Annotated in this window: 56 protein-coding genes (1 of these 56 only partly in view); 14 read left to right on the top strand and 42 right to left on the bottom strand. The window is 69.4% G+C overall.

Features of this window, described 5'->3' with window-relative positions; all coding sequences use genetic code 11:
- Positions 1-125 precede the first annotated feature (125 nt).
- The 4 genes from prcA to dop all read right to left on the bottom strand — a co-directional run bounded on the left by prcA (position 126) and on the right by dop (position 3642).
- Positions 126-980, bottom strand: coding sequence for a proteasome subunit alpha (gene prcA / locus ABT304_RS10880; protein ID WP_160023019.1), 855 nt, complete (start codon positions 978-980; stop codon positions 126-128).
- Positions 977-1813 carry a proteasome subunit beta gene (gene prcB / locus ABT304_RS10875; RefSeq protein ID WP_160023017.1) on the bottom strand — a complete coding sequence of 279 codons (837 nt, stop codon included), beginning with the start codon at positions 1811-1813 and terminating at the stop codon, positions 977-979. Before prcB ends, prcA begins: the two co-directional genes overlap by 4 nt.
- Positions 1814-1816: 3 nt before the next feature.
- The gene (locus ABT304_RS10870) at positions 1817-2014 is read right to left on the bottom strand and encodes a ubiquitin-like protein Pup (RefSeq protein ID WP_008356645.1); all 198 of its coding nucleotides are present in this window, start codon (positions 2012-2014) and stop codon (positions 1817-1819) included.
- 116 nt (positions 2015-2130) lie between these two features.
- The gene (gene dop / locus ABT304_RS10865; RefSeq protein ID WP_350715090.1) at positions 2131-3642 is read right to left on the bottom strand and encodes a depupylase/deamidase Dop; all 1512 of its coding nucleotides are present in this window, start codon (positions 3640-3642) and stop codon (positions 2131-2133) included.
- Between the two features lie 223 nt (positions 3643-3865).
- Here dop and ABT304_RS10860 point away from each other — a divergent pair, with 223 nt between their 5' ends.
- Positions 3866-4492 (top strand): GNAT family N-acetyltransferase, encoded by a 627-nt coding sequence (locus ABT304_RS10860; RefSeq protein ID WP_160023013.1) that lies wholly within the window; start codon positions 3866-3868, stop codon positions 4490-4492.
- 6 nt (positions 4493-4498) lie between these two features.
- On the top strand, positions 4499-5194 hold the full coding sequence (locus tag ABT304_RS10855) for a class I SAM-dependent methyltransferase (RefSeq protein ID WP_350715088.1): 696 nt from the start codon (positions 4499-4501) through the stop codon (positions 5192-5194).
- Between the two features lie 45 nt (positions 5195-5239).
- Here ABT304_RS10855 and ABT304_RS10850 read toward each other — a convergent pair whose 3' ends face one another.
- The 3 genes from ABT304_RS10850 to ABT304_RS10840 form a co-directional block, all read right to left on the bottom strand.
- The gene (locus tag ABT304_RS10850; RefSeq protein WP_350715086.1) at positions 5240-6181 is read right to left on the bottom strand and encodes a type IV toxin-antitoxin system AbiEi family antitoxin domain-containing protein; all 942 of its coding nucleotides are present in this window, start codon (positions 6179-6181) and stop codon (positions 5240-5242) included.
- 216 nt (positions 6182-6397) lie between these two features.
- A complete protein-coding gene (locus ABT304_RS10845; RefSeq protein WP_350715084.1) occupies positions 6398-6739 on the bottom strand; it encodes a hypothetical protein in 342 nt (113 codons plus the stop codon).
- A gap of 11 nt (positions 6740-6750) precedes the next feature.
- Positions 6751-6924, bottom strand: a complete 174-nt coding sequence (locus tag ABT304_RS10840) for a hypothetical protein (RefSeq protein WP_350715082.1) — start codon at positions 6922-6924, stop codon at positions 6751-6753.
- Positions 6925-7041: 117 nt separating this feature from the next.
- Between ABT304_RS10840 and ABT304_RS10835 the strand changes: the two genes are divergently transcribed.
- Both ABT304_RS10835 and ABT304_RS10830 read left to right on the top strand, forming a co-directional pair.
- On the top strand, positions 7042-8211 hold the full coding sequence (locus ABT304_RS10835; protein WP_350715081.1) for a DUF2157 domain-containing protein: 1170 nt from the start codon (positions 7042-7044) through the stop codon (positions 8209-8211).
- Positions 8208-8669, top strand: a complete 462-nt coding sequence (locus tag ABT304_RS10830) for a GDYXXLXY domain-containing protein (protein WP_350715079.1) — start codon at positions 8208-8210, stop codon at positions 8667-8669. The genes ABT304_RS10835 and ABT304_RS10830 overlap by 4 nt, the downstream gene beginning before the upstream one ends.
- Before the next feature lie 61 nt (positions 8670-8730).
- Here ABT304_RS10830 and arc read toward each other — a convergent pair whose 3' ends face one another.
- The 3 genes from arc to ABT304_RS10815 form a co-directional block, all read right to left on the bottom strand.
- Complete coding sequence (arc, locus tag ABT304_RS10825) at positions 8731-10494, bottom strand: proteasome ATPase (protein ID WP_091041342.1); 1764 nt, start codon at positions 10492-10494, stop codon at positions 8731-8733.
- A gap of 150 nt (positions 10495-10644) precedes the next feature.
- Positions 10645-11634 (bottom strand): tRNA (adenine-N1)-methyltransferase, encoded by a 990-nt coding sequence (locus ABT304_RS10820; RefSeq protein WP_160023001.1) that lies wholly within the window; start codon positions 11632-11634, stop codon positions 10645-10647.
- 55 nt (positions 11635-11689) lie between these two features.
- Positions 11690-12937 (bottom strand): site-2 protease family protein, encoded by a 1248-nt coding sequence (locus ABT304_RS10815; RefSeq protein WP_350715077.1) that lies wholly within the window; start codon positions 12935-12937, stop codon positions 11690-11692.
- On the opposite strand from ABT304_RS10815, the gene ABT304_RS10810 reads away from it, so the two are divergent.
- Together ABT304_RS10810 and ABT304_RS10805 are read left to right on the top strand one after the other, a co-directional pair.
- Positions 12936-13817: a RecB family exonuclease gene (locus ABT304_RS10810; RefSeq protein WP_350715076.1), complete on the top strand. Its 882-nt coding sequence runs from the start codon at positions 12936-12938 to the stop codon at positions 13815-13817. The two genes, ABT304_RS10815 and ABT304_RS10810, sit on opposite strands and share 2 nt — an antisense overlap.
- Before the next feature lie 64 nt (positions 13818-13881).
- Complete coding sequence (locus tag ABT304_RS10805; RefSeq protein WP_350715075.1) at positions 13882-16152, top strand: acyltransferase family protein; 2271 nt, start codon at positions 13882-13884, stop codon at positions 16150-16152.
- A 3-nt stretch (positions 16153-16155) separates the two neighbouring features.
- Here the strand turns inward: ABT304_RS10805 and ligD are convergent, their stop codons facing one another.
- A complete protein-coding gene (gene ligD, locus ABT304_RS10800; protein ID WP_350715073.1) occupies positions 16156-17130 on the bottom strand; it encodes a non-homologous end-joining DNA ligase in 975 nt (324 codons plus the stop codon).
- 103 nt (positions 17131-17233) lie between these two features.
- On the opposite strand from ligD, the gene ABT304_RS10795 reads away from it, so the two are divergent.
- Positions 17234-17749: a SigE family RNA polymerase sigma factor gene (locus ABT304_RS10795; RefSeq protein ID WP_350715071.1), complete on the top strand. Its 516-nt coding sequence runs from the start codon at positions 17234-17236 to the stop codon at positions 17747-17749.
- A complete protein-coding gene (locus tag ABT304_RS10790) occupies positions 17746-18546 on the top strand; it encodes a hypothetical protein (protein WP_350715069.1) in 801 nt (266 codons plus the stop codon). The genes ABT304_RS10795 and ABT304_RS10790 overlap by 4 nt, the downstream gene beginning before the upstream one ends.
- Positions 18547-18550: 4 nt before the next feature.
- Here the strand turns inward: ABT304_RS10790 and ABT304_RS10785 are convergent, their stop codons facing one another.
- The 15 genes from ABT304_RS10785 to ABT304_RS10715 form a co-directional block, all read right to left on the bottom strand.
- On the bottom strand, positions 18551-19999 hold the full coding sequence (locus ABT304_RS10785) for an RsmB/NOP family class I SAM-dependent RNA methyltransferase (RefSeq protein ID WP_350715067.1): 1449 nt from the start codon (positions 19997-19999) through the stop codon (positions 18551-18553).
- Entirely contained in the window at positions 19983-20903 is a 921-nt protein-coding gene (gene fmt / locus ABT304_RS10780) for a methionyl-tRNA formyltransferase (protein ID WP_091041330.1), read from the bottom strand. Before fmt ends, ABT304_RS10785 begins: the two co-directional genes overlap by 17 nt.
- Positions 20903-21448, bottom strand: coding sequence for a peptide deformylase (def, locus tag ABT304_RS10775; RefSeq protein ID WP_091041329.1), 546 nt, complete (start codon positions 21446-21448; stop codon positions 20903-20905). The genes fmt and def overlap by 1 nt, the downstream gene beginning before the upstream one ends.
- 55 nt (positions 21449-21503) lie before the next feature.
- Positions 21504-23573 carry a primosomal protein N' gene (locus ABT304_RS10770; protein ID WP_350715065.1) on the bottom strand — a complete coding sequence of 690 codons (2070 nt, stop codon included), beginning with the start codon at positions 23571-23573 and terminating at the stop codon, positions 21504-21506.
- Between the two features lie 119 nt (positions 23574-23692).
- Positions 23693-24892: a methionine adenosyltransferase gene (gene metK / locus ABT304_RS10765; RefSeq protein WP_350715063.1), complete on the bottom strand. Its 1200-nt coding sequence runs from the start codon at positions 24890-24892 to the stop codon at positions 23693-23695.
- 129 nt (positions 24893-25021) lie between these two features.
- Entirely contained in the window at positions 25022-26287 is a 1266-nt protein-coding gene (coaBC, locus tag ABT304_RS10760) for a bifunctional phosphopantothenoylcysteine decarboxylase/phosphopantothenate--cysteine ligase CoaBC (protein ID WP_502890316.1), read from the bottom strand.
- 16 nt (positions 26288-26303) lie between these two features.
- Positions 26304-26630, bottom strand: coding sequence for a DNA-directed RNA polymerase subunit omega (gene rpoZ / locus ABT304_RS10755; RefSeq protein ID WP_160022984.1), 327 nt, complete (start codon positions 26628-26630; stop codon positions 26304-26306).
- A 7-nt stretch (positions 26631-26637) separates the two neighbouring features.
- Entirely contained in the window at positions 26638-27273 is a 636-nt protein-coding gene (gmk, locus tag ABT304_RS10750) for a guanylate kinase (protein WP_350715059.1), read from the bottom strand.
- Entirely contained in the window at positions 27270-27590 is a 321-nt protein-coding gene (gene mihF / locus ABT304_RS10745) for an integration host factor, actinobacterial type (RefSeq protein ID WP_168381123.1), read from the bottom strand. The genes gmk and mihF overlap by 4 nt, the downstream gene beginning before the upstream one ends.
- A gap of 164 nt (positions 27591-27754) precedes the next feature.
- A complete protein-coding gene (locus ABT304_RS10740) occupies positions 27755-28204 on the bottom strand; it encodes a hypothetical protein (protein WP_350715057.1) in 450 nt (149 codons plus the stop codon).
- Between the two features lie 12 nt (positions 28205-28216).
- The gene (gene pyrF / locus ABT304_RS10735) at positions 28217-29044 is read right to left on the bottom strand and encodes an orotidine-5'-phosphate decarboxylase (protein WP_350715055.1); all 828 of its coding nucleotides are present in this window, start codon (positions 29042-29044) and stop codon (positions 28217-28219) included.
- On the bottom strand, positions 29041-30081 hold the full coding sequence (locus tag ABT304_RS10730; RefSeq protein WP_350715054.1) for a quinone-dependent dihydroorotate dehydrogenase: 1041 nt from the start codon (positions 30079-30081) through the stop codon (positions 29041-29043). The genes pyrF and ABT304_RS10730 overlap by 4 nt, the downstream gene beginning before the upstream one ends.
- Positions 30078-33413, bottom strand: a complete 3336-nt coding sequence (gene carB, locus ABT304_RS10725; RefSeq protein ID WP_350715052.1) for a carbamoyl-phosphate synthase large subunit — start codon at positions 33411-33413, stop codon at positions 30078-30080. The genes ABT304_RS10730 and carB overlap by 4 nt, the downstream gene beginning before the upstream one ends.
- Positions 33414-33416: 3 nt before the next feature.
- Complete coding sequence (carA, locus tag ABT304_RS10720) at positions 33417-34553, bottom strand: glutamine-hydrolyzing carbamoyl-phosphate synthase small subunit (RefSeq protein WP_350715051.1); 1137 nt, start codon at positions 34551-34553, stop codon at positions 33417-33419.
- 156 nt (positions 34554-34709) lie between these two features.
- On the bottom strand, positions 34710-35687 hold the full coding sequence (locus ABT304_RS10715) for an AIM24 family protein (RefSeq protein WP_160022972.1): 978 nt from the start codon (positions 35685-35687) through the stop codon (positions 34710-34712).
- 340 nt (positions 35688-36027) lie between these two features.
- Here ABT304_RS10715 and ABT304_RS10710 point away from each other — a divergent pair, with 340 nt between their 5' ends.
- Positions 36028-37029: a PDDEXK nuclease domain-containing protein gene (locus ABT304_RS10710; protein ID WP_350715049.1), complete on the top strand. Its 1002-nt coding sequence runs from the start codon at positions 36028-36030 to the stop codon at positions 37027-37029.
- 4 nt (positions 37030-37033) lie between these two features.
- Here ABT304_RS10710 and ABT304_RS10705 read toward each other — a convergent pair whose 3' ends face one another.
- Complete coding sequence (locus ABT304_RS10705; protein WP_350715047.1) at positions 37034-37621, bottom strand: NUDIX hydrolase; 588 nt, start codon at positions 37619-37621, stop codon at positions 37034-37036.
- Positions 37622-37777: 156 nt separating this feature from the next.
- On the opposite strand from ABT304_RS10705, the gene ABT304_RS10700 reads away from it, so the two are divergent.
- Positions 37778-37969 carry a type II toxin-antitoxin system VapB family antitoxin gene (locus tag ABT304_RS10700; RefSeq protein WP_350715045.1) on the top strand — a complete coding sequence of 64 codons (192 nt, stop codon included), beginning with the start codon at positions 37778-37780 and terminating at the stop codon, positions 37967-37969.
- On the opposite strand, the gene ABT304_RS10695 is transcribed toward ABT304_RS10700, so the two are convergent.
- The 12 genes from ABT304_RS10695 to ABT304_RS10640 all read right to left on the bottom strand — a co-directional run bounded on the left by ABT304_RS10695 (position 37953) and on the right by ABT304_RS10640 (position 48191).
- Entirely contained in the window at positions 37953-38387 is a 435-nt protein-coding gene (locus tag ABT304_RS10695) for a hypothetical protein (RefSeq protein ID WP_350715044.1), read from the bottom strand. The genes ABT304_RS10700 and ABT304_RS10695 overlap by 17 nt on opposite strands.
- A 109-nt stretch (positions 38388-38496) precedes the next feature.
- Positions 38497-40119, bottom strand: coding sequence for an ABC-F family ATP-binding cassette domain-containing protein (locus ABT304_RS10690; RefSeq protein ID WP_350715042.1), 1623 nt, complete (start codon positions 40117-40119; stop codon positions 38497-38499).
- A 127-nt stretch (positions 40120-40246) separates the two neighbouring features.
- On the bottom strand, positions 40247-40597 hold the full coding sequence (locus ABT304_RS10685) for a DUF2200 domain-containing protein (protein ID WP_350715040.1): 351 nt from the start codon (positions 40595-40597) through the stop codon (positions 40247-40249).
- 10 nt (positions 40598-40607) lie between these two features.
- Positions 40608-41369 carry a methyltransferase domain-containing protein gene (locus ABT304_RS10680; protein WP_350715036.1) on the bottom strand — a complete coding sequence of 254 codons (762 nt, stop codon included), beginning with the start codon at positions 41367-41369 and terminating at the stop codon, positions 40608-40610.
- Positions 41370-41380: 11 nt separating this feature from the next.
- Positions 41381-42670 (bottom strand): dihydroorotase, encoded by a 1290-nt coding sequence (locus ABT304_RS10675; RefSeq protein WP_350715034.1) that lies wholly within the window; start codon positions 42668-42670, stop codon positions 41381-41383.
- Entirely contained in the window at positions 42667-43608 is a 942-nt protein-coding gene (locus ABT304_RS10670) for an aspartate carbamoyltransferase catalytic subunit (RefSeq protein WP_160022954.1), read from the bottom strand. The genes ABT304_RS10675 and ABT304_RS10670 overlap by 4 nt, the downstream gene beginning before the upstream one ends.
- A complete protein-coding gene (pyrR, locus tag ABT304_RS10665) occupies positions 43605-44180 on the bottom strand; it encodes a bifunctional pyr operon transcriptional regulator/uracil phosphoribosyltransferase PyrR (RefSeq protein WP_160022952.1) in 576 nt (191 codons plus the stop codon). Before pyrR ends, ABT304_RS10670 begins: the two co-directional genes overlap by 4 nt.
- A gap of 62 nt (positions 44181-44242) precedes the next feature.
- Positions 44243-45253 carry an NADPH:quinone reductase gene (locus ABT304_RS10660; RefSeq protein ID WP_350715032.1) on the bottom strand — a complete coding sequence of 337 codons (1011 nt, stop codon included), beginning with the start codon at positions 45251-45253 and terminating at the stop codon, positions 44243-44245.
- Between the two features lie 24 nt (positions 45254-45277).
- The gene (locus tag ABT304_RS10655; protein ID WP_350715031.1) at positions 45278-46459 is read right to left on the bottom strand and encodes a MinD/ParA family ATP-binding protein; all 1182 of its coding nucleotides are present in this window, start codon (positions 46457-46459) and stop codon (positions 45278-45280) included.
- Between the two features lie 172 nt (positions 46460-46631).
- Positions 46632-47045 carry a transcription antitermination factor NusB gene (gene nusB / locus ABT304_RS10650; RefSeq protein ID WP_160022948.1) on the bottom strand — a complete coding sequence of 138 codons (414 nt, stop codon included), beginning with the start codon at positions 47043-47045 and terminating at the stop codon, positions 46632-46634.
- Positions 47046-47048: 3 nt separating this feature from the next.
- Positions 47049-47615 (bottom strand): elongation factor P, encoded by a 567-nt coding sequence (gene efp, locus ABT304_RS10645; RefSeq protein ID WP_160022946.1) that lies wholly within the window; start codon positions 47613-47615, stop codon positions 47049-47051.
- A gap of 120 nt (positions 47616-47735) precedes the next feature.
- Complete coding sequence (locus tag ABT304_RS10640) at positions 47736-48191, bottom strand: type II 3-dehydroquinate dehydratase (RefSeq protein ID WP_350715029.1); 456 nt, start codon at positions 48189-48191, stop codon at positions 47736-47738.
- A gap of 70 nt (positions 48192-48261) precedes the next feature.
- On the opposite strand from ABT304_RS10640, the gene ABT304_RS10635 reads away from it, so the two are divergent.
- From ABT304_RS10635 to ABT304_RS10620, 4 genes are all read left to right on the top strand, one after another.
- Positions 48262-48867, top strand: coding sequence for a TetR/AcrR family transcriptional regulator (locus tag ABT304_RS10635; RefSeq protein WP_160022942.1), 606 nt, complete (start codon positions 48262-48264; stop codon positions 48865-48867).
- A gap of 36 nt (positions 48868-48903) precedes the next feature.
- The gene (locus ABT304_RS10630; protein WP_350715027.1) at positions 48904-50061 is read left to right on the top strand and encodes an acyl-CoA dehydrogenase family protein; all 1158 of its coding nucleotides are present in this window, start codon (positions 48904-48906) and stop codon (positions 50059-50061) included.
- Between the two features lie 63 nt (positions 50062-50124).
- The gene (locus ABT304_RS10625) at positions 50125-50514 is read left to right on the top strand and encodes a helix-turn-helix domain-containing protein (RefSeq protein ID WP_160022934.1); all 390 of its coding nucleotides are present in this window, start codon (positions 50125-50127) and stop codon (positions 50512-50514) included.
- A gap of 47 nt (positions 50515-50561) precedes the next feature.
- Positions 50562-51023 carry a VOC family protein gene (locus tag ABT304_RS10620; protein WP_350715025.1) on the top strand — a complete coding sequence of 154 codons (462 nt, stop codon included), beginning with the start codon at positions 50562-50564 and terminating at the stop codon, positions 51021-51023.
- Between the two features lie 55 nt (positions 51024-51078).
- Here the strand turns inward: ABT304_RS10620 and aroB are convergent, their stop codons facing one another.
- The 3 genes in view from aroB to aroC are tightly spaced (at most 2 nt apart) and all read right to left on the bottom strand, a layout consistent with a single transcriptional unit that may run on beyond the window.
- The gene (gene aroB / locus ABT304_RS10615) at positions 51079-52185 is read right to left on the bottom strand and encodes a 3-dehydroquinate synthase (RefSeq protein WP_350715023.1); all 1107 of its coding nucleotides are present in this window, start codon (positions 52183-52185) and stop codon (positions 51079-51081) included.
- A 2-nt stretch (positions 52186-52187) separates the two neighbouring features.
- Positions 52188-52703 (bottom strand): shikimate kinase, encoded by a 516-nt coding sequence (locus ABT304_RS10610; protein WP_160022928.1) that lies wholly within the window; start codon positions 52701-52703, stop codon positions 52188-52190.
- Positions 52703-52914: the final stretch of a chorismate synthase gene (gene aroC / locus ABT304_RS10605; RefSeq protein ID WP_350715021.1), read on the bottom strand. The gene runs 967 nt beyond the window's last position; the window shows 212 of its 1179 coding nt (coding positions 968-1179); the start codon falls outside the window, past its right edge — the gene reads right to left on this strand; its stop codon occupies positions 52703-52705. The genes ABT304_RS10610 and aroC overlap by 1 nt, the downstream gene beginning before the upstream one ends.

Genomic DNA, 52914 nt, shown 5'->3' with positions numbered 1-52914 from the left:
ACTCTTCCCCTCCCCGCCGCTCTTCCTATCTGTCGCCGCCGCCGGTCTCGCGTAGATCGCACACAACGCTACGCGGGGTTTTCCCCGGCCCACCGGGTGCGCCTGAGACTCCCCGGCTTCTGGGCTCAGTCGAGCGGCGGGGCGATCGGCGGCTCGCCGTCGTCGTCGGGGGGCGGGGCGAGCGGCGCGTCGCTGACCGGCTTCTCAGCCGGCTTCTCCGCCGGCTTGTCGGCGGGCGGCTCGACGGCGGCCGGCTTGGCCGGCTCGACCTCTGGGGTCGCGACGGCGGAGCCGAGGATCTCGAGCAGCGTCGCCGGCCGGATCCTGCGGAACTTGCGCGGCTGGGTGCGGTTGCGGTCGAGGACCGCGACCTCGAGGTCCTTGGCGGCGATCTCGCGGTCGTCGGTGTCGGTGTGGCCGAGCGCGGCGACCGCCAGCTTGATGGCGTCCTCGAGCGAGGCACCCTCGGTGTAGCGCTCCTTGAGGTAGCCACCCACGGCCTCGGCGGCACCACCGATGGCGGCGAAGCCGTGCTCGTCGACGACCTGGCCGTCGTAGGTGAGCCGGTAGAGCTGGTCGTCCTCGGCGGAGTCACCGATCTCACCGACGAACAGCTCGACCTCGTAGGGCTTCTCCCCACCCGAGGAGAAGATCGTGCCGAGGGTCTGCGCATAGGCGTTGGCCAGGCCACGCCCGGTGACGTCCCGCCGGTCGTAGGCGTAGCCGCGCATGTCGGCCAGCCGCACCCCGGCGATGCGGAGGTTCTCGAACTCGTTGTAGCGCCCGACCGCCGCGAAGGCGATCCGGTCATAGATCTCGCTCACCTTGTGCAGGGCCGCCGAGGGGTTCTCGGAGGCGAACACGATGCCGTCGGCGTACTGCAGCGAGACCAGCGCCCGACCCCGGGAGATGCCCTTGCGCGCGAAGTCCGCGCGGTCGCGCATCAGCTGCTCGGGAGAGACATAGAACGGAGTGCTCATCGGCCACCCTCCAGCTCGGCGATGGGACCGTCGGGCCGCTGCAGCCTCCCGGTGATGACGGTCTCGGCAACCGCCGCGACCTCGGCGTCGGGCAGCGTACGCCCGCCGTCGGCGGTGATCACGTGGACCAGCGGGAAGAGCTTGCGGGACAGGTCCGGGCCGCCGGTGGCCGAGTCGTCGTCGGCCGCGTCGTAGAGCGCCTGGACCAGCACCGCGACCAGGGTGGCCTCGTCGAGGTCGGGCCGGTAGAGCTTCTTCAGGGCGCCCTTGGCGAACAGCGAGCCGGACCCGACGCCGGAGTATCCGGTCTGCTCGTAACGGCCGCCGGTCGGGTCGTACCCATAGATCTTCCCCTTGCCGGAATCAGGGTCGAACCCGACGAAGAGCGGCACCACCACCAGGCCCTGCATGGCCATCGGGAGGTTGCCCCGCACCAGGGCGGAGAGCCGGCTGGCCTTGCCCTCGATCGAGAGCGTGGTGCCCTCGATCTTCTCGTAGTGCTCCAGCTCGGTCTGGAAGAGCTTGACCAGCTCGACCGCGAGCCCCGCGGAGCCGGCGATGCCGACCGCGGAGTATTCGTCGGACGGGAAGACCTTGCGCATGTCGCGCTCGGCGATCAGGTTGCCCTGCGTCGCCCGCCGGTCACCGGCGATGATCACGCCACCGGGGAAGGTGGCCGCGACGATCGTGGTGCCGTGCGGGGCGATGTCGCTCAGACTGCCCGCAGCCGCGTCGCGTCGCGGGAGCAGCTCCGGGGACTGAGCCGTCAGGAAATCGGCAAAGGACGAGGTGCCCGGCGTCATGTAGGCAGCCGGGATACGGGATTCGGACATCTACTACTGCCCGCCCTTCTGGATGAAGGACTTCACGAAGTCCTCGGCGTTGGTCTCCAGGACGTCGTCGATCTCGTCCAGGATGTCGTCGACGTCGGAGTCAAGCGCTTCCTTGCGCTCATTCACATCGGTCTCGGGCGCGGTCTCGACGGACTCCTCCGTCTCGGAGGACTTCTTCGGCTGCTTCTGCTCCTGTGCCATGTCTTCAACCTATCCACTAGCACCGACAAACCTGAGGAAACAATGCCCGATTTCGCTACGGGAGGAAGCAGAAGTCGAACGTTGGGCCGAGATGTGGCACGAGTCGCGATCGACGCTCAGGAACCGGTCAGCCGGTTGAACAGGTCGACGGCGGTCTCGGAGGAGTCGAGCAGGCCACCGACGTGCTTCTTCGTGCCGCGCAGCGGGTCGATGGTCGGCACCCGCTGCAGCGACTCGCGCCCGGGCAGGTCGAAGATGACCGAGTCCCAGCTCGCCGCGGCGACGTTCTCGGAGTACTTCTCCAGGCAGCGGCCGCGGAAGTAGGCCCGGGTGTCGCTCGGCGGCTCGTGCATCGCCTTCTCCACCAGGTCGTCGGTCATCAGGCGCTGGATCCGCCCGGCGCGGACGAGACGGTGGTAGAGGCCCTTCTCGGGGCGGATGTCGGCGTACTGCAGGTCGATCAGGTGGAGCTTGGGGTCGTCCCATTCCAGGCCGTCACGGTCCCGGTAGCCGAGGAGGAGCTTGTACTTGGCCACCCAGTCGAGCTCGGTGGCGCACTCCATCGGGTCGCGCTCGAGGCGGTCGAGCACCGACTCCCAGCGCTCCAGGACGTCCTTGGTCTGGTAGTCGGCGTCGGAGCCGTAGCGCTCCTCGACGAACTTCTTGGCCAGGTCCAGATACTCCATCTGCAGCTGGACACCGGTCAGCCTGCGACCGTCCTTGAGCGTGATCAGCTGCTTCAGCGACGGGTCGTGAGAGACCGCGCGCAGCGCCGAGACCGGGCCGTCGACACTGAGGTCACGGGTGATGTAGCCGTCCTCGATCATGGCGAGCACCAGCGACGTACTCCCGACCTTGAGGTACGTCGAGATCTCGGCGAGGTTGGCGTCGCCCAGGATCACGTGGAGGCGGCGGTACTTCTCCGGGTCGGCGTGGGGCTCGTCGCGGGTGTTGATGATCGGCCGCTTGAGCGTGGTCTCCAGCCCGACCTCGACCTCGAAGAAGTCGGCGCGCTGGGAGATCTGGAAGCCGTGCTTGGGGCGCTCCTGGCCGATCCCGACCCGCCCGGCGCCGGCGAAGACCTGCCGGGAGACGAAGAACGGGGTCAGGTGCTTGACGATGTCGGCGAACGCGGTCGAGCGGCGCATGAGGAAGTTCTCGTGCGCACCGTAGGAGACACCCTTGTTGTCGGTGTTGTTCTTGTAGAGGTGGATCTGCGGGTTGCCCGGCAGCCGCGCGGCCGCACGGGAGGCGTCGAGCATCACCTGCTCGCCGGCCTTGTCCCAGCGCACCGCGTCCAGCGGGTTGGTCACCTCGGGGCAGGAGAACTCCGGGTGGGCGTGGTCGACGTAGAGCCGGGCGCCGTTGGTGAGGATGACGTTGGCGAGCCCGAGATCCTCGTCGGTGAGCTGGCTGGGATCGGCCACCTGCCGCGACATGTCGAAGCCGCGCGCGTCGCGCAGCGGCGACTCCTCCTCGAAGTCCCAGCGCGCTCTCCTCGCCGTCAGAGTCGAGGATGCGTACGCATTGACGACCTGCGAGGACGCCACCATCGGGTTGGCCTGGGGCTGTCCGGCCACGGAAATTCCGTATTCGACCTCCGTGCCCATCACCCGTCGTACGCTCATCCCGCCACCTCCGTAGCGCAAGCGCAAGAATACGGACGTGGCGGCATGAGGCCGACTGTCGCTCGCTGACGCTCGCTCATGCCTGCAAGGCTACCGGCCATGTGCACGAAGGCACGTGAGCATCCACACGCCACGCTGAGGTTGCCCGACGTTGTTCGGCTGGGCGGCACCAGGAGGAGACCTAGTGAAGGGAGCGTGGCAGCGGTCATGGTGAGGTTGGGCCATGGGAACTCCTGAGATCCGGCGGGCCACTGCCGACGACCTCGACGACCTCTACTCGATCTGCCTGCTCACCGGGGCCTCGGGTGAGGACGCCACCGAGTTCTACGACGACCCCCGATTGCTGGGGAACGTCTACGCCGCTCCCTACATCGTGCTGCGTCTCGGGCTCGGGTTCGTGGCGGTCGACTCCGAGGGCGTGGTGGGCTACGTCGTCGGCACCCCGTTCACCCGCGCCTTCGAGAAGGAGTGCGAGGAGGACTGGTGGCCCGCGCTCCGCGTCGTCAACCCCGATCCGGGGCCCGATCACGACCGGAACGACTGGAACGCCCGGCTCCGCTCCCAGATCCACCGCCCACCGCGGATGCTGGGCGAGATCCTCAGCGAGTTCCCGGCACACCTGCACATCAACCTGCTCCCCCGCGCCCAGGGCCAGGGCGTCGGCAAGGAGCTGATCGGGATGATGCTCGGCGCCTTCCACGTCGCCGGCGTACGCGGTGCGCACCTCGGCGTCGCCGCCGGCAACACCCGCGCGATCGGGTTCTACAGGCGCGTCGGCTTCACCACGCTCGTCGAGGGCGAGGACTCGATGCTGCTCGGTGTCCAATGGACCGGCGAGATGGAAGAGTGAGCCCCCATGGGACTCTGGGAAGCGCGGGTGGTGCCCCACATCGTGGACCGCACCTGCGGGATCGAGCAGCTCGCGCCGCTGCGTCGGCAGGCCTGTGAGGGTCTCCGCGGCCAGGTCGTCGAGATCGGCTTCGGCAGCGGGGGCAACATCGGCCTCTATCCATCCGAGGTCACCGAGATCGTCGCCGTCGAGCCCTCCGACGTCGCCTGGCAGCTCTCGGCCTCGCGCCGTTCGGGCTCATCGGTCCCGGTGAGCCGCGTCGGCCTCGACGGCGCCCGGCTCCCGCTCGCCGACTCTTCGGTCGACACGGGGCTGGTCACCTTCTCGCTGTGCACCATCCCCGACGTCGCCGGCACCCTGTCCGAGATGCGCCGCGTCCTGCGTCCCGGCGGCACCATCGGCTTCGTCGAGCACGGCCTCTCCCCCGACCCGGCGTCGCCCGCTGGCAGCACCGCCTGGACGGCCTCCAGCAGCGCCTCTTCGGCGGCTGCCACCTCGACCGCGACATCCCGCGGCTCATCGAGGCCGCCGGCTTCACCTTCGACCGCCTGGAGCAGTCCTACCTCCCTGGACCGTCGTTCTCGCGGCCGTGGGGGTATCTCTCGGTCGGGCGGGCGGTTCCTTCGTCAAGGTATGCAGGTGAGGGAACACATCCCTAGCGGAGGTCCGCACGGGATGTGTGACTTCGTCTGCATACCTTGACGAAGGAACGAGGGCACCTGTGGGGCGACGGGTTCTGTCGCTGACTCAGCTTGCTCTTCGAAGCGCGCGTCGTATGCGAGCAGCGGTGACAGCGGGGTTGGCGAAGTCGCTCCAGATCAGGCGGATCATCCAGAAGCCAGTCAGCTCGCGCAGCTCGTCCTCGCGCCTCTTCTCCTCGAAGACGACATCGCCGGGATCCTGGCCCGGCTTGAGCAGGCGGCCGTACTTGACCCGTCCGTCGAACTCGCCCAGCAGGCCGAACTCGGGCCAGGCCCAGTCGGTCACTCCGGCGATCGAGCCGTCAGCTCGACGCACCTCGTACTGGAGCTGCGGCTGCGGGAGGCCGAAGGAGCGGAACAGATGCTTTCCACGAGACTCTCCGATCGAACCGGACCTTCCATCGGCAAAGGGGACAAGGCCTCCCACTCGGTGCATGAACGGCCAGTGCTCGACGACCTCGTACGCCGCCTTCAGGCCGTCTCGATCGAACGTCCCGCTCCGCAGACCGGCGTCCAGCAGGCACCAGGCGGTCTCGGTGTCGACGCGAGATGCCGCTTCGAGCACGCATCGCTCGGGGAGCACCGCCTTCATCCCGTCGGCAGCCACCACCTCGTGGTCCAGGCTGAAACCCTCGTGGTGGACGACGTCACCTTCGATCCGACCGGCTCCGCCATCGAGGCGAGTCACATGCACCCGGTCCAGCGGCAGGTTCCAGATGTCGATGCCATGGGCGACGACGGCGGACGTGTGACTCAACGCCACGGCGTCGCCCAGCGACCGCATCACCGCTCGAGATCTGACCTGATGTCGCGCGACCTCGTCGAACTCGAGCCAAGTGGCTCCCGGGGCGTACGCACCGCGGCGGATGCGGTGCCACTCCCCCGAGCGCGTCATGCGAGTGATGTCCCGCTTCGCGTATCCCACCTCCAGCGCCATCTGGGTGGTGAAGAAGCCATCTCGCTCGATGAAGTACTGAAGTGCGTCCATGGCCGCAACCTTCACGCCGCGGCTCGAGGTGAGAAAGCCCAATCCCCCGCCCTGTGGATAACTCCCGATCGAACCGGGAGTGTGGACGGCAGGTGGCCCGGCGTACGTCGTGTTCCTTCGTCAAGGTATGCAGATCAAGGCGCACATCCCCAGCGGAACTCCGCACGGGATGTGTTACTTCGTCTGCACACCTTGCTGGAGGACCACCAGCGCCCCTCAGCGCTTGCGCGTACGCAGCGCGTGAGCGACGTTGACGCCGACGAGGCCGACCCAGGAGATCACCAGGGCGCCGAGGTTGTCGGTGACGCCGAGGGTGATGCTGATCGGGATGCCTGCCACGGCCGAACCTGCGCCCAGGACGAACTGGAAGACCGACGTACGCGACTCGTTGCGCTCGGCGAGGGTGCGGGCGGCGGCGGTGGCGCCGACCCGCTCCTGGACGGTCTTCTCGATACGGTCGGCGAAGCCGGATACCAGTTCGGCGTCGAACGCGTCCCCCAGCTCATGGCGGGTCTCCAGACCTGCCTCGATGTCCTTGCGCGCCATCTCGTCTGCCACTTCAGTCAACCTTAGCGATTCAGTTGCTGGGCGTCGGTGTTCGAGACGATCACGCCACCCGGCTCGGCTCGTCGGGACAGGGCCCAGACCAGCGCCACGACGGTGACCACTGCCCCGAGCACGACAGCTCCGGCAATGACCAGCAACCACGACGCCATCTGATTCCCCCATCCGGTGCGGGCCATCCCGCGAACTCTCAAACACTAGCGCCGCGGGCGGCCTACCCGCAGCCGAATAGACCCCGCCAGAGTTGAGTACGTATGCTCACGCGCCGCCCGCGCGCGAACCGCTGCAATGGTCACATGGACACAGGAGCACGGCCCATCGCGCCGAGGCGGTTCGACTGGCTGAACGACGAGGTCGCCCGCTGGGTGGACGATGGCATCCTCACCGAGCAGACCGCCGGCACCATCATGAGGCAGTACGTAGCCTCTCGGACCGGCTCGCTGACGCGGGTCATCTCCTACCTCGGTGGTGCGTTCCTGGGAGTCGGGCTGCTGTGGCTCGTGGCGACCAACCTCGACGAGCTCTCCCCACTGGTGCGGTTCATGGGGATCGTCGTGGTCTGGCTCGCGTTCACCGCCGCCGCGGAGACGCTCGCTCTCTCCCGCCCCCTACGCGGCGCGTTTCGCGGAATCGCGGCGATCGCCTTCGGCGGGGTGATCTTCCAGGCCGCGCAGAGCCTCCAGGTGCCGGCGTACGAGCCGACCCTGGTGGGGCTCTGGGGAGTCGGGGCGCTTCTCTACGCCTACGCGAGCGCCTCCGTGGCCCCGTTGGTCGTCGGCATCGTGACCACGATGATCTGGTTCGACTGGCAGGTCGTGGCGAGCAGCGAGAGCACGTTCGCCGGCGTGTTCGCGGTGCTCGTCGGGGGCGTGGTGGCGACCGCGATGGCAGCACTCCACGATCGACGCAGGGAGTCGTTCGGCCAGGTGTGGCGGCTCGCGGGCGGCGTACTCGTCCTGGGTGGCCTCTTCGTCGCTGCGATCCCGCAGATCGGCGACCGCGACCTGGCGTGGAGCAGCACCCTCCTCGCGGCGCTGGTGATCGCCGCACTCCTGGTGGCGGTGGCCCTGGGACGTACGAGCGGGCTGTCGCGGTGGGAGGTGCTGGCCGCTGTGCTCATCGTGCCGATCGGGCTCGCGCTGGTCGCTTGGGACCCGCACGTGGACGACCTCGACACCGTGTCGGGCGAGGCGTGGCTGTCGGCGTTCGTCAGCATCGCGGTGTACGTCCTCGTCGCCGGCGGAGTCGCCGTCGACGGCTCTGTGCGCGACCGGACGCTGCTCGTCGTGCTCGCCACCGGGGCGCTGGTCGTCTTCACGACCATGCAGAGCTTCGCCGTCTTCGCGCCGATCATGTCCGGCGCGACCCTGTTCCTGATGCTCGGCGTGCTCCTGCTGGCCACCGGCTTCGTCTTCGACCGCGCCCGACGAGGCGTGGCCGCCAACCTCAGTGAGGCGCTCTCATGAACACTCGCCCGTGGGTCGCGCTCGTCTGCCTCCTCAACCTGGGCCTCGTCGGCTTCGCCGTCGCCGACCAGCTCTCCGCGCGCATCGCCGGTGAGGAGATCCGGCTCCGCGTCGAGCCGGTCGATCCGATCGACCCCTTCCGAGGTGCCTACGTCAACCTCGCCTACACCGACATCAGCAGTCGTACGACCGAGAAGACCGAGGACGTGTACGTCTCGCTGGCACGAGGCGGCAAGGTCTGGAAGGCCACCTCTGCGTCGACCAAGGTGCCTGCCGAGGGCCCGTTCCTGAAGTGCCACGACGACGGCTGGCGACTCAGCTGCGGCATCGAGAGTTTCTTCGTCCCCCAGGACCGGGCTGGGGAGATCGAGTCCGCTGTCAACGGTGGCGATGCCGTCGCGGTGGTGAAAGTCGACTCGCGTGGCAACGCGGCGCTCGTCTCGGTCCAGGTGCGCTGACACAGGTCCCACGCACAGGGCCCGCTGCCACGAAGGCAGCGGGCCCTGCGTACAGGCTCTTCTACAGGTACTGACCGGTGTTGGAGACCTGCTCGATCGAACGGCCGGGCTCGGTGCCCTGCTTGCCGGTGATGAGCGTGCGGATGAAGACGATCCGCTCGCCCTTCTTGCCGGAGATGCGGGCCCAGTCGTCGGGGTTGGTGGTGTTGGGGAGGTCCTCGTTCTCCTTGAACTCGTCCACGCAGGCCTGGAGCAGGTGCTGCACCCGCAGGCCCTTCTGGCCGGAGTCCTCGCCGGAGTCCAAGAACGACTTGATGGCCATCTTCTTGGCCCGGTCGACGATGTTCTGAATCATCGCACCGGAGTTGAAGTCCTTGAAGTAGAGGATCTCCTTGTCACCGTTGGCGTAGGTGACCTCCAGGAAGCGGTTCTCCTCGGACTCCGTGTACATCCGCTCGACGACCGTGCGGATCAGCTCGTCGACGGTGGCCTGCTTGTCGCCGTTGAACTCGCCCACGTCGGTCGGGTGCAGCGGCAGGTCGGGGACGAGGTACTTCGAGAAGATGTCACGAGCACCCTCGGCATCGGGACGCTCGATCTTGATCTTCACGTCCAGACGGCCCGGGCGCAGGATCGCCGGGTCGATCATGTCCTCACGGTTGGAGGCACCGATCACCAGCACGTTCTCCAGGGCCTCGACACCGTCGATCTCGGAGAGGAGCTGCGGGACGATGGTGTTCTCCACGTCGGAGGAGACACCGGTGCCACGCGTACGGAACAGCGAGTCCATCTCGTCGAAGAAGACGATCACCGGGGTGCCGGCCGCGGCCTTCTCACGAGCCCGCTGGAAGACCAGGCGGATGTGGCGCTCGGTCTCACCGACGTACTTGTTGAGGAGCTCGGGGCCCTTGATGTTGAGGAAGTAGGACTTGCCGTCCGCTCCCGTCTTCGCGGCGACCTTCTTCGCGAGGCTGTTGGCGACAGCCTTCGCGATCAGGGTCTTGCCACAGCCCGGAGGACCGTAGAGCAGCACACCCTTGGGCGGCTTGAGCTGGTGCTCGATGAAGAGGTCGGGGTAGAGGTACGGCAGCTCGACCGCGTCCTGGATCTGCTCGATCTGGCCGGCGAGGCCACCGATCGACTCGTAGGAGATGTCGGGCACCTCCTCCAGGACGAGCTCCTCGACCTCGGACTTCGGCACCTTCTCGTAGACATAGCCCGATCGCGGTTCGAGCAGCAACGAGTCACCCGCGCGAATAGCGTCCTGCAGGAGCGGCTCAGCGAGCCGTACGACGCGTTCCTCGTCGGCGTTGGCGATCACCAGGGCGCGCTCACCGTCGGCGAGCAGCTCCTTGAACATCACCACCTCGCCGACCTTCTCGAACTCCATCGCGGCCACGACGTTCAGCGCCTCGTTGAGCATGACCTCCTGGCCATAGCGCAGCTCGTCGAGGTCGACGTTGGGCGATGCGGTCACCCGGAGCTTGCGCCCACCGGTGAAGACATCGATCGAGTCGTCCTCGTTGCGCTCGATGAAGGTGCCGAAGCCTGCTGGCGGCTGTGCCAGCCGGTCGACCTCCTCCTTGAGCTTGATGATCTGGTCTCGGGCATCCCGAAGCGTGACGGTGAGTCGCTCGTTCTGCGACGTCACGGCGGCCAGGGAGCGCTGCGCATCAGCGAGCCGCGCCTCCAGGCCACGCGAAGATCCGGGCATCTCAGTCAGTCTGTGCCGCAGGTCGGTCACCTCAGCTTCGAGGAAACGGACATGACTCTCGAGCTCCTCGGGGCTGCGCCCCTCGGAATGGAATCCATCGGATGTCGACATCAGCACACCTCCTCTACTCCCTCGACCCTACAAGGGTGAGGGGCAGGAGAGGAGAAGGATTTACCGGTGTTGGACACTATTCGTCGACAACGGCCAAGTTCGTGTCAACCCGTGGCACACCGGAAAGATGTGCACGGTTGCAGGACGGACTCAGTCCAGCTCGGCGCCGTCCTCGGGCAGGACCTCGACGACGGGCTCGGGAGCCGGCATGTCGGCCGGGCGCGGACCGGTGTAGTCGGATCCGTACGCACCGGGGGCAGGTCGGCGTGTCTTGCGCGGGGCGCGCTCGCCCGGAGCCAGCCTTCGCGCCGTCACCAGGAAGGCGGTGTGGCCGATCATCTTGTGACCCGGCCGGACCGCGAGACCCTCGACGTGCCAGTCGCGCACGAGCGACTCCCACGCCTGCGGCTCGGTGAACCCGCCGTGGGCACGGACCGTCTCGACGAAGCGGGACAGCTGGGTGGTGGTCGCGACGTACGCGCAGACCATGCCGCCCGGGTAGAGCGCCTCGGCCGCCGCGTCGACGCACTCCCACGGAGCGAGCATGTCGAGGATCAGCCGGTCGCAGCGGATCTGCTGGCGCGGCAGCTCCTCCTGGAGGTCTCCCAGGTTGAGCGACCAGCTCGGGTGGGACTCCCCCGCCGGGGTGCCGAAGAACTGGTCGACGTTCTTGCGGGCGACCTCGGCGAACTCCTCGCGGCGCTCGAAGGAGGTGACCTTGCCGAACGGGCCCACCGCACGCAGGAGCGAGCAGGTCAGGGCACCGGAGCCGACCCCGGCCTCCACGACGGAGGCGCCCGGGAAGATGTCGGCCATGGCGACGATCTGGGCGGCGTCCTTGGGGTAGACCACGGCGGCACCGCGCGGCATCGAGACCACGAACTCCGACAGAAGCGGGCGGAAGACCAGGTACTCACCTCCGGTGGAGGCGGTGACGGTGAAGCCCTCCTCGCGGCCGATCAGCTCGTCGTGGTCGATGTGGCCCTTGTTGGAGAAGAAGCGCTTGCCGGCGACGAGCTCGAAGTTGTGGCGGCGACCCTTGGTGTCGGTCAGCCGCACCCACTCGCCCTCGCGGAGCGGCCCGCGGTGTACGCCCGCTCGGGCCTCGGCCGGAATGTCTGGAATATCAGCGCTTGACACCCGCCGAGGCTACCCGTTTTCCCGGCCAACTCGGCAAACCGCGGCTCGGTCCGGCTCAGGCTCCCGCGCGGAAGGCGGCGTCCACGTCGGAGGTGACCAGTACGCCGTAGATCGAGCCGTCGGGCTCGACCAGGAGGTATTCGGGTGCCGGGGTCTTGGAGATCGCCTGGATCAGGGACTCCCCGTCGATGTCGGCCGGGAGGGTAAGGCCGTCCTCGAGCTGTCGGGTGACCGTCGAGGTGGCCATCCAGGGACGACGGTCCTCCGGGGTCGCCAGCAGCGCGCCCTCGTGGACGAGACCGATCGGCTCGCCGCCGCTGCTCACCGTGACGATGCTGCCGGCTTCGGCCTCCTGGGCACGGCGTACGGCCTCGGCCAGGGGAAGGTCGGCGGGCACGGCCAGGGTGCGGCGGGCGAGGTCGCGGGCGACGAGCAGCGGGAGCCGCATGCGCGCCCTCCCCGACATGATCGCCGCGGAGGCACCGCTCCAGAGGAAGACGCCGATGATCACAGCGAGGACGTAGTCGGTGAGGTCGGGCTGGACGCCGAGGATCTGACCCTGGGTGAAGGGCCACAGCAGCACGATCACCGCGAGGACCCGGCCGGCCCAGCCGGCGACGATGTTGCCACGGTTGATGTCGCCGGTCGCGGCCCACACCCCCGCCTTGAGCAACCGGCCGCCGTCGAGGGGCAGGCCGGGGACGAGGTTGAGCACGCCGACGAACATGTTGGTGAACCACAGGCCGGTGATGAACAGTCCGATCAGGCCGCCAGGGGTGAGAAAGGAGACACCGAAGGCAGCGGCGGCGACGGCCAGCGAGACCAGCGGTCCGACGACGGCGATCCAGAACTCGTCGCGGGGCCGCTTCGCCTCCTTCTCCACGGCGGTCGCGCCGCCGAGGAAGTGGAGCATGATCGCGCCCACGGGGTAGCCGAGCCGCTTGGCGACGACCGCGTGCGCCGCCTCGTGGAGCAGGACGGCGCCGTAGAGGACGACCGCGAAGGCGAAGCCGGCGACGTACGTCAACCAGCCCAGACCCGGCTCCACCGCATTGATCCGGGGCGCCATCAACCAGGCGATCAGCGCCGCGATCAGGAACCAGGACGGCGTCACCAGGACGTCGCTGCCGGCGACGGAACCGACCTTGATCGTGCCCGGGACTCGGGAGGTGGGCGCCTCTTCGACCGGCTTGTCGCCGCCGGGGCGTGGGTCAGGGTCTGCCACATCCCGAGCGTACTTGAGCAGCGGTTGTCGGGTGGTGTCGACCCGGTTGTCGGTGCTGGCGAATACTGTCGACGTCATGAGCACCTCACCTGCCGAATCGCTGTCGACCGCGGTCGACGGCGTCAACGTGCTGGGGTCGCTCTCACCGAGCCGCGCGAGCGACTTCACCTCGTGCCCGCTGCTCTACCGGTTCCGCACGATCGACCAGCTGCCCGAGCCGCCCTCGGAGGCGGCCGCACGCGGGACCGTGGTGCACAAGGTGCTCGAGGACCTCTTCGACCTGCCCGCTCCCGAGCGCACGCCCCGGCAGGCGAGGTCGATGGTGGAGCAGGCGTGGGAGGACGTACGCAGCCTCGACCCGGCCCTGGCGACGCTGTTCACCTCAGAGACCGAGGGCGCGGAGGAGGACTGGCTGGAGTCGTGCCGGCAGGTGCTGCGGCGCTACTTCGACCTGGAGGACCCGCGACGCCTGGAGCCCGCCGAGCGCGAGCACTACGTCGAGGCGCTGCTCGACTCCAAGCTGCTGCTGCGCGGGTTCATCGACCGTGTCGACGTCGCTCCCGACGGCCGGATCCGGGTGGTGGACTACAAGTCGGGCCGCGTGCCCAGCGAGGCGTACGAGGCGAAGGCGCTGTTCCAGCTCAAGTTCTACGCCCTGGTGATCTGGCGCACCCGGGGCGTGGTGCCGGCGATGCTGCAGCTGATCTACCTCGGCTCCGGCGACATCCTGCGTTATGTGCCCGACGAGGACGACCTGCTGGCCACCGAGCGGAAGGCCGAGGCGATCTGGCGGGCCATCCGCACCGCCCAGGAGACCGGCGACTGGCAGCCCAACCCGGGACGGCTGTGCGGGTGGTGCGCCCACAAGTCGCTGTGTCCCGCCTTCGGTGGCACTCCTCCCCCGCTTCCACCGGCCCCCGGCCCCGTGGCGGCAGGTGACGACCGCGATCTCGACTAGGGCCGTAGGCGCGTCTACCAGGATCGACAGGTTGCGGGAGTTATCGTCGCGACGAATGTGACGAATGCGCTTGGCTGAGGAGGTGCGGCTGCTCGTGGGCTCGACGGACTCGTCCACCGGCTCGACCAGCGGGAGCGCGACCTCGTCTCGGCACCGTCCCGACATCCAGGGGCTCCGCGCGATCGCGGTGCTCGCGGTCGTGGCGCTGCATGTCGGCTTCGGGTCGCTGACCGGCGGCTTCGTCGGCGTCGACGTCTTCTTCGCGATCTCGGGCTTCCTGATCACCCAGCAGCTCATGCGGCAGGTACGCACCGAGGGCCGGGTCAGCCTGCTTGGCTTCTACGCGCGCCGGGCCCGCCGGATCCTGCCGGCCGCGACCGTGGTGCTCCTCGCGACGGTCGTCTACGCGGCCCTCTTCCTGGGCTTCGTACGCACTCGGGAGATCGCCCTCGACGCGCTGTGGTCGGCGGCGTTCGCCGCCAACTTCCGGTTCGCGTCGCTGGAGACCGACTACTTCTCGGCGGCGCTGCCGCCCTCACCGCTGCAGCACTTCTGGTCCCTCGCGGTCGAGGAGCAGTTCTACCTGGTCTGGCCCCTGGTGATCCTGGGCTGCCTGTGGGCGATGAAGCGGCGCAGCCGGAACGCAGCCACGGACGGCCCCATCGACCAGCGCGGGCGCAGGCGCGTGCTGGTCATCGCTCTCGGCGTGGTCATCGTGGCATCGCTGCTGGCATCGGCGGTGCTGACCCGGACCAGCCCGGAGGCGGCGTACTTCTCGCCGTTCACCCGCGCCTGGGAGCTCGGCCTGGGCGCGATCGCGGCGATCGCGTTCCGTGACGGCGGGACCCAGGACGCCACCGCGCGGTGGCGGGCGCAGGTGCTCTCCGCGTTCGGGATGTTCTTCATCATCTGTGCCTGCCTGCAGTTCAACGACGCGACCCCGTTCCCCGGCACCCCAGCGCTGGTGCCAGTGCTCGGCAGCGTCTTCATCATCGTGGCCGGCACGCTGTGGCACGGCCCGACGGTGGTCGGCCGGCTGCTGTCGGTGCCGCCGCTGCAGGTGATCGGCAATTGGTCCTACTCGCTCTATCTGTGGCACTTCCCCGTGCTGGTCCTCGCCGAGCTGCAGCTGGGCCGCGAGCTGCGCTGGTGGGAGCAGGTGCTCCTGGTGGCGCTGGCGTTCGGGCTGGCCGGACTCTCCTACCACTACATCGAGGAGCCGTTCCGGCGCGGCATCCTCTGGCGCCGTCCGGCGTTCGGTCGAGCCGCCGCGCTGGGTCCGGTGGCGCTCTACCCGCTGAGCATCACCCTGGTCGCGGTGACCTGCTTCGGTGCCAACACCTACGCCACCGGGACCGCCCGCGACGGCTACCAGCCGGCGATCACGCTGGCCGAGGCCGATTCCTCCGGGTCCGCCGGACCGTCCAAGCAGCCCGACCGGCCCGCCTCGAGCGCCGCGCCGCCCGCCGCCAAGGCGCAGGAGCCCGACCCGCTCCCGGCGCTGCTGAAGGCCTCGGTGCTCGCGGCCCGCAAGAACCAGGCGATCCCGACCAACCTGAAGCCGGGCCTCACCAACCTCTCCGACGACGTGGAGTCGGTCGGTGAGTGCAACTACTACTCGACGAACGTACGCAAGCTGTGCCCGCGCGGTGACGCCGACGCCGAGAAGACGATCGTGGTCATCGGCGACTCCCACGCCCGCCACTGGACGCCCGCGGTCGAGGAGATCGCCGAGCGCTCCGGCTACCGCGCCTACATGCTGGCCATGCCGCAGTGCACCGTCTCTCTCGTCACCCCCGACAAGATCGACAGCACCGACCCGATGACGTCGTGCGACGACTTCCACGACTTCATGCTCTCCTCGGTCAAGAAGCTCCGCCCCGACCTGCTGCTGATCTCGTCGCGTCCGATCAGCGCCGCCTACCACGACTCCTCGGGCCGCCACACCGACCGCGCAGACGTACGCCGCGCCGTCTATCGCGGCTACCAGCGGCTCTTGGCCCAGGTGAAGCCTGTCGCGAAGCGGACCGTGTGGCTGCGTGACGTACCGGCGCTCGAGTTCGACCCGGCCACGTGCCTGAGCAGCAACAAGACGCTCTCTCCCTGCACCTACAAGCCGCTCGAGAGCCAGCAGGACGGCGCCGACCTGCAGATGCAGGCGGCCAAGTCAGCTCGCGTCGAGACCGTCGACCTCGATGACATGTTCTGCGACAGCGTCGGCATCTGCACGACCGTCGTCGGCGACACGATCACCCATCGCGACGGCCACCACCTCACCGCGACCTACTCCAAGGAGCTCGGTCGCACCCTGGGCGAGCGTCTCAAGGTCTGGTGATCATCACCGGGCCGGGTCGGGCTCGGGCTCGGGTGGCGTCTCGGCGCCATCGCGCTCGTCGCGGTCGGCCCACTCGAGCAGCGGCTGGATCGAGAACGGGTGGTCGTCGATGTCGGCGTGCAGGTCACCGATCTCCGCGAACCGTGCCGGCACCGTACGCATCGTGAACTCACGTGGGTCGACGTCCTTGGTCTCCTCCCAGGTGATCGGGGTGGAGACCCGGCCGTCGGGGACGCCGCGGATCGAGTAGGCACAAGCGATCGTGTGATCTCGAGTATTTTGATTGAAGTCGACGAACAGCTGCGCCGGGTCGCGATCCTTGCGCCACCACGCGGTGGTCACCAGCTTCGGTGCCCGGCGCTCGACCTCGCGGGCGAAGGCGTGCGCGGCGCGGCGTACGTCCTGGAATCCGTGCTCAGCTGGGATCCGGACATACACGTGCATCCCGGAGCCACCGCTCGTCTTCGGGTAGCCGACCGCGCCGAGCTCGTCGAGCAGCTCCCGTACGACGCCCGCCACCGTCTGCACGGTCGAGAACGGGCACTCGGGACCGGGATCGAGGTCGATGCGCCACTCGTCGGGCTTCTCGGTGTCCTCGCGTCGGCTGTTCCAGGGGTGGAACTCGACCGTCGACATCTGGACGGCCCAGATGACCGCGCCGAGCTCGGTCACGCAGAGCTCGGCGGCGGTGCGGCCCCAGCGCGGGAAGTAGAGGCGTACGGTCTCGATCCAGTCGGGCGCCCCCTGCGGCAGCCGCTTCTGGTGCACCTTCGGCCCCGCCAGGCCCTTGGGGAACCGGTGCAGCATGCACGGCCGCTCCCAGAGCGCATTGACGATCCCTGGCCCGACGGCGAGGTAGTACTGCGCCACGTCGAGCTTGGTCGCACCGGTCTCAGGGAAGTAGACGCGATCGGGGTTGGAGATCCTGACGACGCGGTTGTCCACCTCGATCTCCACCGACGGCGATGCCTTGGCCATGCTCGCCAGCGTAGGCGCTGAGATGATGCGGTGAAACGAAACTCGCTCATCTCGATCCTCACGGGGGTGTCACGTGGACCTCATCCCGAGGCGTCGAAAGGATGTGAGCACATCGACCGTGAGGCCTCCCGCCGAGGAGTTCGCCGACTTCGTCCATGCGACGGGCGGCGCGCTCTACCGCACCGCGCTGCTGCTGACGGGTGACCATCACCTGGCCGAGGACCTGACCCAGACGACGTACGCCCGGGTCTTCGCGTCCTGGCGGCGGGTCAGCAGGGCGGACAACCCGGCGGCGTACGCACGACGTGTGCTCCTCAACGGATTCATCTCCCACCGACGGCTCCGGCGCAACGCCGAGACGCCGACCTCGACGCTGCCGGACGATCCGGGCAGCGATGCCGACCCCAGCGCCCGGATCGACCTGCTTGCCGCCCTCCAGCGGCTGTCGCCGACCGACCGGGCCGTGCTCGTCGCGCGCTATTGGGAGGACCGATCCGTGTCCCAGACAGCTGCCGACCTCGGACTGACCGAGACGGCGGTCCGCACCCGCTCGAAGCGTGCCCTGGAACGGCTGCGCCCGCTGGTTGCGGACATCTTCCCGGAGAGGACCACCCGATGAACGACCCAGAGACCAGCTTCCGTACGGCACTGCACGAGCGTGTCGCCGACCAGCACCCCGACTACGCGCGGATCTCCGCCGGGGCGATCAGCGCGGGCTCGCGCATCCGCCGCCGCCGGCGGATCACCGTGACCGTCGGCGCCGCTGCCGCCGTCGGCGCATTCACCGCAGGTGGGCTGGGGCTCTCTCAGCTCCTGACCACCACCGCGGTCGACCAGGCTCCCCTCGGCGCTGCCGGCGCACCGTCGGCGTCGGCTTCGACGGCACCCCTCGCCTCCGGGCAGAGCCTCGACCTCGGCGACGGGGTCACCGGACAGGTCGTCACCAACGACGAGGCCACGACGATGGACATCACCATCCAGACGGCCAGCGCTCGCCCGGGCCCCGGGACCGGATTCACCATCGTCCTGTCCGGACCGGCCGGCGCGGTCGAGCAGAAGTGGAGCAACGACACGCTCCTCGAGGACTATCCCGGCGTCACGATCGCCACCGAAGGCGCGCGCGTTGGGCTCGTCGACGAGGTTCCCGTCGCGCAGCCGCCCGGTTGGACGTGCGAGTGGTACCTGATCGACGACGGGGCCTCCTGCACGTCCGAGGACGGTGGTGTGGCCGGCCTGGTGATCCGCCCGGCGGAGGACTACCCGGACTGGAGCAAGAGCGCCGACAAGGCCGGCCCCGGCTCGGGGTCCTACATCACCCCGCTCCACGGCGACATCTTCATCAGCGTCCAGAGCGGGCAGGGCACCACCGACGCCGAGCTCGAGGCGCTCGCGAACTCGCTCAGGTGGACCGACTGACCCGCTAGGAGGTACGCCGCAGCAGCGCCAGGAACATCGCGTCGGTGCCATGGCGGTGCGGCCATAGCTGCACGGTGCCTGCCATCGGCCCGGCGCTGTCAGGCACCGTGCCGACCGTGGCGCCGATCGGCTCGAGGACGACATCGGATCGGTCCTCGAGCACCCTCCGCACCACGCCCTCGGTCTCGGCCAGAACCGGCGAGCAGGTGGCGTAGAGCACGACACCGCCCGGCCGGGCCAGATCGATGGCCCGGTCGAGCAGGGAGCGCTGCAGGTCGACGAGTACGTCGAGGTCGGCCGTGGCTCGCCGCCAGCGTGCCTCCGGCCGGCGGCGCAGCGCTCCCAGGCCGGTGCACGGGGCATCGACGAGGACCCGGTCGAACGTCGCGTCCTTGAAGGGCGGCCGGGTCCCGTCGCCGGCCACGACCCCCGCGGACCCGTCCACGTGCGTGCCGGATGACCGGTCGGTCAGGTTGGCGAGGACGAGTCCGGCACGGTGCGGCTGACGCTCGTTGGCGACCAGCACGGCACCCTGTTGCGCCGCCAGGGCGGCCAGCAGCGCCGACTTGCCACCGGGGCCGGCGCACAGGTCCAGCCACGACTCGGTCCCGGAGTCCGGCCGGTCGCGGTCGGCCTCGGCCAGAGCGATGGCCACCAGCTGAGACCCCTCGTCCTGCACCCCGGCCCGCCCTTCCGCGACCGCGGCGATCCCGGCCGGCGAGCCGGAGTCGAGCGTGACGCCGAAGGGCGAGTACGGCGTGGGCGTGCCGCCGAGCTCGTCGGTCCTCGCCCGCCCGGGGCGGGCGACCAGCGTGACCGACGGCGGCACGTTGCCGGCCTCGAGCAGCGCGTCGATCTGGTCACGACCGACAGCCTCGGCGAGCCGCTCGACTACCCAGCGCGGGTGGCTGAAGGCGACCGTGGCCCAGCCGTCGTGGTCCCTCTCGCGCGCGGGCGCCACCTCGGCGACCCACTCGTCGAGGGACTTGCGGGTGACCTTGCGCAGCACGGCGTTGACGAATCCCGCCGGCCCCTGGCCCACCTTCGACCGGGTCAGATCGACGCTGGTCGAGATCGCGGCATGGTCGGGCACCCGCATGGACAGCACTTGGTGTGCCCCCAGCCGCAGCACATCGAGCACCTTCGCCTCGACCTTGGCCAGCGGCCGGTCGATGCAGGCGGCCAGCACGGCGTCGTACGTTCCCTGCTGCCGCAGCGTCCCCGAGGCGAGCTCGGTGGCGAAGGCCGCGTCGCGGCCCTCCAGCCCGAGGCGGCCGAGGACGTGGGGCAGCACCAGGTTGGCGTACGCCTCATCGACCCGCACCGCCTTGAGCACCTCGAACGCGGCGAGGCGAGCAGGATCGGCTGGCTTGGTGGCCCCACGCGGCTTCCCCTGCGGTCGCCGGCCGGCCCCCGGACGCCTACCCGGCTGTGCCCTATTCGAAGGTGACACCGGACTCCAGACGTACGCCGCGGGCCCAGTCTGCAGCCGGCATCTCCTTCTTGCCGAAGGCCTTCACCCGGCCGAGCCGGACCGCCGTGGTGCCGGTGCCGACGAGGACCTCGTTCTTGCGGACGACCAGCTCCCCGGGAGCCGCCGTGTCCTCGGCCATCGTGACCGGCCCGACCTTGAACCGCTCGCCGTCGAGCAGGGTCCAGGCTCCAGGCGCGGGGGTGCAGGCGCGGACCTGCCGGTCGATGGCCACGGCGTTCTGCGTCCAGTCGATCTGGGCGTCCTCGACGGTGATCTTGTCGGCGTAGGTGATCCCGTCGGTCGGCTGCTCGCGCGCCTCCAGGGAGCCGTCCTCGATCCCGTCGAGCGTGGACACCAGCAGCCTGGCCCCACCTTCGGTGAGCTTCTCGAAGAGCGACCCGGAGGTCTCGTCGGGCGCCAGCGCCTGCGTCATGGTGCCGAAGACAGGTCCGGCGTCCATCGCCTTCACGATCCGGAACGTGGTCGCGCCGGAGATCTCCTCGCCGGCCCAGACCGCACGCTGCACCGGAGCGGCGCCACGGTAGGCGGGCAGGAGTGAGAAGTGCAGGTTGACCCAGCCGTGCCGCGGGATGTCCAGCGCCGACTGCGGCAGCATCGCACCGTAGGCGACCACCGGGCAGCAGTCGGGCTCCAGCGCCTTCAGCTCGGCCTGGAACTCCGGCTCACGGGGATGCTCCGGCTTGAGGACCGGAACCCCCAGCTCCTCGGCCCGCTGGGCCACCGGCGAGGGCACCAGCCGCTTGCTGCGCCCCTGGGCGGCATCGGGCCGGGTGACGACGCCGACGAGCTCGTGGCGCGAGGCGGCGATCGCGTTCAGTGAGGGGACGGCCACCTCGGGCGTACCGGCGAAGACGACCCGCATCAGAACCCGAACCCGTTCGTCGCATGCGGCGAGACCTTCACCGTGGGCTTCTCCAGGCCGAACCACTCCGACTCCCGGATCTCCTTCATCGCCGCCTTGCGCGCGGCCTCGTCGAGCCGGTCGATGAAGAGGATGCCGTCGAGGTGGTCGGTCTCGTGCTGGATGGCCCGGGCGAGCAGCTCGGAGCCCTCGATGGTGACCGGCTCACCGTGCATGTCGAAACCCTTCGCCACCACCGACAGGGCCCGGCGGCAGTCGAAGGTGATGTCGGGCAGCGACAGGCAGCCCTCTCCCCCGTCCTGCGTCTCCTCCGACAGGGTCAGGTCCGGGTTGATGAGGTGACCCACCTGGCCGTCGACGTACCACGTGAAGACCCGCAGGCTCACTCCGATCTGCGGAGCGGCCAGTCCGGCGCCAGGCGCCTCGAGCATGGTGTCGGTCAGGTCGGCAACGAGCTTGCGCAGCTCCTTGTCGAAGTCGACGACCTCGATCGCTGGCTTGCGCAGCACGGGGTCGCCGAAAAGTCGGATGGGCTGGACTGCCACTGTTCTCCTAGGTGGTCGAGCGTGTCGGGACCACTTTACGCGGCGGGGTGCTCGCTCAGAGCGTCGGCGGATCCACCTGGACGCGCACCGGGTCGAGCTTGCGGGCCGAGCGCACCCGCTGCAGCTCCCCGAGCGCCTCGGTGAGCCTCACTCCGAGGGAACGCGGCACCCGTACGACCGCGCGCAGCCGTGGCTCACCGGTCGACGTGGGCTCGGCGGGGACCGGCCCGAGCACCTCCGCGCCCGGCGGGAGCGCCAGCAGGGTGAGCGCGTCGTCGAGCGCTCCGGGAGTGCCGGTGATGGTCGCGAGCCGCGACGCCGGCGGGAGGTGGGCCTCCTGCCGGGCGGCCGCCTCGCGCTGGGCGAACCCGGGTTGGTCCCAGCGCACCAGCGCCTGCAGCACCGACAGCGCCGGGTCACCGACGACCAGCACCCGCCCACCGGGCCGCACCAGTCCAGCGGCGTTGCTCCAGCGGCGCAGCGCCTCCTCGTCCGTACGCAGATCCGGCCGCCCCAGCAGCAGCCAGGTGTCGAGCAGCAGCACCCCGGCATAGCCGCCCTCGGCGACGGGCTCGGCGCCGATGGTCGCGACCACGATCGCCGGAGTGCCCGGCACCGTCTGCTTGACCGCCCCCGCCGAGGAGGTCACCACCCGGACCCCGGCGAAGGAGCGGCCCATCTCCTCGGCCGTACGCGCCTCGCCGATGATCGGCGCCCGCAGCCCGAACCCGCCGCAGGCTCCGCACGCCCAGGCCGCCTCGACGTGACCGCACCAGCCGCACGTCGGCGGCGCGGCCGGCCCGCCGAGCTGCAGCGGCCCCTGGCAGGCCGAGCACCTGGCCGGCGTACGGCACCGGTCGCAGGCCAGCGAGGCCGCGTATCCGCGCCGCGGCGTCTGTAGCAGAACGGGTCCGGTGGCCAGTGCCGCCCGGATGATCTCGTGGGCCTCGCGAGGCACCCGGGAGGCCCGGGTGAGCGGGTCCTTCTCGAGGTCGAAGTCGGTGTCGCCGGTGATCTCGATGCTCACCCGCTCGCGGGCCAGCGCCCGGGTGGGCCGGATCTCCTGCGCCCAGCCGGTCTCGGCCAGGAACCCGGCCTCCACGGTGCGCGCGAAGCCACCGACCAGGGCGGCCGCCTGCTCCTGCTCCGCCCGCAGCAGCAGCACGTCACGCGCGTGCGGGTAGGGCGAGCGCTGCTCGGCGAGCAGGTCGTCGCCGTCGTCCCAGACGACCACCAGCCCGAGGTCGTGCACCGGCGCGAAGGCGGCCGCGCGGGTGCCGATCGCCACCTTCACCGTGCCCCGGGCGACCCGCAGGAACTCCCGGTAGCGCGAGGCCGGTCCGGCGTCGGCGGCCAGCACAGCATGCTGCCCTTCCCCCAGCACCTTCGTCATCGCGGTGTCGAGGCGGGCGAGGTCCTTCCAGTCCGGCACCACGACCAGCGCGCCGCGTCCGGATGCCAGAGTCGTCGCGGTCGCATGAGCGATCAGGTCGGCGTGGTCGGTGCCGGCCGCGGCGTGCCACACCGCGCGCGGCGCCCCGCCGGAGGCGAGATGTCGCAGGAACGCGGCTGCCGGCTCATGACCAGCCCAGGCCGCTGCCGCGGCGGCGGCGTCGAAGGGCCGCCCGGCCAGGGCGACCGCCGAGGGCTCCTTCTCGGTCGAGGCGTGCCGGGGCGGGATCGCCAGCCGGAGCACGTCGGCCCGGGCACCGGCGTAGCGCCGGGCGACCGACTCGCTCAGCGCCGCCACCTGCGGCGTGAGCACCGGCTCGGAGCTGACGACCCGCTTGAGCGGCTGCAGGTTCGCATGCTCGGAGGCTTCGGCCCGCTCCACGACGAACCCGTCGACGTCCTTGGGACCGAAGCGCACCTTCACCCGGACCCCGGGCTGGGCCTCCTCGGCCATCGAGGCCGGGACCGCATAGTCGAAGGGCCGGTCCAGATGGGCCATCGGCAGGTCGACCAGGACCTTGGCCACCGGGTCGACCTCGGCGACCTGTGCCTCCGCGGCCTTCCGCGCCCGCGTCGCCGCGGCCTTCGCCCGGCCCTCCTTGACCCGGTCGCGAACCAGCCCGGGCAGCTCCAGCTCCGCTGCCCCGGCTGCCTCCTGCGGTCCCCGGCTCACAACCGACATTCCTACCAGCCCGCGCCGACAGACCGCCGAGTCGGCTCGTCCTGACCAAAAACCACGCCGAGTCGGCGCGTCAGAACGCGCCGACTCGGCGAATACGGGGGTGCGGTGGATCAGGCGCCGGCGGCAGCCTTGAGCGCGTCGGCGCGGTCGGTGCGCTCCCAGGTGAACTCGGGAAGCTCGCGGCCGAAGTGACCGTACGCAGCGGTCTTGGCGTAGATCGGACGCAGCAGGTCGAGGTCGCGCACGATGGCGGCCGGGCGCAGGTCGAAGACCTCCAGGACGGCCTTCTGGATGTTGGCCTCGGGCACGGTGTGGGTGCCGAAGGTCTCCACGAAGACACCGACGGGCTGGGCCTTGCCGATGGCGTAGGCGACCTGGACCTCGGCGCGACGGGCCAGACCGGCGGCGACGATGTTCTTGGCCACCCAGCGCATGGCGTACGCCGCCGACCGGTCGACCTTCGACGGGTCCTTGCCCGAGAAAGCGCCGCCGCCGTGACGGGCCATGCCGCCGTAGGTGTCGACGATGATCTTGCGGCCGGTCAGGCCGGCGTCACCCATCGGGCCACCGACGACGAAGCGGCCGGTCGGGTTGATGTGCAGCTTGTAGCCGTCGAAGGGAACCGACGACTTGAACTGCTCGAGCACCGGCTCGATGACGTACTTCTTGATGTCGGCGTGCAGCTGCTCCTGGGTGGTCTCCTCGGAGTGCTGGGTCGAGAGGACGACGGTGTCCACGCGGACGGCCTTGTTCTCGTCGTCGTACTCGATCGTGACCTGGGTCTTGCCGTCGGGACGCAGGTAGTCCAGCGTGCCGTCCTTGCGGACCTCGGTCAGCTTCTCGGCCAGCGTCTGCGCCATCTTGATGGGCAGCGGGAACAGCTCGGGCGTGTCGTCGCAGGCGTAGCCGAACATCAGGCCCTGGTCACCGGCACCCTGGAGGTCGAGCTCGTCGACCGAGCTGTCCAGGCGGTGCTCCTCGGCGGTGTCGACGCCCTGGGCGATGTCCTGGCTCTGGGCGCCGATGGCGACCTGGACGCCGCAGGAGTGGCCGTCGAAGCCCTTGAGGGAGGAGTCGTAGCCGATGTCGAGGATCTTCTGGCGCACGAGCTGGGCGACCGGCGCGTAGGCGTCGGTGGTCACCTCGCCGGCGACGACGACCAGGCCGGTGGTGAGCAGGGTCTCGACAGCCACCCGGCTCTTGGGGTCGTGCTCGAGCAGGTAGTCGAGCACGGTGTCGCTGATCTGGTCGGCGATCTTGTCCGGGTGCCCCTCGGTCACCGACTCCGACGTGAAGAGACGTCCGGTCACGTGTAGCTCCGTTTCAAAGGTTCGTGTGGTTTGAACAGGTAGGCAAACGTCAATCGTTCTGGTCGACAAACATAGACCCCGAACCCCAGGACCGCAGGGGTGGTCCTCATCGTGGCGCGTGGCGTGTCGTCAGTTTGTACGTTGTTCATCCAGGCGTAAGGAGATCTGGTCCCAGATCACCTCTGCGAGGGCGGATTTCGCCCCTTCCTGCACGTCGACGTGGCCTCCGTCGGCGCCCAGGATGACTGCCTTGTTGACCTCGCTGCCGAAGACCGCGCCACCGCTGACGTCGTTGACGACGAGCAGGTCGCAGCCCTTCCGCTTCAGCTTGGCCGTGGCGAGCTCGAGCACCGAGCCGGTCGCGTCGCCCGTCTCGGCCGCGAATCCCACGACGACCTGACCGGGCTTGGTCCGGTGGTGGGAGATCTCGGCCAGGATGTCGGGGTTCTGCATCAGCTCGATCGTCGGCGCCGACCCGTCGGCGGCCTTCTTGATCTTGGCCTCGCTCACCCCGGTCGGCCGGAAGTCGGCCGGGGCCGCGGCCATGACGACCGCGTCCGCACCTGTGGCCGCGGAGACCACGGCGTCGCGCAGCTCGGCGGTGGTGCCAACACGTACGACCTTCAGGCCGGCCGGGTCGGGCAGGGTCACGTTGGCGGCGACCAGGGTCACCTCGGCACCTCGCGCGGCCGCGGCCCGGGCGATGGCGTAGCCCTGAAGCCCCGAGGAGCGGTTGCCGAGGAAGCGGACCGGGTCCAGGTACTCCCGGGTGCCGCCGGCCGAGACGACGACGCGACGACCGACGAGGTCGGCACGCCCGCCATGGGCGAGGACGGCACGGGAGAGCTCGAAGATCTCGGCCGGCTCGGGCAGACGGCCCTTGCCGGTGTCCTTGCCGGTCAGCCGGCCCTCGGCGGGCTCGATGACGATGTTGCCGCGCTCGCGCAGGGTGGCGACGTTGGCCTGGGTCGCCGGGTGCTCCCACATCTCGGTGTGCATCGCCGGGGCGAACACGACCGGACAGCGCGCGGTGAGCAGTACGTTGCTGAGCAGATCGTCCGCGAGACCGTGGGCCGCGCGGGCGAGCGTGTTGGCGGTCGCGGGGGCGACCACGACGAGGTCGGCCTGCTGGCCGATGCGTACGTGCGGGACCTCGGTGATGTTCTCGAAGACGCCGGTGGCGATCTCCTTGCCCGACAGCGCCGCCCAGGTGGGGGCGCCGACGAACTCGAGGGCGGCGGCCGTGGGGACCACGGTCACGTCATGGCCGGACTCGGTGAACCGGCGTAGCAGCTCGGCCGCTTTGTAGGCGGCGATGCCGCCGGCGACCCCTAAGACCACGCGCGGCCGCTCCCCCTCGAGGGGAGCGGCCGAAGTGGTGCTGTTGGTGGACAGCGGAGGACCTGGACGATCAGGCGTCGCCGGCAGGCGCCTCGGCAGCGGCAGCCTGAGCCGCAGCCTGGGCGGCCAGCTCGGCCGGGTCGATGTCCTCGCAGGTCAGCAGGTCCTCGTTGATCTCGCGCAGCGCGATCGAGAGGGGCTTCTCCTGAACGTGGGTGTCGACCAGCGGGCCGACGTACTCGAGGAGGCCTTCGCCGAGCTGGGAGTAGTAGGCGTTGATCTGGCGAGCCCGCTGGGCGCTGTAGAGAACCAGCTTGTACTTGCTGTCGGTCTTCGTCAGCAGGTCGTCGATCGAGGGGTTGGTCACGCCCTGGGCGTCGATCTGAGGGGCAGCCACGTGAGCCTCACTTGTCGGCTTGGTCGGATTTCTTGCTCGGAAGCCCGAGCGTCATCAAGGTTACCAACTCATCGGCTGCCTGATGAACTTCGTGGTTCACGATCGTGACGTCGAACTCCTTCTCCGCCGCCAGTTCGACCCGCGCGGTCTCCAGGCGGCGCTCCCGCTCGGCCTCGGTCTCGGTGCCTCGACCGACCAGCCGGCGGACGAGCTCTTCCCAGCTCGGCGGGGCCAGGAAGACGAAGATCGCCTCGGGCATGGTCTCACGCACGAGCCGGGCGCCCTGCAGGTCGATCTCGAGCATCGCCGGGCGTCCCTCGGCCAGCGCCTTGTCGACGGGACCGCGAGGGGTGCCGTAGCGGGCCATGTTGTGGACCGTGGCCCACTCCAGCAGCTCGCCACCGGCGATCATGGCGTCGAACTCCTCGTCGGAGACGAACAGGTAGTGCACACCGTGGACCTCGCCGGCGCGGGGCTTGCGGGTCGTCGCCGAGACGGACAAGAAGACCTCGGGGTGGTCGTCGCGCACCGCCGCGGAGACGGTGCCCTTGCCGACCGCGGTCGGACCGGCCAGGACGACCAGTCGCTTCTCGTGGCCATCGCCGGCACCGGCCGGGGTCTTCTCGTCCGTCATCAGACTCATCGGCGAGCGAACTCCTCGACCAGCGCGGCCACCTGCTTGGGGCCGAGGCCCTGCACACGGCGGCTCATCGCGATGCCGAGACGCTCCATCATCTGGGTTGCCCGCACCTCACCGAGGCCGGGGTGGGAGGTCAGCAGGTCGATGACCTTCATCTTGCCGACGACCTCGTTCTTCTTCCCTTCCTCGATGACCTCGAGGACGGACATGCCGCCAGTGCGGACCTTGTTCTTGACAGCAGCCCTCTCCTGGCGCGAGGCCGCGGCTTTGACGAGCGCGGCAGCGCGCTGTTCAGGGGTGATGTCCGGAGGCAGAGCCACGAAGACTCCCTTTCACGATCAAATGTGTAGTCGACAGGGCAACCGGGTCGCGCGGTACAGGGATCGTGCCCCCCGGCTGAGCGCTGAAAGTAAGCGCTCGCGCCAATCTAGCCATTACGTTGCCGGGGCGGCAATCGGGGTCGCCTAACTGGTGTCCAATCGGTTCACAGCGTCAAGGACGTGTGACAGACGTCCCGGGCCTGCTGCTGGACGCGTACGGACGCCTCCTGCGTCTTCGTGCTGCTCACCTTCGTGGCCGCGTCAGCGATCTTCTTCGCCTCGGCGTCGCTGACACCCTCGGGAGGTTCGCCGTTCTCGAAGTCGTCGGCCGAGACGCCGGCGTCCTCCAGAGCCGCGCTGAGCTCCGAGATCGCCCCCGTCAGCGTCTTCCAGTCCTTCGCGATGTCGTCGGGCGCATCGCGCTCGAGGTCCTCGAAGATCGGCAGGGCGGTGATCAGCCCGCTGGTGCCGTCCTCGCCCAGGGTGTTCGTCAGCTGCTCCTGGTGGCCCCTGAGGGACTCGCAGTAGTCGTCGATCGGATCACCGCACGAGCTCAGGCCCGTGGCGAGGATCGGCAGGACGAGGAGCTGGGCGGCCATCCGGAGACTGGTCATGGCGCCAGTGTCTCAGCCGAGCTCGTCTCGCAGCCTCAGGGCCTCGTCGCGCAGCGCGGCCACGTCCGGACCCTTGCGCAGCAGTCCGCGGCTGGTGCTGGCGACCACGTTGGCGTTGGCGGCACCGAAGATCCGGGCGAGGTCGCCCGGGGTGCCGCCCTGCTCACCGAAGCCCGGCGCCAGGATGGGGCCGTTGAACCCGAAGTCGTACGCCACCCCCGCACCGTCGGCGCCGTCGATCGTCGCACCGACCACCGCGCCGAAGGAGCCCAGCGGGGTCTCGGCATCGTTCAGCCGGCGCAGGTGGTCGAGCATGACCCGGCCGACGCTGCGGCCGTCCTCGACGGTCGCGTGCTGCACCTCGGGGCCCTCCTTGTTGGAGGTCAGGGCGAGCACGAACAGCCCGGCGTCGAACTTCGTGGCCGTCTCGGCGAACGGGGTCAGCGAGCCGAAGCCCAGATAGGGGCTCACGGTCACCGCGTCGCTGCCGAGCGGGCTCGCGGGATCAAGGTAGGCGTCGGCGTACGCCTGGCTGGTGGAGCCGATGTCGCCGCGCTTGATGTCGAGGAGCACCAGCGCGCCGGCGGCCTTCGACTCGGCGATGACCCGCTCCAGCACCGCGACGCCACGCGAGCCGAAACGCTCGTAGAAGGCGCTCTGCGGCTTGACGACCGGGACGTATGGGGCCAGGCCCTCGACCGCGGTCAGAGCGAACCTCTCCAGGCCGGCGAGATCGTCGTTCAGGCCCCAGTCGAGGAGCAGCGAGGCGTGCGGGTCGATCCCGGCACAGAGCCGCCCCCGCTCGGCGAGAGCGGCGACGTAGCGGGCACCAAAGCTCATCGGCGGACTCCGTTCGCGATCCGGCGGGCGTAGCCGGGACCTTCGTAGATGAACCCGGTGTAGCCCTGGAGCAGGTCGGCACCGGCGGCGAGACGCTCGCGGGCGTCCTCGACGGTGGCGATGCCACCCACACCGACCAGCGTCATCTCGGGGCTGACCCGGCTGCGGAGCAGCCGCAGGACGTCGAGCGCACGCGCCTTGAGCGGGGCGCCGGAGAGTCCGCCGGCACCGGCCGCGGCGATCTCGGCGGGCGCCGAGACGAGGTGCTCGCGGCCGATCGTGGTGTTGGTCGCGATGATCCCGTCCAGGCCGATCGCGGTGGCCAGGTCGGCGACCTCGACGACGTCGGAGTCGGCCAGGTCGGGGGCGATCTTGACCAGCAGCGGGACCCGGTGCTTGGTGACCTGGTCGGCGATGGAGCGGACGTGCTCCAGCAGCGGCTGCAGCTTCTCGACCGACTGCAGGCTGCGCAGGCCGGGCGTGTTGGGCGAGGAGACGTTGACCACCAGGTAGTCGGCGTAGGGAGCCAGCAGCCGGGCCGACTTGGCGTAGTCGGCCTCGACGGCCGACTGGTCGTCCTCGGGCACGAGCTTGGTCTTGCCGATGTTGATGCCGAGGATCGGCCCGCCGGCGGCCGTGCCACGGCGCTCCAGACGGTTCGCCAGCCGGGCGGCGACCGCCTCGGCGCCCTCGTTGTTGAAGCCCATCCGGTTGATCACGGCGCGATCGGCGGGCAGCCGGAAGAGGCGCGGCGCGGGGTTGCCCGGCTGCCCCTCCCCCGTGACCGTGCCGATCTCCACGTGCCCGAAGCCGAGCCCGCCCAGCGCGTCGATCCCGACCGCGTTCTTGTCGAAGCCCGCGGCCAGGCCGATCACGTTCGGGAAGGTGAGCCCCATCGCGTGCACCGGGGATCCCGGCGTACGTCTCCTGGACAGCGCCAGGCCGGCCGCGCGGATCGCGGCGAACGCCTGCTGGTGGGCACGCTCCGGATCCGTCTTCGTCAGCACCTTGTCGAACAGGGTCCGGTAGGCCGTCATTTCGACGACACCCCACCGTCGTGGTGGCCGACGACGTCGCGCCACTCCTGCAGGCTGCGTACGTCGATCTCGCCGCGCCGCAGCGCCTCGATGCCCTGCACGGCGGCGCCGAGGCCCTGGACCGTGGTGATGCAGGCGATGTTGGCCATCACCGCGGCGGTGCGGATCTCGTAGCCGTCCATCCGGGCGGACTTGGCGTTGGAGGTGCCGTTGGGCGTGTTGATGACCAGGTCGACCTCGCCGTCGAGGATCCGCTGGACGGTGGTCTTCTCGCCATCGGGCCCGGTGCCCTCGGAGTGCTTGCGCATCAGCCGCGAGGGCACGCCGTTGCGGCGCAGCACCTCGGCGGTGCCCTCGGTCGCGAAGATCTCGAAGCCGTGGTCGGCAAGCACCTTGATCGGGAAGATCATGGTGCGCTTGTCGCGGTTGGCCATCGAGACGAAGATGCGGCCCTGGGTCGGCAGCGGGCCGAACGCACCGGCCTGGCTCTTGGCGAAGGCGCGACCGAAGTCGGAGTCGAGCCCCATGACCTCGCCGGTCGACTTCATCTCCGGGCCGAGCACGGTGTCGACCTGCTGACCCTCCGGGGTGCGGAACCGGTTGAACGGCATGACCGCTTCCTTGACCGCGATCGGCTGGTTCGGCGGCAGCGCGCCACCGTCGCCGGTCGCCGGGAGCACACCGGCCGTACGCAGGTCCGCGATCGACTCGCCGAGCATCACCCGCGCCGCGGCCTTGGCCAGCGGGGTCGCGGTCGCCTTGGAGACGAACGGGACGGTGCGGGAGGCGCGCGGGTTGGCCTCGATGACGTAGAGCACGTCGGAGCCGAGCGCGTACTGGATGTTGAGCAGGCCGCGTACGCCGACGCCTTCGGCGATCGCCAGGGTGGCCACCCGGATGCGCTCGACCTCGGCGGCGCCGAGGGTGATCGGCGGCAGCGCGCAGGAGGAGTCACCGGAGTGGATCCCGGCCTCCTCGATGTGCTCCATGACGCCGCCCAGGAACAGCTCAGTGCCGTCGTAGAGGGCGTCGACGTCGATCTCGACCGCGTCGTCGACGAACTTGTCGACCATCACCGGCTTGTCCGGGGTGACCTCGGTCGCCGCCTCGATGTAGGAGCGCAGCGCCTCGTCGTCGTAGACGATCTGCATGCCGCGGCCGCCGAGGACGTAGGAGGGACGCACCAGGACCGGGTAGCCGATCTCCGCGGCGATCTCGCGGGCCTCGTTGAACGTGGTGGCCATGCCGTGCTTCGGCGCGACCAGACCGGCCTTGTGGAGCACCCGGCCGAAGGCACCGCGCTCCTCGGCGAGGTGGATGGCCTCGGGGCTGGTGCCGACGATCGGCACGCCGTTGTCCTTGAGCGCCTGCGCCAGACCCAGCGGGGTCTGGCCGCCGAGCTGGCAGATGACCCCGACCACCGGTCCGGCCTGCTGCTCGGCGTGGACGATCTCGAGCACGTCCTCCAGGGTGAGCGGCTCGAAGTAGAGCCGGTCGGAGGTGTCGTAGTCGGTGCTCACCGTCTCGGGGTTGCAGTTGACCATCACGGTCTCGTAGCCGGCCTCGCTCAGCGCGAGAGAGGCGTGCACGCAGGAATAGTCGAACTCGATCCCCTGCCCGATCCGGTTGGGACCGGAGCCGAGGATGATCACGGCCTCCTTCTCCCGGGGCGCGACCTCGGTCTCCTCGTCGTAGGAGGAGTAGTGGTAGGGCGTACGCGCCTCGAACTCGGCCGCACAGGTGTCGACCGTCTTGTAGACCGGGCGGATGTTCAGCGCGTGGCGTACGCCTCGGACCACGTCGGCCGTCATGCCGCGCATCTTGCCGAGCTGGTAGTCGGAGAAGCCGTGGCGCTTGGCGTAGCGGAGCACGTCGGCGGTCAGCTCGGGTGCCGCGATGATGTCCTGGGCGATCTCGTTGATCAGGAAGAGCTGGTCGATGAACCAGGGGTCGATCCTGGTGCTCTCGAAGATCTCCTCAGGCGTCGCGCCGGAGCGGATCGCGTCCATGACCCGCTTGAGCCGGCCGTCGGTGGGGACCTTGATCTCCTCCAGCAGCGCGGGCTTGTCGAGCTCGACGACCTCCTGGGTCCAGTCGAAGACCGCCTCGGGCTTCTCCAGGCTGCGCAGCGCCTTCTGGAGGGCCTCGGTGAAGTTGCGGCCGATCGCCATCGCCTCGCCCACGCTCTTCATGTGCGTGGTCAGGGTCGTGTCAGCGCCCGGGAACTTCTCGAAGGCGAAGCGCGGGACCTTGACGACGACGTAGTCGAGGGTCGGCTCGAACGAGGCGGCGGTCGAGCCGTTCGGCCCGGCGGTGATGTCGTTCTCGATCTCGTCGAGGGTGTAGCCGATGGCGACCTTGGCGGCGATCTTGGCGATCGGGTAGCCGGTCGCCTTGGAGGCCAGCGCCGAGGAGCGCGAGACGCGGGGGTTCATCTCGATGACGATGATCCGGCCGTCGGCCGGGTTGACGGCGTACTGGATGTTGCAGCCACCGGTGTCCACGCCGACGGCACGGATGATGCCGATCGCCAGGTCGCGCAGCTTCTGGTACTCGCGGTCGGTCAGCGTCAGCGCCGGGGCGACGGTGATCGAGTCGCCGGTGTGCACGCCCATCGGGTCGAGATTCTCGATCGAGCAGACGATGACCGAGTTGTCCTTGCGGTCGCGCATGACCTCGAGCTCGTACTCCTTCCAGCCGAGGATGGACTCCTCCAGGAGCACCTCGGTGGTGGGGCTGGCCGCGAGGCCGGCGCCGCCCAGGCGCCGCAGCTCGGTCTCGTTGTACGCGAAGCCCGAACCCGAGCCACCCATGGTGAAGCTCGGCCGGATGACCACGGGGTAGCCGAGCTCCTCGGCGCCCGCGAGCAGGTCGTCGATGCTGTGGCAGATGACCGACTTGGCGCTCTCGCCGCCGAGCTCGGCGACGATCTTCTTGAACTCCTCGCGGTTCTCACCGCGCTGGATGGCGTCGATGCTCGCGCCGATCAGCTCGACGTCGTACTTCTCCAGGATCCCGCGCTCGTCCAGAGCCACCGCGCAGTTGAGCGCGGTCTGGCCGCCGAGGGTGGCCAGGAGCGCGTCGGGGCGCTCCTTGGCGATGACCTTCTCGACGAACTCCGGGGTGATCGGCTCGACGTAGGTCGCGTCGGCGAACTCCGGGTCGGTCATGATCGTGGCCGGGTTGGAGTTGACCAGGACGACCCGGATCCCCTCTTCGCGCAGCACGCGACAGGCCTGGGTGCCGGAGTAGTCGAACTCGCAGGCCTGGCCGATGACGATCGGGCCGGAGCCGATCACGAGCACGGACTTGATGTCCTCGCGCTTGGGCATCGCTCAGACCTCCTTCGCCATGAGAGAGATGAACCGGTCGAAGAGGTAGGCGGCATCGTGCGGGCCGGCCGCTGCCTCCGGGTGGTACTGGACGGAGAAGCCCTTGAGCTTCCCGGTCTCGGCGTCCTTGAGCTCGAGGCCCTCGACGCAGTCGTCGTTGAGGTTGACGTGGGAGACGGTCGCGATGCCGTACTCGGTCTTCGTCTCCTCACCGATCGGCGCGTCGACGGCGAAGCCGTGGTTGTGGGCGGTCACCTCGACCTTGCGGGTGGTGAGGTCCATGACCGGCTGGTTGATCCCACGGTGACCGTACTTCAGCTTGTACGTCCCGAAACCGAGCGCGCGGCCGAAGAGCTGGTTGCCGAAGCAGATCCCGAAGTAGGGGATGTTCTCGGCCAGCGCCGCCTTGAGCAGCTCGACCTGGCCGGTGGTCGCGGCGGGGTCGCCGGGGCCGTTGGAGTAGAAGAGCCCGTCCGGCTCGGTGGCGAGGACGTCCTCGAGGGTCGCGGTCGCCGGGAGGACGTGGACCTCGATGCCGCGCTCGGCCATCCGCTCCGGGGTCATCTCCTTGATGCCCAGGTCGAGGGCCGCGACGGTGAACCGCTTCTCGCCCTTCGCGGGGACGACGTACGCCTCGGTGGTGCTGACCGCGTCGGAGAGGTTCGCACCGCTCATCTCGGCGCTGGCGAGCACCTTCTCGAGCAGGACCTCGGGGTCGGTCTCGATCGTCGAGATCCCGACGCGCATCGCGCCGCGCTCACGCAGGTGGCGGGTCAGGGCGCGGGTGTCGATGCCCGCGATGCCCACGACGGACTGGGCGCGGAGCTCGTCGTCGAGGGTGCGCTGGGCGCGCCAGTTGGAGGGGACCCGGGCTGGGTCGCGTACGACATATCCGGCGACCCAGATCCGACGGGACTCGGGGTCCTCGTCGTTCACGCCGGTGTTGCCGACGTGCGGAGCGGTCATCACGACCACCTGCTGGTGGTAGCTCGGGTCGGTCAGCGTCTCCTGGTAGCCCGTCATACCGGTGGAGAAGACCGCCTCGCCGAAGGTCTCACCCTCGGCACCGAACGACTCCCCCCGGAACGATCGACCATCCTCGAGTACGAGGAGTGCTTCTTTGTGGGCATGCAGCGGCACGCCGTACCTCCTTCTCCGCCTCACGGGACGGTGCTTAAAGGATGTCGGTCAACTTGCTGGTGACAGTATCAAGCAGATGCCGGTTGACGGCAGTTGGCGTCCGCCGCGTACGCCAGCACTGTGACGTACGCGGCATTCGGCCAGCTGTGGTCGGGCTCAGTTGTGCGAGTGGGGCGGCACGACCCCGCCCTCGGACGGCTGGACGATGACGAAGCCGGCGCCGTGGAAGGCGACCTGGAACGCCTCGCCGCTGCCCCGGCCGATGAGCGCACCGGCGGTGAACGACTTCTGCAGGCTGGTCTGGAGGCCGAGCGACCAGCCGACGACCGCGTTGGTGTCGGTGAAGGTGGGCGCCTCGCCTGCGTTGAGGACCACCGGGTCGCCCTCGGTGGTGACCGCGACCCAGCCGGAGCCGCGCAGGGTCGTGTTGAAGAGGCCGCCGGTGAGCATCCCGGCACCCTGGACCCGCTCGATGTTCCACTGCAGGCTGTTGGAGAAGGCGAGCACGTGGTCGCCGTTGATCGAGATGCCCGAGTTGTTCAGGTGGAGGATGTGGACCTCCTTGGCCGCGTCGGCCAGGAAGACGTCGCCCTGACCCTCGACGCCCATCAGGCTGAGCCCCTCACCGGTGACGGCCTTCTTGAGGAACTTCCCCACGCCGCCGCCCTGGTACTTGAACTGCACGTTGCCCTGGTAGGCCACCATCGAGCCCTGGCGCGCCTGGAACGGCTCCCCGACGCGTACGCGCAGGAGCTTCTTGTTCTGCAGCACCGCGCCGCTGCCCTCGATCTCGGCGAAGCGGCCGTCGATCAGGTCGCCCGAGATCCCGGCGAACGGGTCGCCCGTGGGCTGGGGCTGCGCGGCCTGCTGCCCGTACTGGGCGCCCTGCTGGCCGTACTGGGCGGACGCGGCCTGGGCCGGCTGCGCCTGGGCGCTCTCGCCGTACGCGGCCTGCACCGCCTGCGCCGACCCGACCTGCGTCGGCGCCTCCTGCTCCACAGTGGCCTGAGGCGGCGTCAGGGGCGCCGTCGACTGCTGCCCGCCCGTGGAAACGTGCTCCGTCCACTGGCTCCCGTCGTAGTAGCGAAGCTCGGCCTGTCCGGTCGGGTCCGGGTACCACGCTGCGTCCGTCATCTCTAACCCTTGCGTTCACGGACCCACATCGGTCCTTCTCGACTCCATCCTGGCATGTGCTTGATGCGCGACTCACCGGTGTTCCACTCGGCCGCCCTATTCTGTGACCGAAATCCGTCCGGGGCCGTCATCCACGTGTCGCGGGGCCTCACCGGCGGCGAACAAATGATCTAATCATGTCAATCCAGGCGATCACTCCGAAGTACCGGGCCAACCAGGTCTGCGAGAAGGGGCCGCCAGTCGCGAGGGTAAGTAATAGCGCCACAGGCGCCTCCAGGAGCGGCGAACGTACCGCCTGCAATCGCAGGCGGTGATTCGTACGCCTCCAAGGAGATCGACTATGACCCACGACTTTTCGCTGCCCGATGGCTACGCGGAATGGCTTGGCGACCTGAAGGAGCGGATCCGCGCCGCCCGGCAGCGCGCCGCATTCGCCGTCAACACCGAGCTTCTCGCTCTCTACTGGCAGATCGGACGTGAGATTGCCGACCGCCAAGAAACCCAAGGCTGGGGAGCAAAGGTGATCGAGCGGATCTCCCAGGATCTTCGCATCGCATTTCCTGACATGACCGGGCTGTCGAAGCGCAACCTCGCGTACATGCGCGCGTTCGCCGTGGCTTGGCCTGACCCCGAATTTGTGCAGCAGCCTGCTGCACAAATCCCATGGGCGCACCATCAGGTACTCCTCGACAAGTTCGACGATGCCGAGCCACGCCTGGCATACGCCGCCGCAGCAGTTGAACATGGCTGGTCACGCAGCGTGATGTCGCTACACATCGAGGGCCGCACTCTGGAGCGCTCCGGACGTGCGATCAGCAACTTCGAGCGCACGCTTCCACCCGAGGCCTCGGATCTCGCTCGAGAGATCGTCAAGGACCCCTACAACTTCGAGTTTCTCGGAGTCGGCAGGGAGGCCCGCGAGCGGGACATCGAACAGGCGCTCGTCGACCACGTCACCCAGTTCTTGGTCGAGCTCGGAGTCGGGTTCGCGTACGTCGGGCGCCAGGTGTCTCTCGAGGTCGGCGGGGAAGACTTCTTCATCGACCTGCTCTTCTATCACCTCAGGCTGCGCTGCTACGTCGTCATCGAACTCAAGGCCGGCAAGTTCAGGCCCGAGCATCTGGGGCAGCTCAACTTCTATCTGGCGGCGGTCGACGGGGAGATGGCGCATCCCGACGATGCCCCGACGATCGGGATTCTGCTGTGCCAGAGCCGTAATCAGGTCGTCGCGGAGTACTCGCTGCGCGGTTCAATGCAGCCGCTCGGAATCGCCGAGTATCAACTGCTGGCTAGCCTCCCGAGCGTCGAACGTCTCCAACAGGAACTGAGCGGTCCTGAGTGAGGCCTCAGAGTCCGGCAGTCTTCAGCTTGTCGAGCATCCGACCCATGTGGGGGTCGAAGAGCCGCACATCCGCAGCGCGGATCTCGGAGGGCGTCCACCAGCGCACACCGGCGTACTCCCGCTCGTCCGGCACCAACGGGACTCGGTGGTCGTGGGCGAGGACGAACCAGAGGCTGACGTCGGTGTGCGGATCCGGGCGGTCGGGCCGGGTCGTGGTCACCGTGATGAACAACGGGTGTGGGCCGAGGTCGGAGTGGAACCGCGCCTCGACGCCCAGTTCTTCGAGGCACTCACGACGCACGGTCTCGGCGGGGCTCTCACCTGGCTCGACGTGACCTCCTGGCGGCAGCCACAGCCCCGACTTGCGGTGGTCGCCCAGCAGGATGTGGCCGCTCACCGGGTCGACGAGGAGGAAGTAGGAGACCAGGTGCTTGGCCGGCGCGGTCGGAGCGGTGGTGCGCCGGAACACGTCGTTGGTCACGCACAACCACGCTGACGCGTCGGCGATGTGGCCGCTCTCCACGTCGTCCATCGGCTCGATCGAGTCCACCATGATCGTGATGTCGGTCAGCAGTCGGTCTTCCCGGCTCATGCCTGTGGACCATAGAGGCGAGCACCGACAGCCCGGCCACGCGTGGCGTCAGGTGAGTGCGACACGATGTGACGGTTGTCGCAGGTCATTGCGTTGCATGGTTGTGCACCGCTAGCGTTTCGATGTTTCATCCAGGTTTCCGTGCGGGGGTACGCAATGACAGAGACGTCGATCAGCATCGACGAGGAGCTGTTGGCCGAGGCGAGAAAGATCGCCGGGACGACGACCAACCAGGCTGCGATCGACCACGCACTGCGTGACCTCGTCGAGCGTGAGGCCGCCTCGGCGGAGTTCGACAGCATCGTCTCGCGCGAGCTCGGCGACACGAAGGTCACGCTGGAGTTCTGAGCTCGCCGAGCGCGTCCAGCGGGACGGGCCAGAAGTCTCGGTCGGTCGCGAGGTGGATGACATCGACCGGCACCGCGGCCGCGGCACACGCTCCGTAGAGATGGGCAGCATTCTTCCTGTCCGAGCGGTTGGGTGGGCCACCGCCGGGCCGGCACAGCAGGAGCTCGACCCGGTCGAAGCCGCGCGCATCGACCAGGTCGCGCAGCATCGTGGCGAGGTTGGCAGCACCGTCGTCGGCGATCTCCACCGGCAGCCCCTCGATCTGACACAGCTGCGGGAACGGCACCCCGTCGGGATCGACCAACATGAACCACAACCGCGGCTCGGGCCAGCCGAGGGGGTTGATCAGATGTCGCCAGGCGGCCTCGACGTCGGCCTGGGTGCGGAGGACTGGAGCGTACGGAATCTTGTCGGTCATGGGTCAAAGTCACCATGGCCTGTCGATGAGGACAACGACGATCTCGGCCCCTGTGGATAACTCTGCTCATCCACAGGGTTTCGTCCGCAAGTGGCCCGCCCGCTGCCCCTCAGGGCACGAGACGGTGCTCCTGACCCGACCAGCGCCGCCGCAGCCAGCGGTCGTGAGAGGCGACGACGATGGTGCCCGGGGTGACCCCGATCGCCTCCTCCAGCTCGCCCGCCAGAGTGAGCGAGATGTGGTTCGTGGGCTCGTCGAGAAGCAGCAGGTCCGGGCCGGTGGCGATGGCGATCGCCAGGTCGAGCCGCCGACGCTGGCCGACGCTCAGCGCGCCGACGGGCCGGTTGAGGTCGCGCGGGTGGACCAGGCCCAGGTCACGTAGCGGCACCTGGGTCGCCAGCACCTCCCCCACCGACTCCAGGTAGACGTCGGCGACCTTGCGGCGCAGGTCCCCGAACTGCGGGTCCTGGGTGAGCTCCTCGACATGCCGGGCGCTGACCTGGACCTCGCCCGAGGTCGGCTTCACACGCCCGGAGATCACTCCGAGCAGCGTGGACTTGCCGCTGCCGTTGGGCCCGGTGATCAGCAGGTGCTCCCCCGCCATGATGTCCAGGACCGGCAGGCCGACCCGCTCCTCGACAACCAGGTCGCGTACGACGACCATCCTTCCGCTCGCGCCGGTAGCCGACAGCGCGGCGTTGAGTCGCAGGGGCGGCGGTGGCTTGCGTACCTGTGCCTCTTCGGCCTCCTCCAGCCGGCGGTTGGCGTCCTTCTTGCGGCGGGCGACGGTGCGCTCGACGTTGCTGCCCTTGAACTTGTAGATGAACTTGTCGTTGTCGGTCGGGCCGCGGTTGTGGGCGATCGCGTCGTTGCCGATCTTGGTCGCGGTGCGGAGACGTTTGAGCTCGTCCTGCTGCTCCGCGTACGTCTGCTCCCACCGCTCGCGAGCGGCCTGCCGTGCCTCCTCGTAGGCGCTCCAGCCGCCGCCGAAGAGGCGCCCGCCGGCGCCGTCGGTGCCGAAGGCAGTCGGGTCGAGATCGAAGAGGCCGGTGGCGACCTCGTCGAGGAAGACTCGATCGTGGGAGGCCATCAGCACGACGCCGGGGAGGTCGCGCAGGAACTCCCCCAGCACCGCGACCGCCTCGTCGTCGAGGTGGTTGGTCGGCTCGTCGAGCAGCAGTGCGTCGGGCCGGCGCGTGATCGCGGTCGCCAGCGCCAGTCTGGTCCGCTGCCCGCCGGAGAGCGTGCTGATCGGACGCTCACGGTCCAGGCCGCTGAGGCCGAGACGCTCGGCGGCCAAGATCGCCCGCCTGTCGGCGTCCCATGCGTCGTGGGCCACCGCGAAGTCGAGCGCGCTCGCGTACGTCTCGGCGACCTCGGGGTCGTCGAGACGGTCGGCCAGCGTCTCGACCGTCGCGACCGCCTCCCGCAGCGGACGCAGGGTGGTGGCGAGCACGTCCTCGATGCTCGCCGCGTCGCGGAACGGCGGCTCCTGCGGCAGCCAGACGAGGTCGTCGGGTGCCTCGAGCGTGCCTGTGCGTTGGGCGGTGCGCGGGAGCCGGTGTGCGATAGCGCGGAGCAACGTGGACTTGCCGGCGCCGTTCTCCCCCACGAGCGCGATCCGCTCACCCGGGGAGACGGTGAGGTCTATCCCGGCGAGGACGGAGCCGCTGCGGAAGGAGACGGAGAGGTCGCGGACGACGATCGGTCCGGAGACGATGGAAGATGACATGAGAGCGCTGGCCTTCGGGTTCGAGGACGACCCGCCGGGCATGTGCCTCGGGCGCAGGTCGGAGGTCAGCGCAAGATCTTCATGATGAGTAAAGAGTACGCGGCCGACGCCTGCGACGTCCAACCGATTAACCGCGCAGGATCTTCTCCATCGCCTTGCCCTTGGCCAGCTCGTCGACGAGCTTGTCGAGGTAGCGCACCTGCCGCATGACCGGGTCCTCGATCTCCTGGACCCGCACGCCACAGACCACCCCGGTGATCAGCTCCGCGCTCGGATTGAGGTCAGCGGCGGCGAAGAACTCCTCGAAGCTTGTCCCCGCCTCGACGTGCTTGGCGATCGCGTCGTCGTCGAAGCCGGTCAGCCAGGTGATCACCTGGTGCAGCTCGGCCGTGGTGCGGCCCTTCCGCTCCACCTTCGTCACATAGTGCGGGTAGACGGAGCCGAAGGGCATCTTGTAGACGCGCTCGAGGTTATCCACGTTCCCGAGCCTAGCCCGGTCGCTCCGCGACGAGCTGGTACATCCCGGCGATACGTACGAACGGCTCCTGGTCGCACAGCTCGCGCTCGAGCTCGAGGAGACGGTCGAAGTAGGCGGGATCGTTCTTGGCAGCGTCGTCGGTGAGCAGGTCGTTGGCGATCCTGGTGCCGAAGCGGCCGGTGAGCTCCAGCCCCGCGGAGACGACCTCGGCCTCGAGATCAGCCATCGGCAGCTTGCGTACGTCATGCTCGAAGGTCACGGCCCGCTTGGTGTCCGCACGCAGCTCGGTGAGTGCAGCCTCGGGACCGCCCGTGACCAGCTGGCGCAGCACCATGCTCGCCGGGTTGGGGACCATCACTGAGAGGCGCCCACCCGGGCGCACAGCAGCCGCGAGGCGGCGTACGTCTCCGGCCTCGGCTGGGCGGTAGTGCAGCACGAAGTGGCACAGGACCAGATCCCATTCGCCCTCGGGCAGGTCGTCGAGGCCGCCGACGAGCGTGGTCAGCGATGTGCCCGCCTCTACCGCCCGACGCTTCGCCTCCGCCAGCCACGACTCCGACGGGTCGAGGATCGTGACGTCGTGACCGGCCAGTGCCAGCGGCAGCGCGTCCATCCCGTCCCCGCCGCCGACGTCGAGGATCCGCAGCCCGTCTCCCAGGTCCGCACACTGGCGCCGGAGAATCTCCTCGACCACGGTGTAGCGGATCCGGCCCCACGGGGTCGCGGTATAGGCACGCCACTGCGCGAGCTTGTCGGAGAAGACGTCGGTCATGGCGGTGGAGCCTAACCGGCGTAGGTCTGCTTCCCGCGCAGGTAGGTGGCGACGACGCGGCCGGTGAGCTTGCGGTCGTGCCAGGGGTTGTTGCGGGAGAGCGAGAGCGAACGGTCGCGATCCACGATGTAGGTCGCGGCCGGGTCGACCAGAGTCAGGTTGGCCGGCTCTCCGACCGCGATCGGACGCCCGTGCTCCTCGAGGCCGGCGATCCGGGCCGGGGTCGCGGACATGACCCGGGCGACGCCGGCCCAGTCCAGCAGCCCCGAGGAGACCATGACGGTCGAGACGACCGAGAGCGCCTCCTCGAGCCCGAGCATCCCGAAGGCCGCGTCGACGAAGGCGTGCTCCTTGTCCTGGCGAGCGTGCGGGGCGTGGTCGGTGGCGACCGCGTCGATGGTGCCGTCGGCCAGCGCCGCCCGCAGGGCCTCGACGTCCTCGGCGGGGCGCAGGGGCGGGTTGACCTTGAAGGTCGGGTCGTAGCCGGCGAGCAGGTCGGTGGTCAGCAGCAGGTGGTGCGGGGTGACCTCCGCGGTCACCGCCCAGCTGCCGTCCTTCTCCGCCTGCGCCTTCGCCCAGCGCAGCACCTCGACGGTGCCTGCGGTCGAGGCGTGGGCGACGTGCACGCGCGAGCCGGTGTGGCGGGCGAGCATCACGTCGCGGGCTACGATGACCTCCTCCGCGACTCCCGGCCAGCCGGGCAGACCGAGCCGGCCGGAGAGCTCGCCCTCGTGGCAGCAGGCCGAGCCATAGGGCGCCAGCGACGGGTCCTGGGAGTGCTGGGAGATCACGCCACCGAACGCCTTGACGTACTCCAGCGCCCGTCGCATCACCCGCGGGTCCGAGACGCAGCGGCCGTCGTCGGAGAAGACCTTGACGCCCGCCCGGGACCGGTTCATCAGGGACAGCTCGGCGAGCTCCTCACCGGCCAGTCCCTTGGTCACCGCGCCGACCGGGAACACGTCGGCCAGACCGGCCTCGCGGCCGAGGTCCCACACCGAGACCGCGGCCTCGGCCGTGTCGGTGACCGGCGAGGTGTTGGCCATCGCCAGCACGGCGGTGTAGCCGCCGGCGGCGGCCGCCGCCGCGCCCGAGGCGACCGTCTCGGCATCCTCGCGGCCCGGCTGGCGCAGGTGGGTGTGCAGGTCGACCAGCCCCGGGAGGAGGACGAGCCCGGAGGCGTCGACCACCTCGTCGACGGTCGCGGAGAGCGTACCGATCTCTCGGATCACTCCCCCGTCGACGTGGACATCGGTCGGCTCGGCCCCGAGGACGGAGACTCCCTTGATCAACAAACTCATGCGGACTCCTCGCCGGCAAGCAGGTGGTAGAGGACGGACATCCGGATCGCGACGCCGGCCGAGACCTGGTCGAGGATCCGCGAGGAGGCGGCGTCGGCGGCCTCGGGAGAGATCTCCAGGCCGCGGTTCATCGGCCCGGGGTGCAGGATCGGCGCGCCCTCGCGCAGCATTCCGAGCCGCTGACGGGTGAGCCCGTAGCCGACGGTGTACTCCCTCGACGTCGGGAAGTAGCCACCGCTCATCCGCTCGCGCTGAACGCGCAGCATCATCACCGCGTCGACCTCCGGCAGCACGTCGTCCAACGTGTAGGAGGTGGCGAACCCGTCGGCCTTGGCCCACTCGGCGATGCCCGAGGGCATCAGCGTGGGCGGGGCGACGGCGACCACGGAGGCTCCGAGCTTGGTCAGCGACTTCACGTTGGACCGGAACACCCGCGAGTGGGTCAGGTCGCCGACGATCGCGATCCGCTTGCCCTCCAGGGAGCCGGGCCCGCCAAGCTGGCGCTGGAGCGTGTAGCCGTCGAGCAGAGCCTGGGTCGGGTGCTCGTGCATCCCGTCGCCGGCGTTGATCACGGGGATGTCGAGCCAGCCGGCGACCTGGTGGGCCGCGCCGGAGGCCGAGTGACGCATCACCAGGCCGTCGACGCCCATCGCGGTCACGGTCAGCACGGTGTCGCGCAGCGACTCCCCCTTCGAGGTCGAGGAGCCCTTCGCCGACAGGTTGATCACGTCGGCCGAGAGCCACTTCCCCGCGATCTCGAACGAAGACCGGGTGCGCGTCGAGTCCTCGAAGAAGAGGTTGATCACCGTACGCCCTCGCAGCGCCGGGAGCTTCTTGACCTCACGCTTCTGGACGTCGTGCATCTCGGCGGCGGTCGCGAAGAGCTGCTGGATCTCCTCCGCGCTCACGTCGTCGATGGACAGCAGATGCTTTGTCATGCCGGAACCCCCTCGAGCTCCACGATGCGTACCTCGTCGATGCCGTCGATCTCCTCCAGGCGCAGCCCGACCCGCTCGGAGCGGGCGGTGGGGAGGTTCTTGCCGACGTGGTCGGCCCGGATCGGCAGCTGCCGGTGGCCACGGTCGACGAGAACAGCCAGACGTACGACAGCAGGGCGGCCGTAGTCGGCCAGGGCGTCGAGCGCGGCGCGGACGGTGCGGCCCGAGAAGAGCACGTCGTCGACCAGCACCACGGTCTTGCCGTCGATGCCGCCGGGCGGGATCTCGGTGTGGTGCGGAGCGCGGGTCGGGTGGGTGCGCAGGTCGTCGCGGTACATCGTCACGTCGAGCGCGCCGTGGGCAACCGGGTGCCCTTCGGCGGCCTCGATCCGCGCGGCGATCCGCTTGGCCAGCGGCACCCCGCGGGTGTGCAGACCCAGCAGCACCAGGTCTTCCGCGTCGCGGTTGCGCTCCAGGATCTCGTGGGAGATCCGGGTCAGCGCCCGGGAGATGTCACGGGCATCGAGCACGACGCGACCATCGGTCGACGGCTCTTGCAGGGCATCAGACAAGGTTGTGGTCTCCTTCTCCGCCTCACGGGACGGCTCGTTAAAGGATCGGGCCAACCTTATCCTCACTCCAGGTCGATCAGCACTTTCCCGACGGCCCCCGCCTCGACCGCGTCGTGGGCGGCGGCGGTCTCCTCGAGCCGGTAGTGGTGAAGGGGTACGCCACCCTCCGGGCCGACCCGCAGCGCCCCTGCGGCGACGGCGGCGGCGACGTCGTCGGCCGCGGCCTGGATCTGCGCCTCCTCGATGCCGTAGAGCTGGATGAACTGGTAGCGCAGGTTGAGCGAAAAGGTGGCACGCAGCGGCATGGTGAGCTCGTCACCGCCGTTGTTGGCGTAGATCGCGATGGTGCCGCGCTTGGCGATGACCGCGCGGTCCAGGTCGTTGTTGACCGCCGGAGCGACCTCGACGATCTGGTCGACGCCATCGGGTGCGATCTCGCGGATCGCGGCGGCCGGGTCGCCCTCGCGGTAGTTGACGATGTGGTGCGCCCCGGCGGCCTTCGCCAGGTCCGCCTTCTCCGCGGAGCTGACCGTGGTGATCACCGTCGCACCGGCCCACACGGCGAGCTGGATCGCGGCGTTGCCGACCGCTCCGGCACCGCCGTGGACCAGGATGGTGAGGCCGTCGAACGACCCGGGGGCCACCCGCTCCACCGTGCCGGAGGTGAGCGCCCGGTGGGCGGTCATCGCCGGGACCCCGAGCGAGGCACCGAGGTCGTAGGAGGCGCCAGCGGCCAGCTCGACGGCCTTGTGGGCCGGCACGGTGACGTACTCCGCCGCGGTCCCCCATGGCTGCCCGTGCTGGACCATGAAGAGCCAGACCGGCTGACCGACGACGTGGTCGGTGACGCCCTCGCCGATCTCCTCGATCACGCCGGCGCCGTCCTGACCCGGGGTCGCCTCGGGAGTCGTCAAGGTCGCGCTCAGGCCGGCGCGTACCTTCCAGTCGGTGGGGTTGACCCCCGCCCGCACCAGTCTGACCAGGACCTCGCCCGGGCCGGGCTTCGGCACCGGGCGCTCGGTCAGACGCATGGCGGAGGAGGGACCGTTCTCGGAGTAGACGACTGCGCGCATGACTCCGACGTTAGCGGCCGATGGCTAGAGCGCGTGCGCCATCCCAGCGCAGGCCTTGAGCCACGACATCCTGGTGTCCTCCGAGAGCTGGGAGTACTGCACCGTGGACCCCGCGACGAGCACCGGGTCGAACGGGACCCGGTAGACCCCGCGGGTGCGCTGCTGGTAGACCTCGGTGAGGTCGCGGGCCAGGTTGGTGTCGACCTTCGGGGACGGGTCGGAGAGCACGGTGATCGTCTTCAGCTTGAGGTCGGCGTAGCCCGACTCCTGGAGGGCGTCGAGCATCCACAGGCCGCTGTAGCCGGTGTCCTCGCGCACCGTCGAGGTGACCACCAGCAGGTCGGCCGTGTCGGCCGCGGCCAGCCAGTTCTCGGCACGCATGTTGTTGCCGGTGTCGACCAGGATCACCTTGTAGAAGCGCTCCAGCAGCTGGTGCACCTGCCCGAAGTCGTCGGCGTGGATCTGGCCGGTGACATCGGGCCGCTCGTCGGAGGCGAGCACATCGAAGTGGGCGTCGCCCTGGGAGCGTACGAACGCACCGAGGTCGCCGATGCGGGACTGGTAGACGTTGTTGAACGCGGCCAGGTTGTCGAGCAGCTCGCGGGTGGTGTTGCGGTGGGTGCTCCGCATGCCGCGGATGCCGAGGGTGCCGCGGGTCTCGTTGTTGTCCCAGGCCACGATCCCGCCACCGCGCACAGTGCCGAAGGTGTAGCCCGCCGCGAGCACGCCGGTGGTCTTGGCGGCGCCGCCCTTGGGGTTGATGAAGACGATCGTGCGCGGTCCGTCGAAGTCGCGCTGGATCATCGCCCGGTCCTGCTCGTAGGCGACCTCGTCCTGCCCCATCTTCGGGCTGATCAGCCCGCCGGACATCCTGCGGATCGCGCCTCGCCAGCCCCAGGTCGCGGGGCCGAACCCGGCCGACTCCGCGCGCCGGTCGAGGAAGTCGGTCGCGCTGGGGACCTCCTGCCCGTGAACGGCCGGAGGTGGCGGCGTCACCGCCACCGGAGGGGGCGGGGCGGGCGTCGTGGTGACCTGTGGGTTGGTGATGCGAGTCGCCTCCTGACTCGGGTCCGGATGGGGCTGGCTGGGGGGCGTCACCGGCCTTCCCGCCGTGTTCGGCGGGGGCGGCGTCACCCAGTGCGAGGGTGTGCCGGCCGGCCGGGTGCGCGAGTCCGGCTCGTCGTAGGGGTTGTTCTCCTGCGTCATGCGCTCTCCGAATACGGGTGCTTGGTTACGGCCTCCATCACAGCCTTGGGTCCAAACATACGGTCCCGACCGAAGCAATCGTCGATAACCGGAAAACACACGCGTCGCGCCGCACCCGAAATGACGCCACGCCTGCCCGGAACGGTCCCGGACAGGCGTACGTCTCGTGCCATCAGGCCTTGGCGAGGTCCTTCGCGACCGCGGCGAGCACGCCGTTGACGAAGGACGGCGAGTCGTCGGTCGACAGCTCGGTCACCAGTGCGGTGGCCTCGCTGATCGCGACCTCGGAGGCGACATCGCCGTCGAGGAGCTCCCAGACGCCGAGGCGGAGGACGTTGCGGTCGACCGCGGGCATCCGGGCCAGCGACCAGTCCTTGGCGAAGGCGGCGATCAGAGCGTCGATGCGCTCGGACTCGGCGACCACGCCACGGACGAGCTTGACCGTGAAGGGGTTGTTGGGCACCTCACCCTCGCGGATCTGCTGGTCGAGCAGATCACCGGCGGAGAGTCCACGGGCCTCAGCGGCGAAGAGCAGGTCGAGCGCGCGCTTACGGGCCTTAGTGCGGGCGGTGGCGACGTGAGCCACAGGTCAGCCCTTGACGCGGGAGAGGTAGGAACCGCCCTCGCGGGTGTCGACCTTGATCTTCTCGCCCTGCTCGATGAAGAGCGGCACCTGGATCTCGGCGCCGGTCTCCAGGGTGGCGGGCTTGGTGCGGCCGGTGGCCGAGTCACCCATGACACCGGGCTCGGTGTAGGAGATGACGAGCTCGACCGACGGCGGGAGCTCGACGAAGAGCACGCGACCCTCGTTGGTGGCCAGGATGACCTCCTGGTTCTCCAGGAGGAAGCCCGCGCTGTCGCCGATGATCTCCGGGCCCACCTCGACCTGGTCGAAGTCGGCGACGTCCATGAAGACGAAGTTCGAGCCGTCGTTGTAGAGGTACTGGAACGAGCGGCGGTCGACCGTGGCGGTCTCGACCTTGGTGCCGGCGTTGAAGGTCTTGTCGACGTTCTTGCCCGACTCGACGTTCTTCAGCTTGGTGCGGACGAAGGCCGGACCCTTGCCGGGCTTCACGTGCTGGAACTCGACCACCTGCCAGAGCTGGCCCTCGATCTTCAGCACCATGCCGTTCTTGAGGTCGTTCGTCGTCGCCATAACCGTCCGTCAGCCTTCGTCTCTTTGACCTGCACCGATGCAGGCTTCCTTGTCAATGTTCGTGAGGCCCGAAGGGCCTCGGAGAATCCTAGTCAACGAGAGGTACGCCGACCCAATCCGTCACGCCGCGCCGACCTTCGCGGCGATGACCGAGAGCGCCTCGTGGTAGCCGTCGATGCCCTTGCCCGCGACGACCGCGGCCGCGTGCGGGGTGATGACGCTGGTGTGCCGGAAGACCTCGGGTCGCTCGAGCGGCTCGGAGATGTGCACCTCGACCAGCGGAGCGGTCAGCTGCGCGCAGGCGTCGTAGATGGCGTAGGAGTAGTGGGTCCAGGCGGCGGCGTTGAGCACGACCGGGATGTCTTTGTCGGCCGCGGCGTTGAGCCAGTCGACCATGTCGCCCTCGTGGTTGGTCTGACGTACGTCCACGGCGAAGCCGAGCGCATGACCCCAGTCGACGCACATCGCGGCGAGCTCGTCGTAGGTGGTGTGCCCGTAGATCTCGGGCTGACGTTTCCCGAGACGACCGAGGTTGGGGCCGTTGAGGACCAGGACCTTCTTCAACGTTTTGCTCACGTCGGCATCCTTGCACGGTTTTCGCGAGCCGAATCTAAGCGCCCACTTACCTTTGTGTCAGACTGACCACATGACCGATGTACGCACCAGCACCCAGGCGCGCGGCGACCGTAGTCGTGCCCGTCTGCTCGACGCGGCGGTCCAGGCATTCTCCGCCAAGGGGTTCCACGGCACCAGCACCCGCGACATCGCCACGGCGGCCGGACTGAGCCCGGCAGCGGTCTACGTCCACCACCGCTCCAAGGAGGAGCTGCTGCACGCGATAGCGGTGCGCGGCCACGAGGTGATCCTCGAGGCGGTCACCGACGCGACCCGCGCCGACGCCACGCCCGCCGAGCGGGTCGCGGCCGCCGTACGCACCTATGTCCTCTTCCACGCGCGCTCCCACACGACGGCCCGCGTCATCAACTACGAGCTCGCCGCGCTCACCGAGGAGCACTTCCGGGAGATCGCGGGGCTGCGCCGCGCCATCGACACCGTCATGCGTGAGGTCGTCGAGGAAGGCGTACGCAGCGGCGACTTCGACACCCCCGACCCGGCCAAGGCCGCCACCGCCCTGCTCTCGCTCGGCATCGACCTGGCCCGGTGGTACCGCGACGACGGGTCCTGGACGCCCGAGGACCTCGCCGACTTCTATGCCGACCTGGCGCTGCGCGTCGTCGGCGCCCGCCCCTGATCCCCACCGGAAAGCACCCGAGGAGAAAGCACCATCATGCGCCGCACCATCTACACCGAGGACCACCAGTCCTTCCGCGAGACCATCCGCTCGTTCATCGAGAAGGAGGTCACCCCGGTCTACGACGAGTGGTACGAGGCCGGGATCGTCCCCCACGACTTCTACCTCAAGCTCGGTGAGCTCGGCGTGTGGGGCATCCAGGTGCCCGAGGAGTACGGCGGCGCCGGGATCGAGTCGTTCAAGTACTCCGCCGTCATCACCGAGGAGCTCGCCCGCGCCGGCGTCTCCTTCGGTGGCTCCAGCACCCACGTCGGCCTGTGCCTGCCCTACCTCCTCAAGCTCGGCACCAAGGAGCAGATGGAGCGCTGGATGCCCGGCTTCGTCTCCGGTGAGGAGATGTGGGCGATCGCGATGACCGAGCCCGGCACCGGCTCCGACCTCGCCGGCATGACCACCAACGCCAAGCTCACCGAGGACGGCAAGCACTACGTCCTCAACGGCGCCAAGACCTTCATCACCGGCGGCGTCAACGCCGACCGGGTGATCGTCTGTGCCCGCACCGCGCCGGCCTCCGCCGACGACCGCCGTGGCGGGATCACCCTGCTCGCCGTCGACACCTCGCTCCCGGGCTACGAGGTCGGCCGCAAGCTCGACAAGCTCGGGCTCAAGGTCTCCGACACCGCCGAGCTCTCCTTCACCGACGTGCAGGTTCCCGTCGAGGACGTGCTCGGCGAGGTCGGCAAGGGCTTCTCCTACCTCGGCCAGAACCTCCCCGTCGAGCGTCTCGGCATCGCCGTCGGCGCCTACGCGCAGGCCGCGGCCGCCGTCGAGTTCGCCAAGGCCTACGTCCACGACCGCAAGGTCTTCGGCACCACCGTCGCCTCGTTCCAGAACACCAAGTTCGAGCTGGCCGCCTGCAAGGCCGAGGTGGACGCCGCCGAGGCCGTGGTCGACCGGGCCATCGAGGCCGAGGACGCCGGCACGCTCACCGCCGCCGAGGCCGCCTCCGCCAAGCTCTTCTGCACCGAGGTCGCCCACCGGGTCATCGACCGCTGCCTCCAGCTCCACGGCGGCTACGGCTACATGAACGAGTACCCCATCGCCCGCCTCTACGCCGACAACCGCGTCAACCGGATCTACGGCGGCACCTCCGAGGTCATGAAGCTGATCATCGCCAAGGACATGGGTCTGTGACCTGGTAGAAGCCGCTGCCGAGTCGGCTCGTCATGACGAGCCGACTCGGCATACGCTCGGGGCATGACGCCGCGCGAGGACGAGAACCGTCGCCTGCTGCGGGCGCGTGACGCGATGGACCGGCACTACGCCGAGCCGCTCGACGTCGCTGCGATCGCCCGCGTCGCCCACGTCTCCCCCGCCCACTTCAGCCGTAGGTTCAAGGCAGTCTTCGGGGAGACGCCGCACCGCTACCTGCAGCGGCGGCGGATCGAGCGGTCGATGGCGTTGCTGCGGGACACCGCGATCCCGGTCACCGAGGTTGCGCTCACGGTCGGCTTCACCAGCCTCGGCACCTTCAGCCGTACGTTCCGCGACATCGTCGGCACCTCGCCGACCGACTACCGCGCCCGGGCCGACAGCCCGGCTGTGCCGGGGTGTGTGGCCCGCGCCTGGATGCGGCCGGCGAGCTGAGCAGTTTCGGAGAAGCGCGCGACGGCGAAGCGCCGCAGACTGGTCGCATGCTGACCAACATCAACATCACCGGAATCTACGTGCTCGATCAGGACGAGGCGCTCGACTTCTACGTCGGCAAGCTCGGGCTGGAGGTAGGGAGCGACGTCGACATGGGCTTCATGCGCTGGCTCACCATCCACCTTCCCGGCGACCCCGACCACCAGCTGCTGCTCGAGGTGCCGGGCGGCTCCCCCGCCCACAGCGAGGAGACGGCCGCCCAGCTGCGCGACCTGGTCACCAAGGGAGCGATGGGCGCCGTGGTCATCTTCAACACCGACGACGCAGAGAAGCTCTACGAGGACCTCTCCGCCAAGGGAGTCGAGTTCACCGACAAACCCACCAAGCAGCCTTACGGCATCGACTGTGCCTTCCGTGATCCCTTCGGCAACCACATCCGGGTGACGCAGCGCGTCGAAGGCCCGGTCGAGGTCACCGACGAGGACATCGCCCGCTGGTCCGGGAAGTGAGCCGAATCGAGGAGGACTGAGCTCCTCAATCGCTCGGCGTCCAGCGGAGGGCGTGCTAACCCGCTACCACCGCGTACGCCTCGCGCAGCTGCTCCTCCGACGGCCCGGTGAGGATGCGCGGGGTGGCGAGGTCGTGGAGGACGAGGAAGCGGAGGACCGAGCCGCGGGCCTTCTTGTCGACCCGCATCGCGCCGATGAAGTCGTCGAAGCCGGCCTCGATGCCGAGCTCCTTGACGGTGGTCGGGAGGCCGACCTTCGCAAACGTCGGCGCATGTCGGGCGGCGACGTCGTCGGAGAGGACTCCGGCGAGACGGGCGAGCTCGGCGGCGTACACACAACCGACGGCGACCGCGTCGCCGTGGCGGATCGAGAAGCCGGAGTGCTTCTCGAGCGCGTGCGCGAGGGTGTGGCCGTAGTTGAGCGTCTCGCGGCCGGGGTGGCCGTCAGCGCCCCCGGTCTCCTTCAGGTCGGCGGCGACGACCTCGGCCTTGACCCGGATCGCACGCTCGACCAGCTCGGCGAGAACGGGCGAGGACGCGGTGATCTTGTCCGTCTCGTCGACCAGACGCAGGATCCCGGGGTCGGCGATGAAGCCGCACTTGACGACCTCGCCGAGCCCGGCGATCAGGTCGGCCTCGGGCAGGGTCTCGAGCAGCGCGAGGTCGCACAGCACCCCGGCGGGCTCGTGGAACGCGCCGACGAGGTTCTTCCCGGCAGCGGTGTTGACGCCGGTCTTGCCGCCGACCGCGGCATCCACCATGGCGAGCACCGTCGTGGGCACGTGCACGACGCGTACGCCGCGCAGCCAGCCGGCCGCGACGAACCCCCCGAGGTCGGTGGTCGCGCCGCCACCGAAGGTGACGACGGCGTCGGAGCGGGTGAAGCCCCGCTCCCCCAGCGCCTCCCAGCAGTCGTTGGCGACCGCGACCGTCTTCTGGTCCTCGCCGCTGGGCAGACCGAGGCCGAGCACGTCGTAGTGCTTCAGCAGCTCCTCGAGCACCGGCTCGGCGTACTCGGCCAGGTCGGCGGCGTAGAGGAAGGCCACCCGCTCGACGCTCTCGCCCAGCAGTCCCTGGAGCCGGCCGCCGAGGCCGGAGCCGATCACGACGTCGTACGCCCCGGCGCTCTCGACCCTGATGACGGTGCTTGCGGGCTCAGTCACTTCTACTCCGTGGTGTTCAGCGCGGTGAGGGCGGTGGCGAGCTCGGCGGCGACGTCGTCGGCCGAGCGGCCGTCGGTGTCGACGACGAGCGTCGCGACCGACTCATAGATGGGTGCGCGCTCCTCCAGGAGCGTCTTGATGCGGCCGCGTACGTTGCCGAGCAGCATCGGACGGCCCGAGCCGAGGCCGACCCGCTTGACCGCGTCGGCGACCCCGACCCGCAGGTAGACGACGGTGTGCTCCTTGAGCAGGATCTGGGTCTGCTCAGCCAGCACGGCGCCGCCGCCGAGGGAGACCACTCCGTCGTGCTCGGCCAGGGCAGCCGCGACGGCGGAGGCCTCGACCGAGCGGAAGTGGGCCTCGCCCTCGTCGACGAAGATGTCCTGAACGCTCTTGCCTGCGGCCGCCGCGATGTCCTCGTCGGTGTCACGCAGGGTCACCCCGAGACGGGAGGCGAGCAGCGCCCCGACCGTGGACTTCCCGGCGCCCATCGGGCCGACCAGCACGATGGCGGGCATCACGAGTACCTCAGGTTCTCGAGGTAGGCCTTGGCGTTGCGCGCGGTCTCGGCGACCGAGTCGCCACCGAACTTCTCCAGCGCCGCCTCGGCGAGCACGAGCGCGACCATCGCCTCGGCGACGACGCCGGCGGCGGGCACCGCACAGACGTCGGAGCGCTGGTGGTGCGCCACGGCCTCCTCGCCGGTGGCCACGTCGACGGTGCGCAGTG

The sequence above is a fragment of the Nocardioides sp. NPDC000445 genome (genome assembly GCF_040300245.1).
In the GTDB taxonomy this organism is placed as follows: Bacteria; Actinomycetota; Actinomycetes; order Propionibacteriales; family Nocardioidaceae; genus Nocardioides.
This window is presented reverse-complemented; position numbering and strand designations above follow the sequence as displayed.

Excerpts from the sequence above, each read along its gene's own strand:
- prcA (WP_160023019.1), bottom strand. The coding sequence starts at position 980 with ATGAGCACTCCGTTCTATGTCTCTCCCGAGCAGCTGATGCGCGACCGC.
- prcB (WP_160023017.1), bottom strand. The coding sequence starts at position 1,813 with ATGTCCGAATCCCGTATCCCGGCTGCCTACATGACGCCGGGCACCTCG.
- ABT304_RS10870 (WP_008356645.1), bottom strand. The coding sequence starts at position 2,014 with ATGGCACAGGAGCAGAAGCAGCCGAAGAAGTCCTCCGAGACGGAGGAG.
- dop (WP_350715090.1), bottom strand. The coding sequence starts at position 3,642 with ATGAGCGTACGACGGGTGATGGGCACGGAGGTCGAATACGGAATTTCC.
- ABT304_RS10860 (WP_160023013.1), top strand. The coding sequence starts at position 3,866 with ATGGGAACTCCTGAGATCCGGCGGGCCACTGCCGACGACCTCGACGAC.
- ABT304_RS10855 (WP_350715088.1), top strand. The coding sequence starts at position 4,499 with ATGGGACTCTGGGAAGCGCGGGTGGTGCCCCACATCGTGGACCGCACC.
- ABT304_RS10850 (WP_350715086.1), bottom strand. The coding sequence starts at position 6,181 with ATGGACGCACTTCAGTACTTCATCGAGCGAGATGGCTTCTTCACCACC.
- ABT304_RS10840 (WP_350715082.1), bottom strand. The coding sequence starts at position 6,924 with ATGGCCCGCACCGGATGGGGGAATCAGATGGCGTCGTGGTTGCTGGTC.
- ABT304_RS10835 (WP_350715081.1), top strand. The coding sequence starts at position 7,042 with ATGGACACAGGAGCACGGCCCATCGCGCCGAGGCGGTTCGACTGGCTG.
- ABT304_RS10830 (WP_350715079.1), top strand. The coding sequence starts at position 8,208 with ATGAACACTCGCCCGTGGGTCGCGCTCGTCTGCCTCCTCAACCTGGGC.
- arc (WP_091041342.1), bottom strand. The coding sequence starts at position 10,494 with ATGTCGACATCCGATGGATTCCATTCCGAGGGGCGCAGCCCCGAGGAG.
- ABT304_RS10810 (WP_350715076.1), top strand. The coding sequence starts at position 12,936 with ATGAGCACCTCACCTGCCGAATCGCTGTCGACCGCGGTCGACGGCGTC.
- ABT304_RS10815 (WP_350715077.1), bottom strand. The coding sequence starts at position 12,937 with ATGACGTCGACAGTATTCGCCAGCACCGACAACCGGGTCGACACCACC.
- ABT304_RS10805 (WP_350715075.1), top strand. The coding sequence starts at position 13,882 with ATGCGCTTGGCTGAGGAGGTGCGGCTGCTCGTGGGCTCGACGGACTCG.
- ligD (WP_350715073.1), bottom strand. The coding sequence starts at position 17,130 with ATGGCCAAGGCATCGCCGTCGGTGGAGATCGAGGTGGACAACCGCGTC.
- ABT304_RS10790 (WP_350715069.1), top strand. The coding sequence starts at position 17,746 with ATGAACGACCCAGAGACCAGCTTCCGTACGGCACTGCACGAGCGTGTC.
- fmt (WP_091041330.1), bottom strand. The coding sequence starts at position 20,903 with ATGCGGGTCGTCTTCGCCGGTACGCCCGAGGTGGCCGTCCCCTCACTG.
- gmk (WP_350715059.1), bottom strand. The coding sequence starts at position 27,273 with ATGAGTCTGATGACGGACGAGAAGACCCCGGCCGGTGCCGGCGATGGC.
- ABT304_RS10740 (WP_350715057.1), bottom strand. The coding sequence starts at position 28,204 with ATGACCAGTCTCCGGATGGCCGCCCAGCTCCTCGTCCTGCCGATCCTC.
- pyrF (WP_350715055.1), bottom strand. The coding sequence starts at position 29,044 with ATGAGCTTTGGTGCCCGCTACGTCGCCGCTCTCGCCGAGCGGGGGCGG.
- ABT304_RS10730 (WP_350715054.1), bottom strand. The coding sequence starts at position 30,081 with ATGACGGCCTACCGGACCCTGTTCGACAAGGTGCTGACGAAGACGGAT.
- carB (WP_350715052.1), bottom strand. The coding sequence starts at position 33,413 with ATGCCCAAGCGCGAGGACATCAAGTCCGTGCTCGTGATCGGCTCCGGC.
- ABT304_RS10715 (WP_160022972.1), bottom strand. The coding sequence starts at position 35,687 with ATGACGGACGCAGCGTGGTACCCGGACCCGACCGGACAGGCCGAGCTT.
- ABT304_RS10710 (WP_350715049.1), top strand. The coding sequence starts at position 36,028 with ATGACCCACGACTTTTCGCTGCCCGATGGCTACGCGGAATGGCTTGGC.
- ABT304_RS10705 (WP_350715047.1), bottom strand. The coding sequence starts at position 37,621 with ATGAGCCGGGAAGACCGACTGCTGACCGACATCACGATCATGGTGGAC.
- ABT304_RS10700 (WP_350715045.1), top strand. The coding sequence starts at position 37,778 with ATGACAGAGACGTCGATCAGCATCGACGAGGAGCTGTTGGCCGAGGCG.
- ABT304_RS10695 (WP_350715044.1), bottom strand. The coding sequence starts at position 38,387 with ATGACCGACAAGATTCCGTACGCTCCAGTCCTCCGCACCCAGGCCGAC.
- ABT304_RS10690 (WP_350715042.1), bottom strand. The coding sequence starts at position 40,119 with ATGTCATCTTCCATCGTCTCCGGACCGATCGTCGTCCGCGACCTCTCC.
- ABT304_RS10680 (WP_350715036.1), bottom strand. The coding sequence starts at position 41,369 with ATGACCGACGTCTTCTCCGACAAGCTCGCGCAGTGGCGTGCCTATACC.
- ABT304_RS10675 (WP_350715034.1), bottom strand. The coding sequence starts at position 42,670 with ATGAGTTTGTTGATCAAGGGAGTCTCCGTCCTCGGGGCCGAGCCGACC.
- ABT304_RS10670 (WP_160022954.1), bottom strand. The coding sequence starts at position 43,608 with ATGACAAAGCATCTGCTGTCCATCGACGACGTGAGCGCGGAGGAGATC.
- ABT304_RS10660 (WP_350715032.1), bottom strand. The coding sequence starts at position 45,253 with ATGCGCGCAGTCGTCTACTCCGAGAACGGTCCCTCCTCCGCCATGCGT.
- ABT304_RS10655 (WP_350715031.1), bottom strand. The coding sequence starts at position 46,459 with ATGACGCAGGAGAACAACCCCTACGACGAGCCGGACTCGCGCACCCGG.
- efp (WP_160022946.1), bottom strand. The coding sequence starts at position 47,615 with ATGGCGACGACGAACGACCTCAAGAACGGCATGGTGCTGAAGATCGAG.
- ABT304_RS10635 (WP_160022942.1), top strand. The coding sequence starts at position 48,262 with ATGACCGATGTACGCACCAGCACCCAGGCGCGCGGCGACCGTAGTCGT.
- ABT304_RS10630 (WP_350715027.1), top strand. The coding sequence starts at position 48,904 with ATGCGCCGCACCATCTACACCGAGGACCACCAGTCCTTCCGCGAGACC.
- ABT304_RS10625 (WP_160022934.1), top strand. The coding sequence starts at position 50,125 with ATGACGCCGCGCGAGGACGAGAACCGTCGCCTGCTGCGGGCGCGTGAC.
- ABT304_RS10620 (WP_350715025.1), top strand. The coding sequence starts at position 50,562 with ATGCTGACCAACATCAACATCACCGGAATCTACGTGCTCGATCAGGAC.
- ABT304_RS10610 (WP_160022928.1), bottom strand. The coding sequence starts at position 52,703 with ATGCCCGCCATCGTGCTGGTCGGCCCGATGGGCGCCGGGAAGTCCACG.